This window comes from Rathayibacter sp. AY1H3, from assembly GCF_002932015.1.
Genome location: NZ_PSUU01000020.1, coordinates 1 through 56355 on the forward strand (window position 1 = coordinate 1; position 56355 = coordinate 56355).

Genomic DNA, 56355 nt, shown 5'->3' on the forward strand with positions numbered 1-56355 from the left:
TCTCGGGGTCCATCATCTCGTTCAGCGCGTCGTAGAGCGGGCGCAAGTACGGGTCGATCTTGTCGGTGAGCGAGCCGGGCAGGTAGCCCAGCCGCTCCCGAACCGAAGGAAGACCCGCCCCCGTGAGCATCGAGATCAACAACGAGTCGAGCGTCCCCGTCGACGAGGCCGCCCTGCTGCGCCTCGCCGGCTACGCGCTCGACTCGCTCCACGTGCACCCCGACGCCGAGCTCGCGATCGTGCTGGTCGACGAGGGCGCGATGGAGCAGCTGCACGTGCAGTGGATGGACGAGCCGGGACCGACCGACGTGCTCAGCTTCCCGATGGACGAGCTGCGTCCCGGGACCGAGGACGAGCAGACCCCCGCGGGGCTCCTCGGTGACATCGTGCTCTGCCCGCAGGTCGCGCAGTCCCAGGCCGAGTCGGCCGGCCACTCCGTGCTCGACGAGCTGCAGCTGCTGACCGCCCACGGGCTCCTGCACCTGCTCGGCTTCGATCACGCCGAGCCGGAGGAGGAGCGCGAGATGTTCGGCATCCAGCGCGACATCCTGGTCGGCTTCCACATCAGCGAGCGACGCCGCTAGAGCGCGCCGTGCCCACTCTCCAGCTCCTCATCGCCGCCCTCGCGCTCGTCGCCGTCGGCGGCTGGTTCGCCGCGACCGACGCCGCACTCGGCGTCCTCTCGCGCAGCGACCTGCTCGACATGGCCCAGCACTCCCGCAGCGCCCGCGCTCTCCGCGCGATCGCGGGCGACATGAGCGCCCACGTCAACGTCGTCAACTTCTCGCGGATCGCGGCCGAGACGACGGCCGCGGTGTTCGTCACCACGGTGCTGGTCGTCGAGGTCCCGCAGCTCTGGCTCGCGCTCCTGCTGGCGGTCCTGATCATGGCGGCGGTGTCGTTCGTCCTGGTCGGCTCCAGCCCCCGCAGCGTCGGGCGCGCGAACGCCCGCGCGGTCCTGTCCACAAGCGCCTCGCTCGTGCACGTGCTCCGGCTCGCGCTGGGCCCGGTCGCGCACGGGCTCGTGGCCCTCGGCAACCGGGTGACGCCGGGGACCGGGCGCTCGGCGGGGTTCTCCTCCGAGGAGCAGCTGCTCAGCATGGTCGACGAGGCGACCGAGCAGGACGTGCTCGAGCAGGACGACCGCGAGCTGATCCACTCGATCTTCGAGTTCAACGACACCTTCGTCCGCGAGGTGATGGTGCCCCGCACCGACATGGTGACGATCGAGGCGACCTCCTCCGTCGGCGCCGGCATGGGGCTCCTGCTGAGCCGCGGCATCTCCCGGCTCCCCGTCATCGGCGACGGCGTCGACGACGTCCTCGGCGTGCTCTACCTGCGCGACGTGGCCCGGCACACCTACGAGCGGCCGGACGACGACGACACCGTCGCCGATCTCGCGCGCCCGGCGCTGTTCGTGCCCGAGTCGAAGAAGGCCGACGAGCTGCTCCGCCAGATGCAGCTCGAGTCCAACCACCTCGCGATGGTGGTCGACGAGTACGGCGGCATCGCGGGCCTGGTGACGCTCGAGGACCTCATCGAGGAGCTCGTCGGCGACATCTCCGACGAGTACGACCGCGAGGTCGACCTCTTCGAGGAGACGGCGCCCGGGGTCTACCGCGTCTCGGCGCGCCTGCCGGTGGACGAGCTCGGCGAGCTGTTCGAGCTCGACCTCGAGGACGACGACGTCGACTCGGTCGGCGGACTGCTGACCAAGGCCTACGGGCGCCTCCCCGAGCGCGGCGCGACGGCGCGGATCGGCGGAGTGCTGCTCGAGGCCGAGCAGGCGGACCCGCGCCGTGGGACCATCTCCACGGTGATCGTCCGCCGCGATCCCGATCTGGACACCGCCGGCGAGCCCGGCACCGGCCCCGTCGCGATCATCGCGGACGGCGGCACCACCACCCCCAGCCCGAGCACGGCTCCCACCCGTGGAGCCACGGGCGATCAGCACGAGGACGCACGATGACCGACACCACTCCCGCCGCCGCTCCCTACCGGGCGGGCTTCGTGTCCTTCGTCGGCCGCCCGAACGTGGGCAAGTCGACGCTCACGAACGCCCTCGTCGGCGAGAAGATCGCCATCACGAGCTCGAAGCCCCAGACCACGCGGCGCGCTATCCGCGGAGTGGTGCACCGCACCGACGGCCAGCTGATCGTCGTCGACACCCCCGGCATCCACCGGCCGCGCACGCTCCTCGGCGAGCGGCTGAACTCGCTCGTCACCTCGACCCTCGGCGACGTCGACGTGATCGGGATGCTGTTCCCGGCGGATGAGCCGATCGGCCCCGGAGACCGCTTCATCAACGAGCAGCTCGACTCCTTCCCGCGCGCCCGGAAGGTCGCGATCGTCTCGAAGGTGGACCTCTCCTCGAAGAAGTCCGTGGCGAAGCAGCTGCTCGCCGTCTCGGAGCTGCGCGAGTGGGACACGATCGTGCCGATCTCGGCCGTGACCGAGGAGCAGCTGGACGTCCTGGCCGTCGAGCTCCTGCGCCTGATGCCCGTCTCGCCCGCCCTCTACCCGGAGGAAGCGGTGACCGACGAGGACCTGTCCTCGCGGATCGCCGAGTTCATCCGCGAGGCCGCCCTCGAGGGCGTCTCGGACGAGCTGCCGCACTCCCTCGCCGTGACGCTCGACGACATGGTCGAGCGCGAGGACGGCTCGCTGATCGACATCTACGCCAACGTCTTCGTGGAGCGCGACAGCCAGAAGGGCATCATCATCGGCAAGGGCGGCCAGCGTCTGCGCGAGGTGGGAGCCGTCTCCCGCGAGCAGATCGAGCGCCTGCTGGGCCGTCGCGTGTTCCTCTCCATCCGGGTGAAGGTCGCCAAGGAGTGGCAGCGCGACCCGAAGCTGCTGGGGCGCCTGGGCTTCTGACGCCGGAGGACGACCGCGGTCACCCTCCAGGACGACGCCCCCGGGCGCGCGGACCCGTAGCGTGGTCCTCATGCGCGCCCTCCTCGACCGACCGGCGGCCCTGCCGATCGCCGGGGCGCTGCTCGCCGCCCTCCACCTGCTGCTCGGGCTCACCGGGGTCACTCCGACCGAGCGGATCGCCGGCGGCCTCGTGCTCGCGCTGGCCCTCGCGGTCGCGGGATTCCTGCCCGCGCTCGCCCCCTCGCTCGTCGCGGTCGGCGCGCTCGCCGACGGAGGCGTCCTGCTCGGCGGCGTCCCCGTCGACGGGGTGCTCGTCGGCCTGGTCGTCCTCTGGCAGACGACCCGCCGGGTGGGCCCCTGGACCCGTGCCCTGGCGCTCGCGGGCGGCCTGATCCTCGCCGGGATCGGCGGCGTCACCGTCGCGCTCGGCCTCTCCGGCCCGCTCGATCCGTCCGGGCTCCCGGCGCGCGTGGAGTTCGTGGTCCTCGCCCTGGTCGCCCTCGCGGTCGCCTCCGTGCTCGGTGCGGCGAAGGTCCTCGTGTACCTCAACGCGCTGCGGGCGCCGGTCCTCGCGGGCGATCGGATCGACGCGCTGCTGAACCGGGTCGCCGGTCCGCAGGACCCCTTCGCGGTGGGGGTCGCCGGTGGTCAGGCGCTGGTGCTCCTCCTCGTCGCCGGCCTCCCGTTCGCCGGGGTGGACGGCGCGATGCAGCTGCTGGTCGCGGGCGTGCTCGCGGTCGCGCTGGTGCTGCACCGGCGGTCCCCGGTCCTCGCCCTCTCGATCGCCTGGGCCGGCGCCGCCCTGCAGATGAGCGCGAGCCTCGCTCCCGGACCCGCGGATCTGGCCATCCTGGCCGTCCTCTTCGGCGCCGGCGCGTCGGAGTCGCGGCGGGTGCGGATCGCGGGCGCGGTGTCGGCCGTCCTCGGCGCTGTGGTCGCCGTCGTCTACCTCGTCCTCGTCTTCGACCTCGTCGCGAGCGCCTACGACGGCCTCCTGTCGGCCGGAGCCACCTTCGGCGGGATCCTCGCGACGCTCGGCCTCTCCTGGACCATCGGACTGCTCTCCCGGTCGGTCCGCCGGGCGCGGGAGGGCCAGACCCTGCGCGCGCAGGCCGAGCAGGAGCGCGCCCGGGCGCAGCGCGAGCTCGACACCGTGGAGGAGCGCAACCGGATCGCCCGCGACATGCACGACGTCGTCGCCCACTCCCTCGCCGTCGTGATCGCGCAGGCCGACGGCGCGCGCTACCTCGGCGCCACCAGCCCCGAGCAGACCGACGCCGCGCTGCTGACCATCTCCTCCGTCGCCCGGGACGCCCTCGGCGACGTGCGTGTGCTCCTCGCCCAGCTGCGGCACTCGCAGAGCGACGGCCCGCAGCCCGGCGCCCGCGACCTGCCGGCCCTCCTCGACAGCGTGGGCGGAGCCGGAGCCCCCGTCCGCGCCGAGCTCGCCGTCGACCTGGAGGCGGTGCCGCGCGCCGTCGGTCTGGCCCTGTACCGCATCGCCCAGGAGGCGACCACGAACGCTCTCCGCCACGGCCGCCCGGGCTCGCCGCTCGACATCGCCCTGCGCCAGGACGGCGGCGAGCTCGCCCTGACCGTGCGCAACGCCCGGTGCGCCGACGTCGAGCGCGACTCCCTGCCGGGCGAGGGCCACGGCCTGGTCGGCATGCGCGAGCGCGCCGCGCTCGTCGGGGGAGTGCTCGCCGCCGGCCCGGTCGGGGACGACTTCGTCGTCGACGCGCGCCTGCCCTCCTCCCCGTCCCTCGCCCGCACCGCCCCACCCCTCGCCTCCGGAGGCAGCCCCGCATGACCGACACCATCCGCCTCGTCCTCGTCGACGACCAGGCCCTCTTCCGCGCCGGCATCCGCATGCTGCTCGGCTCGCAGCCCGATCTCGAGGTGGTCGGCGAGGCCTCCGACGGAGCGGAGGGCGCGGAGCTGGTCGCGCGGCTGGCCCCCGACGTCGTGCTGATGGACATCCGGATGCCGGGCGTCGACGGGATCGAGTCGACCCGGCGGATCCTCGCGGACGCGCAGGAGCGGCGGGTCCAGCCTCCGCGCATCCTCGTGCTGACGACCTTCGACCTCGACGAGGCGGCCGCGCGCGCCATCCGGGCGGGCGCGAGCGGCTTCCTCCTGAAGGACACGGAGCCCGGCTTCCTCCTCGCCTCCGTCCGCACCGTGCACGCGGGGACCGCCGTGGTCGCCGCCTCCGCGACCCGCGAGCTCTTCGAGCACTTCGGGGCGGCGGGCAGCGGACGCGAGACCCCGCCCGCCTTCGCGACCCTCACCGACCGCGAGCGCGAGATCTTCCACCTGGCCGCGCGGGGGATGAGCAACACCGAGATCGCGCGCGCCGAGTTCCTGAGCGAGGCGACGGTGAAGACGCACATCAGCCGCACCCTCGGCAAGCTCGGCCTGCGCGACCGCGTGCAGCTGGTGGTCTACGCCTACGAGAACGGCCTGGTCTCCTAGAGCGGGACGCCGGGGTGACGCGCCGCGGGGGCGGTGCTACCCTGACCGGGTGCGCTTCGGACAGCTCCTCCTTCTCCGCCGCGACGAGATCTGATCCTCAGGCCATCCTCGTCGCGGAGTCCGTCGTCGGCTGAACCATCCCTCGCCCGCGAGGTCGATCCGCATCCGGATCCCCGCGAGACCGCCCGACCGGCACCGCCCACCAGCGGAGCCGCACGCGAGCGGGATCGGTCACGAGCGAGAACAGACACGTGCGCACCACTGCGCCGGGAGAGCACCTCATGCTGAACAACCAGAAGCCGTCGCCCATGCCGATCGGCAAGTACCGTCCCTTCCACGAGCTGATCGCCGTGGACCTGCCCGACCGCACCTGGCCGTCGAAGCGCATCACGACCGCGCCCCGCTGGTGCGCCGTGGACCTCCGCGACGGCAACCAGGCGCTCATCGACCCGATGAGCCCCGAGCGCAAGCGCATCATGTTCGATCTGCTGGTCCGGATGGGCTACAAGGAGATCGAGGTCGGGTTCCCGAGCGCGAGCCAGACCGACTTCGACTTCGTGCGCAGCCTCATCGAGGAGGGCGCGATCCCCGAGGACGTCACCATCCAGGTGCTGACCCAGGCCCGCGACCACCTGATCGAGCGCACCTACGAGTCGATCCGCGGCGCGCGCCAGGTGATCGTGCACCTCTACAACTCCACGAGCGTGCTGCAGCGCGAGGTAGTGTTCCGCAAGGACCGTCAGGGCATCATCGACATCGCGCTGGCCGGCGCCCGCAAGTGCCGCGAGATGGAGTCGACCGTCCCCGGCACGGCCGTCTACTACGAGTACTCGCCCGAGAGCTACACCGGCACCGAGCTCGACTTCGCCCGCGAGATCTGCGACCGCGTCGTCGAGGTCTTCGAGCCGACTCCCGAGCGCAAGGTCATCCTGAACCTGCCCGCCACCGTCGAGATGGCCACCCCGAACGTCTACGCCGACTCGATCGAGTGGATGAGCCGCAACCTCGCGCAGCGCGAGAACATCGTGCTGTCGCTGCACCCCCACAACGACCGCGGCACGGCCGTGGCGGCCGCCGAGCTGGGCTACCTGGCCGGCGCCGACCGGATCGAGGGCTGCCTCTTCGGCAACGGCGAGCGCACCGGCAACGTCGACCTGGTCGCGCTGGGCGTGAACCTCTTCACCCAGGGGATCGACCCGCAGATCGACTTCAGCGACATGGACGGCATCAAGCGCACCGCCGAGTACTGCAACCAGCTGCCCGTGCCCGAGCGCAGCCCCTGGGCGGGCGACCTGGTCTTCACCGCCTTCAGCGGCTCGCACCAGGACGCCATCAAGAAGGGCTTCGAGGCGATGCACGCCGAGGCCGAGCGGACCGGCCGCAGCGTCGACGAGCTCACCTGGGCCGTGCCCTACCTGCCGGTGGACCCGAAGGACCTGGGCCGCTCCTACGAGGCGGTCATCCGCGTCAACTCGCAGTCCGGCAAGGGCGGAGTCGCGTACCTGCTGAAGACGGACCACGCGCTCGACCTGCCGCGCCGACTGCAGATCGAGTTCTCGGGCGTCGTGCAGGCCAAGACCGACGCCGAGGGCGGCGAGGTCACGAGCGAGCAGATCTGGACGGTGTTCCAGGACGAGTACCTGCCGGCGCCCGCCGAGCGCGCCGACGAGAAGTGGGGCCGCTTCGAGCTGCTGCGCACGAACACGTCGAGCGATCTGGGCGGCAGCATCGCGCTGGACGCGGTCCTCCGGGTGGGCGACGAGCGCGTCTCGGCCAGCTCGCGGGGCAACGGCCCGATCAACGCCTTCGAGGCCGTGCTGGAGCAGCAGGGCGTCGAGGTCCGGGTCCTCGACTACGTCGAGCACGCGCTCAGCGCCGGCGGCGACGCGCTGGCCGCCTCGTACGTCGAGTGCACGGTGAACGGCCGCACCCTGTGGGGCGTGGGCGTGGACGCCGACATCTCGACCGCCTCCCTCAAGGCCATCGTCTCGGCCGTCAACCGCGCCCTGCGCGAGGAGGTCCCGGTCCGCGAGCTGGCCGGCGCCTCCGCCTGATCGGGCCCGATCCCCGCCGGGGGAGCCGTGACGGGTCGCGGCTCCCTCGGCGTTCTGGTGCGCGGACCGCGCGGAACGCCGCTCCCTGCGGCCGAGTCGGGCGCCGCTAGGTCCGGCGGCGCCAGCGCAGGCGCGGCACGCCGCTGAGCGCGCGCTGCTCGGGCAGGCTCCAGCCGTAGCGGACCGCGAGCAGCCGGATGACCGTGGTCACGCCCACCGCGAGCGGCGCGGCGAAGTCGATCGTCACTCCGAAGCGCAGCGCGAGGACCAGGACGCCCGTGCCCACCGAGGCCGCGACCGCGTAGAGCGAGCCGACGTGCATCAGCGCGATCGGCCGGTTCAGCAGGATGTCGCGGACGACGGATCCGCCGACGGCCGAGACGGTGCCGACGAACACGGCCGGCACCTCCGGCACGCCGAGCGACAGGGCCTTCGTGGTGCCGATCGCGCCGAAGAGTCCGAGGGTCAGCGCGTCGAGGGCGGTGATCGTCCCGTCGACCCGGTTCAGCAGGTGCTGGAGCAGCATCCCGAGCAGGGAGGCGGTCACCGCGACGATCAGGTACGCGTCGGTGTGCAGGGCCACCAGGGGCGTCTGGAGCAGCAGATCGCGGAGCACGCCGCCGCCGAGGCCGGTGGCCGTGCCGATGATCGTGACGCCGAGCAGGTCGATCCGGCGGTCGCGGAACTCGCCCGCGAACATCGCGCCCTGGAGGCAGCCGATGGCGATCGCGAGCAGGTCGGCCCAGGCCGGGATCTCGAAGAGGGAGGCTGCCACCCGGACATCGTTCCACGGCGCGGGCCCTGCTCCGGCCGGGCTGCCAGCCGGGTGTCGGGGGTCGGGGGGATAATCGGAGGATGCCCACCTATCGCGACGAAGCCGTGGTGCTCCGCACGCACAAGCTGGGCGAGGCCGACCGCATCGTGACGCTGCTCTCGCGCAGCCACGGCAAGATCCGCGCGGTGGCGAAGGGCGTTCGCAAGACCGGCTCCAAGTTCGGCTCGCGGCTCGAGCCGTTCATGGTCGCCGACCTCCAGCTCTACGAGGGCCGGAGCCTCGACATCGTCACGCAGGCCGAGTCGCTCGGCGCCTACGGTGCGCTGATCGCCGCCGACTACGACAGCTACACGGCGGCGAGCGCGATGGTCGAGACGGCGGACCGCCTCACCGACGCGGACGCCTCCCTGCAGCAGTACCTGCTGCTCGTCGGGGCCCTGCGCTCGCTCTCGAAGCACGAGCACGAGCCGGTGCTGACGCTCGACTCCTACCTCCTGCGGGCGCTCTCGATCGCGGGCTGGGCGCCCAGCTTCGAGGACTGCGCGCGCTGCGGCGCTCCCGGGCCCCACGGCGCGGTCGTGGTGCAGCTCGGAGGCGTCGTCTGCGCCGACTGCACGCCGCCCGGCGCACCGCGGGTCGCTCCGGAGGTCGTGGTCCTGCTGGGCGCACTGCTCACGGGAGACTGGGCCCACGCCGAGACCACCGAGCCGACCACGCGGTCGCGGGCGAGCGGAGTGGTCGCCGCCTACACGCAGTTCCACCTCGAACGCGGTCTGAGATCCCTGGAGCACGTCACCCGATGAAGCCCTTCACTCACAAGGACGCCGAGCCGTACCGCCCCCTCGACTGGACCGGGATCCACCCGCCTGCGATCCCGCGGAAGGCCGTTCCAGGGCACGTCGCCATCGTGATGGACGGGAACGGCCGCTGGGCGAACTCCCGCGGCCTGACGAGGATCGAGGGGCACAAGCGCGGCGAGACGGCGCTGCTGGACGTCGTGGCCGGAGCGATCCAGATCGGCGTGAAGCACCTCAGCGTCTACGCGTTCTCGACCGAGAACTGGAAGCGCTCGCCCGAGGAGGTGCGCTTCCTGATGGGCTTCAACCGCGATGTGCTGCACCGCCGCCGCGATCAGCTCAACGAGTGGGGCGTGCGCATCCGCTGGGCCGGCCGGAAGCCGCGCCTGTGGGCGTCGGTGATCAACGAGCTGCAGTTCGCCGAGGGGATGACCGCGGACAACGACGTGCTGACGCTCACCATGTGCGTCAACTACGGCGGGCGCACCGAGATCGCCGACGCGGTGCAGCGGCTCGCCGCCGAGGTCCAGGCGGGGCGGCTCAAGCCCTCCGGCATCTCCGAGAAGACGATCGCCAAGGCGCTCTACGTGCCCGAGATGCCGGACGTCGACCTCTTCGTGCGCTCCTCCGGCGAGCAGCGCACCAGCAACTTCCTGCTCTGGCAGAGCGCCTACGCCGAGATGGTGTTCCTCGACCGGCTCTGGCCGGACTTCACGCGGACCGACCTCTGGGACGCGATCGAGCACTACTCCGGCCGCTCCCGCCGCTTCGGCGGCGCGGTCGACGTGCCGGGGGCCTCCTCGTGATCCGGGTCGGAATCGTCGGCTTCGGGCTCGCGGGCAGCGTCTTCCACGGTCCGTTCCTCGCGGCGGATCCCGCTTTCGAGGTCGTCGCCGTCTCCACCCGCGACGCCGGTCGGAGGGCCGCGGCCTCCGCCGCGCATCCCGAGGCCCGGATCGTGCCCGACCTCGACGCGGTGCTCGCCGAGCGGCCGGAGCTGGTCGTGCTCGCCTCGCCGCCGTCGGTGCACCGGGAGCAGGCCGTCCGAGTGCTCGAGGCCGGAGTCGCCGTCGTGATCGACAAGCCCTTCGCACCGAGCGCGGCCGACGCGGACGCGATCATCGCCGCCTCCGAGCGGAGCGGTGCGCCCGTCTTCGTCTTCCAGAACCGGCGCTGGGACGCCGATCTGCTCACCCTCCGCCGCCTCCTGGGCGAAGGGGTCCTCGGCGAGGTCCTCCGCTTCGAGTCGACCTTCGAGCGCTGGAGCGCGCCGAAGACGGGCCGGTGGCAGAGCGAGACGGGTCCGGCCGAGGGTGGCGGGATCCTCTTCGATCTCGGCAGCCACCTGGTCGACCAGGCGCTGCTGCTGTTCGGCCCGGCGGTCGTCACGGCGGCCGAGACCCGGACCGTCCACGAGGGCTCCGCGAGCGAGGACGACGCGTTCGTCTCGCTCCTGCATCACAGTGGCGTCCGCTCCCACCTCACCATGAGCCGCGTCGCCCGGGCGACCGGCCCCCGCTTCCGCGTGCTCGGCACCCGCGCCGCCTTCAGCGTCGACGGTCTCGATCCGCAGGAGACCGCGCTCCGCACCGGCGGCGCCCGACCGGACGACGACGGCTTCGGCGAGGTCGCGCCGGAGGGATGGGGCGTCCTCGTCGACGACTCCGGCGCACACCCCGTGCCGAGTGAGCGGGGACGATACGCCGCGTTCCTCGAGCAGGTCGCGCTGTCCCTCCAGGACGGCGCTCCCTCGCCGGTCGACGTCCGCGAGGCCCGCGAGGTCGTCGCCGTGCTCGAGCAGGCGCACGCCCTCGCCGCCCGCTGACCGGGCCCGCCGCCGGCGCGCCCGGTCGCTCCCCGGTCTTGGCGATCCGGCTCCGGAGCGTCATCCTCGAGAGGTGAGCACCGCACTGCCGAACTCCGCCGACCTGCGCGCGCGCTTCGCCGGTGCCCGCGGCTACCACAACGCCTGCACCCTCGGCCTGCCGCCGCGGCAGACCGTCGAGGCGCTGCGGGCGGACCTCGACGGCTGGTCGTCCGGGGAGAGCACGGCCGCCGCCTACGGCGCTGTCGCCGAGCGCGCGCGTGCCTCGTTCGCCGCGATCGCCGGCGTCCCGGTCGACCGTGTCGCGATCGGCTCGCAGACCTCCGCCATGGCCGCCGTGCTCGCCGCCTCGCTGCCCGACGGGGCCCGCGTGCTCTGCGTGGACGGCGACTTCTCCTCCATCGTGTTCCCCTTCCTCGCCCAGGCGCACCGCGGAGTGACCGTGCGCTCCGTCGCGCTCGAGGCGCTGTCCGACTCCGTCGAGGACGGGGACGACCTCGTCGTCTTCTCCGCCGTGCAGTCCAGCAGCGGAGCGCTCGCCGATCTCGACTCCGTCCTCGAGGCGGCCGCGCGCCACCGAGTGCGGACCGCGTGCGACCTGACGCAGGCGGCCGGCGTCCTGCCGGTCGACGCCTCCCGCTTCGACGCGACCCTCACCCACGCCTACAAATGGCTGTGCTCGCCGCGCGGAGTGGCGTTCCTCACCGTCTCGCCCGCCTACGCGGCCGAGCTCGTCCCCGTGCAGGCGGGCTGGTACTCGGGGGAGGACGTGTGGTCGTCCTGCTACGGACCGGCCATGCACCTGGCCGAGAACGCCCGCCGCTTCGACGTCTCGCCGGCCTGGCAGGCGTTCGCCGGCGCCGAGGCGTCGCTCGCTCTGTTCCGCTCGCTCGACCTCGACGCGGTCTGGGCGCACGCCTCCGGCCTCGGCGACCTGCTGTGCGAGCGGCTTGACCGGGAGCCTCAGCACCGGGCGCTCGTGTCCTGGCCGGACGAGGGGGGAGCGGACCTGGAGCTGCTGCAGGCCGCGGGTCTGCGCGTCTCGGGCCGCGGCGGCCGGCTCCGCATCGCCTTCCACCTCTGGAACGACGAGTCCGACGTGGACGAGCTCGTCCGCGTGCTGCGGGAATAGCGGGGCGCCCCCTCCGTTGTCCTGGGGGTGAGTGCTGAGCCGAGCCCCCTGTCCGTCGACGTCTGGTCCGACATCGCCTGCCCCTGGTGCTACATCGGGAAGCGCCGGTTCGAGCGCGGGCTCGAGGCCTTCCGCGCCGCGCACCCCGAGGCTCCGGAGGTCGTCGTGGAGTACCGCAGCTTCGAGCTCTCGCCGGACACGCCGGAGGACTACCGCGGGGGAGAGGCGGCGTTCCTCGCCGAGCACAAGGGCATCCCGGAGGCGCAGGCGCAGCAGATGCTCGACTCCGTCACGGCGGTCGCGGCGGGCGTCGGCCTCGACTACCACTTCGAGTCGGTGCGCCACGTCAAGACGGTCACCGCCCACCAGGCGCTCCACCACGCCAAGGAGAACGGACTGCAGCTCGAGCTCGTCGAGCGTCTCCTGAGCGCGTACTTCGTCGAGGGCCGCGACCTGGCCGATCCGGAGGTGCTCGCCTCGCTCGCCGGCGAGGTCGGGCTCGACCCGGCGGAGACGCGCCGCGCTCTCGAGGACCGGCGCTACCTCGGGCGGGTGCAGTCCGACATCGCCCAGGCCCGCGAGTACGGGATCTCGGGGGTGCCGTTCTTCGTCCTCGACGGGCGCTTCGGCGTCTCCGGCGCCCAGGAGCCGGCGGCGTTCACCGAGGTCCTCGAGCACGTGCTGGAGCAGCGGGCGGCCGTCGCGTGAGCGGGCCGTTCGAGATGCTCGGCGACTCCGGCGGGCCGCTGTGCGAGGACGGCGTCTGCGCCGTGCCGCAGGCCGCGGAAGCGCAGGCCGAGGTGCCGCCGATCAGCGCGGAGGCTCCTCCACGGTGATGTCGGCCACGGTCGCGCCGTAGGCGGCCACGAGGGCGTCCGCGTCGACGACGGCGCTGCGCCCGTCGGCGCCGGCTCCCATCGCCACGCGGCGGCCGAGGATCCGCTCGTCGGCGTAGACCGGCCAGGCCGTCGTGGAGCCGATCGGGGTGATGGTGCCGCGCCGGTAGCCGGTCGCCTCGAGGGCGGCCGTCTCGTCCGGGAGGCGGAGCTTGTTCACTCCGACCACCGCGCGCAGCTTCGGCCACGCGATCTGCCGCCCGCCGGGGACCAGGGCGAACAGGTAGCCGCCGTCGTGGCGCTTCACCACGAGCGACTTCACGATGTCGCCGGGCTCGACGCCGAGCAGCGCGGCCGCCTCGTGCAGGCTGCCGGCAGCGGGCCTCTCCACGATCTCGACCGCCAGGCCGCGGGCGGACGCGTCCGCCTCCAGCCGCTGCGAACCGTCCTCCACAGGTGTGCTCCCGTTCATCTCTCCACCTCTCCGCTCGTCACTCCGCCTTCCCCAACACAGGATCTGGGAGAATCGATACCGATGTCCTCCACTCTCACGGCCGCCCCGCCCGCGCGCACCGCGCCGGCGCTCCGGATCGGCCCCCTCGAACTCGACGCGCCGGTGGTGCTCGCCCCCATGGCGGGCATCACCAACACGGCGTTCCGCCGCCTCTGCCGCGAGTTCGGCAACGGCCTCTACGTGAGCGAGATGATCACCTCCCGCGCGCTCGTCGAGCGCACGCCGGAGTCGATGCGCCTCATCCGCCACCACCCCAGCGAGTCGGTGCGCTCGATCCAGCTCTACGGAGTGGACCCGGTCACCGTAGCCGAGGCGGTCACCATGCTCGTCGCCGAGGACCGGGCCGACCACATCGACCTCAACTTCGGCTGCCCCGTGCCCAAGGTCACCCGGAAGGGCGGGGGAGCGGCCCTGCCGTGGAAGCTCCCGCTGTTCCGGCAGATCGTCGAGGGCGCCGTGAAGGCCGCCGGCGACGTCCCGCTCACCGTCAAGATGCGCAAGGGCATCGACCCGGACCACCTCACCTACCTCGAGGCCGCCCGTGCCGCCGAGGGCGCCGGGGTCGCGTCGATCGCGCTGCACGCGCGCACCGCCTCCGAGTTCTACAGCGGGCACGCCGACTGGTCGGCGATCGCCACGCTCAAGGAGACGGTCACGAGCGTGCCCGTGCTGGGCAACGGCGACATCTGGTCGGCCGAGGACGCGCTGCGGATGATGGCCGAGACGGGCTGCGACGGAGTCGTCGTCGGTCGCGGCTGCCTCGGGCGCCCCTGGCTCTTCGGCGACCTCGCCGCCGCGTTCGCCGGCTCCGACGAGCGGTTCCGCCCTTCGCTCGGACAGGTCGCCGAGGCGTTCCGCCGCCACGCGGAGCTGCTCGTCGACTTCTTCGAGAGCGAGGAGCGCGGCTGCCGCGACATCCGCAAGCACGTCGCCTGGTACTTCAAGGGCTACGCCGTCGGCGGCGACCTCCGCGCTCGCCTGGCCACCGTCGAGTCGCTCGCGCAGCTCGACGAGCTCCTGGCGACGCTCGACTGGACGCAGCCCTATCCGGGCGAGGCGGCCGAGGGGCAGCGGGGCCGCGCCGGCTCGCCCAAGGTCCCCTCCCTCCCGGACCGCTGGCTCGAGTCCCGCGAGCTCGACGCCGGGCAGCGCGACGCGGTCTCGGCCGCCGAGATCCACAACAGCGGTGGATGACCGCGCGCTCTGGGGGTACTCGCTCGTCGACACCGAGCGATTCCTGCCGGAGGACCACTCGACCCGCCGCTCCGACTTCGCCCGCGACCGCGCCCGGCTCTTCCACTCCAGCGCGCTCCGCCGCCTGGCCGCGAAGACCCAGGTGCTCAGCCCCACGGCGGGCGTCGACTTCGCGCGCAACCGCCTGACCCACTCGCTCGAGGTGGCGCAGATCGGCCGGGAGCTCGCCACGAGCCTCGACCTCGACCCCGACGTCGTCGACACGGCCTGCCTCGCGCACGACATCGGGCATCCGCCGTTCGGGCACAACGGCGAGCGCGCGCTCAACACCTGGGCCGAGGGGATCGGCGGCTTCGAGGGCAACGCGCAGACCTTCCGGCTGCTCACGCGGCTCGAGCCGAAGGTGTTCGGCGACGACGCCCGCCCCTACGGGCTGAACCTCACCCGCGCCAGCATCGACGCGAGCTGCAAGTACCCCTGGCCCGACACGCGCTCGGTCGCCGACCCGTCGGGACGCGCCAAGTTCGGCTTCTACGCCGACGACGCCCCCGCGTTCGCCTGGATGCGCGAGGGCGCCCCCGAGGGGGTGCGCTGCATCGAGGCCGAGGTGATGGACCTCTCGGACGACATCGCCTACTCCGTGCACGACTTCGAGGACGCGGTGGTCTCCGGCTACATCGACGTCGAAGCACTCGGCTCCCGCGCCGACCACGAGGACCTCGTGCAGTCGATGCACTCCTGGGTCGGCGGGGAGGTCGGACACGACGAGCTCGTCGCCGCCTTCGACCGTCTCGACTCGCTCGACGTGTGGGTCTCCTCCTGGGACGGCTCCCGCCGCGACCAGGCCCGGCTCAAGAACCTCACCAGCCAGCTCATCGGCCGCTTCGCCGCCGCCGCCACCGAGGCCACCCGCGAGGCGTACCAGCACCCCGACCTCGTCCGCTTCGGCGGCCACGTCGTCGTCCCCCGCGAGCAGCAGGCCGAGATCGCCGTGCTCAAGGGGATCGTCGCGACGTTCGTGATGTCGCGGAACACCCGCCAGCCCATCTACGCCCAGCAGCGCGAAGTCCTCACCCGCCTCGCCGACACCCTCCTCGACCGCGGCCCGGGATCCCTCGAGCCCGGCTTCGCCGAGGACTGGCACGCCGCCCCCGACGACGACGCCCGCCGCCGCGTCGTCGTCGACCAGGTCGCCAACCTCACCGACCAGAGCGCCCTCGCCTGGTTCGAGAGGCTGTGCTGATGCGCTGAGCCGGGCGGCGCCCGGCTCAGCTGTGACGCCGGTCCCTGCCCGGCGTCACCGCGGTCGGCTTGTCGAGGTGGTGCGCTCCAGGGAGCGGGGTGCGTCCGCCTGAGGCGATCCGCTGTTACGCGGATCGTCCGTTCGGCGGTGCTCGATTGCACGCCGGTCCTCGCCCGGCGTGGCGCGGTCGGCTTCTCGGGGTGGTGCGGTTCGTGGAGCGGAGTGCGTCCGCCTAGGGCGATCCGCTGGCACGCGGATCGGCCGTTCGGCGGTGCCGGTGGCACGCCGGTCTCTGCCCGGCTCGGCGCGGTCGGCGGTGCTCGATTCCACGCCGGTCCCTGCCCGGCGTGGCGCGGTCGGCTTCGCGGGGTGGTGCGTTCCAGGGAGCGGGGTGCGTCCGCCTAGGGCGATCCGCTGGCACGCGGATCGGCCGTTCGGCGGTGCCGGGGGCACGCCGGTCACCGCCGGGCGTCACCGCGGTCGGCTTGTCGGGGTGGTGCGTTTCGTAATGCGGGGTGCGTCCGCCTAGGGCGATCCGCTGGCACGCGGATCGGCCGTTCAGCGGTGCCGGGGCACGCCGGTCACCGCCAGGCGTCACCGCGGTCGGCTTGTCGGGGTGGTGGGTTCCAGGGAGCCGGGTGCGTCGTCTGAGGCGATGTGCTGGTGTGCGGGTCGGCCGGTCGGCTCGGAGGGCGGGGAGGGCACCGCACCGCGAGGCGCGGAGGGGCGCGGGGCGGCGGGTACGGTGAGGGCGTGGGAGCGGAGCGGACACGGCAGCGGATCCTCGAGGCGGCGACGGAGGAGTTCGCGGCGCACGGGCTGGCGGGAGCGCGGGTCGACCGCATCGCGGCACGGTCGGGGATGAGCAAGCCGATGCTGTACTCGCACCGGCCGACGGCGCGCGAGGCCGTCGCCGCCGTCGTCCGCGTCAGTGCGGAGGGGTACTCCGCGCCCGGCACTCCTGCCGGCTGCTTCGTGCTGAGCGAGCCGCGGCTCGAGGCCCGTCGCCGCGAGATGGAGGCGCTCGTCGCTGCCCGGGTCGAACGCGGGATCGAGGAGGGCGACGTGCCGCCGGAGACGGACGCCGGATCCGTCGCCGCCTTCGTCGTCGCCGTGCTCAGCGGGATGTCGACGCAGGCCCGCGATGGAGCACCGGCGGACCGCATCGCGGTCATCGGCGAGCTCGCACTCGGCGCGCTGCCGGCGGCCACGGGCGTGCGAGCCGCAGGGCGCACGCCGGGAGCTCCCGGATGAGACTGCGTCGGCCGCGTCTCGGCCTCCTCGCCCCGGTCGTCGCGGGGCTGCTGCTGGTCCAGCCCGCCGCGGCCTCGGCGGCACCGCTGCTCCCTCCCGCGAACGGCGTCCTCGACTACCAGCTGGGAGGCGCCTACGCTCCGGCGTCGAGCGTCACCATCGTCGACCGCGACCGCACGGACGCGCCCGCCGCCGGCCGCTACAGCATCTGCTACGTGAACGCCTTCCAGACCCAGCCCGGCGAGAGCGCCGCCTTCGCGAAGCGGCACCCCGAGCTCCTGGTGAGGCGAGCGGACGGGAAGCCCCTCGCCGATCCGGGCTGGCCGGACGAGTACCTCTTCGACGTCTCGACCGCCGCGAAGCGGACCGCTCTGCTCGCGATCGTCGGCGCCTGGATCGACGGCTGCGCCGAGGACGGCTTCGACGCCGTCGAGGCCGACAATCTGGACAGCTACACCCGCTCGGGCGGGAGGCTGACGAAGTCGCAGGCGCTGGCGTTCGCCACCCTCCTGACGGCGCGCGCTCACCGCTCCGGCCTGGCGATCGGCCAGAAGAACGGAGCCGATCTCGCCGCTGCCGGGAAGAGGACGGTCGGCTTCGACTTCGCCGTCGTCGAGGAGTGCCAGGTCTACGACGAGTGCGCGGCGTACACGGACGTCTACGGGCGCCAGGTCTACGAGATCGAGTACACCGACAACGGCCGGTCCGCCTACTCCGAGGCCTGCGCCGCGCAGGGCCGGAGCATCTCGGTCACCCTCCGCGACCGCGACGTCGTTCCCCGTGGCGCAGCGGGCTACGTGAACCGGCACTGCTGACCCCGGGCGGCCGCTACCGCAGGGCTCCCAGCACGACGGCCGCGGCGCGGGCGACCAGCGCGTCGTCGTAGTCCGCCTCGGGGTCGTTGCGCGCCGAGAGGATCGACAGCACGACCGCGTCCCGCCCGGGAGGCGTCACCACGGCGACGTCGTTGCGGATCCCGCCGGCGCCCCCGGACTTGTCCGCGACGCTCCAGCCGGCCGGAGCGCCCGCCCGGACGAGAGTGTCGCCGGTCGCGTTGCCGCTCATCCAGTCGAGCAGGAGTGCCCGGTCCTCCGCGGACAGCACGTCACCTGTGGCGACCGCGACGAGGTCCGCCGTGAATGCGGCCGGGGTGGTGGTGTCGTCGATGCTGCCGGGATCGATCGTGTTCAGAGCGGGCTCCTCGTTCACCACCTCGGTGGTGGTGTCGCCGAGAGCCTCCAGTCCTCGGTCGAGGGCGGAGGGTCCGCCGAGGCGCCGGAGGACGAGATTCAGCGCTGTGTTGTCGCTCCGGCGGACGGCCGCCTCGGCGAGCTGCGACAGCGGCAGGCCGGCGGCGGTGCTCTCCTCCGTGACGGGGGAGTAGCCCGCCGCCTCGACGTCGGCCACGGTCCAGGTGACCACCTCGTCCCGCTCGGCGGCGGGGACGGTGCGCAGGAACTCCGCCGCGGCGAGGGCTTTGAGGCTCGAGGCGAAGCCGAAGCGCTCGTCGGCCCGGTGATCGACCCGGCGACCCGAACCGGTGTCGACGGCGCTGACGCCGATCCGGGCGTCGAACTCGTTCTCGAGCACGGCCAGCTCGGCGGAGACGTCGATCGGAGGAGGGGTGGCGGAGGACGCCGACGACGGCACGGAGGCGGACGACGGCGGCGCGACCGGGGTGTCCGCCGTGGTGGTGCACCCTGCGAGGGCCAGGAGGAGGGCGGAACCCGCGAGTGCGCGGAGGGTCAGCGACGACCCTCTCGAACGGTTCACAGCGCGGAGTAGACGACGAAGAAGGCGACAGCGGCCGCCGCGGTGACGCCGAGCGCCGCGAGCGAGACGAGTGCGCGCGGCCTCCTCTGCACGACGGCCAGGACGAGGAAGCCCGCGCCCAGGACGATCTGGAGCCACCAGTACACCGGACTCGTGGTGTCGGCGACCGCGCCCAGCGCCCAGACGCCCTCGCCGATCAGCACGCCCGAGAGCGGCGCGACAGCCAGGACGCGCCAGGTCCTCGAGCCGTGGAGGGTGAGTGCGGCGGCGGCCCCCAGGAGCGGCCCGGCAGGGACGGCGAGCAACCAGAAGACGTCCGTGAAGGGAGGCGAGTAGCCGAAGCCGCGCGCCGCGGTCACCAGGTCGTAGCCCTCGAGCAGCGCCCAGAAGCTCAGCAGGCCGAGCGCGGCCCCCGCTGCCGGTCGGGCGCCGCCGAGGCGCACGAGCGCGAACACGAGCATGGACCAGCCCCCGGAGGAGTTGGCGAACGAGCTCACCGACGGCGGGAGGGAGCCCTGCAGCAGGCTGGTGAGCCCGCCCAGGACGAGACCGCCGAGCAGGGCGACGAGCAGAGCACGCAGGAGAGGCGGGCTGGAGGCGGCAGGGGGCATGGGTCGATTCTCGGAGACGGCGGGCCGGTGCGGATCAGGGATGACCCTCATCTCGGGGTGCGGGTGGATCACAGGTCTCGGGGTGATCCGCGCCGCCCTGGTGCAGTTCTCCCCACCCCGGCTCGGCGGCCCCGGCGGCCGATACGATGGACCCCATGCCTCGGATCCGACAGTCAGATGTCGAGGAGGTCAAGGCGCGGGTGAACATCGGCGACGTGATCGGCGAGTACGTCACGCTGAAGTCGGCCGGCATCGGCTCGCTGAAGGGCCTCTGCCCCTTCCACGACGAGCGCAGCCCCAGCTTCCACGTCCGCCCGCAGGCCGGCTTCTACCACTGCTTCGGCTGCCAGGAGTCGGGCGACGTCTACAGCTTCGTCATGAAGATGGACCACAGCTCGTTCAGCGAGACCGTCGAGCGCCTCGCCGGGCGCATCGGCTTCCCGCTGCAGTACGAGGACGGCGACGGCCGCGCGCCCGAGACCGGCGGGCGAGCGCGCCTCCTCGCCGCGAACGACGCCGCGGAGGAGTACTTCCGCGAGCAGCTCGCGACCCCGGGCGCCGACGTCGGCCGGCGCTTCCTCGGCGAGCGGGGCTTCGACCGCGCCGCCGCCGACCGCTTCGGCGTCGGCTTCGCACCCGACGGCTGGGACGGGCTCACGACCGCGCTCAAGCGCCGCGGCTTCTCGGAGGAGGAGCTGACCACGGCCGGCCTGGTCAGCAGCAACAACCGCGGCGGCGTCTACGACCGCTTCCGCGGCCGCCTCGTCTGGCCGATCCGCGACGTGACCGGCCAGACCGTCGGCTTCGGCGCCCGCCGCCTCCTCGAGGAGGACAAGGGCCCCAAGTACCTCAACACCCCCGAGACGCCCGTCTACCACAAGTCCCAGGTGCTCTACGGGCTCAACCTCGCCAAGCGGGACATCTCCCGCGGGCACCGGGTGGTCGTCGTCGAGGGCTACACGGACGTCATGGCCTGCCACCTCGCCGGCGTCACCACCGCGGTCGCCACCTGCGGCACCTCCTTCGGCGTCGACCACATCAAGGTGCTGCGCCGGGTGCTGGGCGACGACAGCGGCGTCGGCGAGGTCGTCTTCACCTTCGACCCCGACGCGGCGGGCCAGAAGGCGGCGATGCGCGCGTTCCAGGAGGAGCACCGCTTCGCCGCGCAGACCTTCGTCGCCGTCGCGCCCGAGGGCCTGGACCCCTGCGACCTCCGCCTGAACCGCGGAGACGACGCCGTCCGCCGCCTCATCGACGACAAGAAGCCGATGTTCGAGTTCGTGATCCGGCAGCTGCTGGACCGCTACGACCTCGAGACGGTCGAGGGCCGGATCGCGGCCCTGCGCGCGGCCGCCCCGGTCGTCGCCGAGATCCGCGACCCGGCGCTGCGGCCCGGCTACTCCCGCGAGCTCGCCCGGATGCTCGGCCTGGACATGGCCGAGGTCAACTCCGCCGTGCGCTCCGCCGGATCCCGGCCCCGCTCCTCCGGACCCGAGGGCCGCGACCAGCAGGGCGGGCGGGGCGGCGGCGAATCGTCCGCGGCCGAGGCGCCCCTCGGCGCGCGCATCGCCGACCTCCCCGTCGACGTCGTCACGCGCATCGAGCGCGAGGCGCTGATGGCGATGCTCCAGCTGCCCCAGGCGATGGGTCCGGAGCTCCTGGCCAGGGCGGCGCACGCGGCGGTCACCAACGAGACCCTCCGCGTGGTCCGCGACGCCGTGGTCGCGAACCTCGAGCGGGCGGAGGACCGCGACTGGGTCGAGCACGTCGCCGACGACGTCCCCGGCCCCTTCGCCTCGCTGGTGCGCCAGCTCGCGGTGGCGCCGATCCCGGCCGCCGACGAGGAGGGGCTCGCCCGCTACTCCCGCGACGTGGCGATCTCGCTCATCGAGCGCGACCTGCTCCGCGAGATCGCCGAGCTGCGCGGGGCGCTCCAGCGCGCGTCCGCCGATCCGGTGATGGCGCGCGCGGTGCAGGTGCGACTGGTCGAGCTCGAGCGCGAGAAGCGGGCGCTGCGCTCGGAGTGAGCGTGTTGCGGTCGTGTGAAGAAATCGGCCGCACGCCTGTGCCGGTTCGGAGAGCGCTTCCAACTGTGTTACCTATGAGGAACAGCAATGCGGGCGTCCAGTGTCGTGACGCCACAGCCCACAGGAGATCTGTGTGCCGAGAGTCCGCGCGCCCGGAGCGCGCCCGCATCCCATCCTTGACAGGAAGAGGCAGACGGAGATGAATTCCGCATCCACTCGCGGCACCCGTGCACTGGCCGCCGCCGCAGGCTTCGCCGCGGTCGCGCTCGTGCTGACGGGCTGCGCCGCCGGCGGGAACGACTCGTCCGGCGGCAGCGCCGGAGGGGCCCTGACCATCGGCACCACCGACAAGATCACGACGCTCGACCCCGCGGGCTCCTACGACAACGGCTCGTTCGCCGTGATGAACCAGGTGTTCCCGTTCCTGATGAACACCCCCTACGGCAGCCCGGACGTCGAGCCCGACATCGCCGAGTCGGCGGAGTTCACCGCTCCCACGGAGTACACCGTGAAGCTGAAGGAGGGACTGAAGTGGGCCAACGGCCACGACCTCACCTCCTCCGACGTGAAGTTCTCCTTCGACCGCCAGGTCGGCATCGCGGCCGAGAACGGCCCCTCCTCGCTCCTGGCGAACCTCGACAGCGTCGCGGCTCCGGACGACACGACCGTGGTCTTCACGCTGAAGTCCGAGAACGACCAGACCTTCCCGCAGATCCTCTCGAGCCCCGCCGGCCCGATCGTGGACGAGGAGGTCTTCTCGGCCGACGAGCTGACCGCGGACGCCGACATCGTCTCGGGCGACGCCTTCGCCGGCCAGTACACGATCGCGAACTACGACGTGAACAACCTCATCCAGTACAAGGCCTACCCGGACTACCAGGGCGTTCTCGGCGAGGCGAAGACGGACACCGTCAACGTCAAGTACTACGCGGACTCGTCCAACCTCAAGCTGGACATCCAGGAGGGGAACATCGACGTCGCGTTCCGCAGCCTCTCGGCGACGGACATCGACGACCTCCGCGGCAACGACACGGTCAAGGTCGTGGACGGCCCCGGCGGCGAGATCCGCTACATCGTCTTCAACTTCGACACCCAGCCCTTCGGCGCGACGACCGGTGAGGCCGACAGCGCCAAGGCCCTCGCCGTGCGCCAGGCCGTCGCCGACCTGATCGACCGCGACGAGATCGCCGACCAGGTCTACAAGGGCACCTACACCCCCCTCTACTCCTACGTCCCCGCCGGCCTGACCGGCGCGGTCGAGCCGCTCAAGTCGCTCTACGGCGACGGCAACGGCGCGCCCGACGCCGACAAGGCGAAGGCGACCCTCGAGGCCGCCGGCGTCACCGCTCCGGTCACCCTGAACCTGCAGTACTCGAACGACCACTACGGTCCGTCCTCGGGCGACGAGTACGCGCTGATCAAGGACCAGCTGGAGTCGACCGGCCTCTTCACCGTGAACCTGCAGACCACGGAGTGGGTGCAGTACTCGAAGGACCGCTCGAGCGACGTCTACCCGGCGTACCAGCTCGGCTGGTTCCCCGACTACTCCGACGCCGACAACTACCTCTCGCCGTTCTTCATCAAGGAGAACTTCCTCGCGAACCACTTCGACGACGCCGAGGTGCAGAGCCTGATCGCGCAGCAGGTCTCGACCACCGACGCCGACGCGCGCACCGCGCTGATCGAGCAGATCCAGGAGAAGGTCGCGGCGCAGCTCTCGACCGTCCCCTACCTGCAGGGCTCGCAGGTCGCGGTCGTCGGCAGCACCGTGAGCGGAGCCGAGGACACCCTCGACGCCTCGTTCAAGTTCCGCTACGCGGCACTCAGCAAGGGCTGATCCACCCCCTCGCGGCCGGCGCCTCCCCGACAGGAGGCGCCGGCCGTTCTCCACGAAAGGCATCACGTGACGACAGCCACGACGGCTGCGGCGACGGCGCCCACCCGGCGACCGCGCGGCTCCGGGGGCGGACTCGGGCGCTACCTGCTCGTCCGCTTCCTGCTCATCATCCCCACCGTCTTCATCCTCGTGACGCTGGTGTTCCTCCTCATGCGCTCCACGGGCGACCCGATCACGGCGGCCCTCGGCGGCCGCCTGACCGCGGACCAGCTCGCCGAGCGTGTGGCCGCCGCCGGCTACGACCGGCCGCTGATCGTGCAGTACCTCGAGTACCTCGGCAAGCTGCTGACCGGCGACTTCGGCACCACTCTGAGCGACAACCGCCCCGTGACCGAGGTGCTCCTCACCTACGGCGCCGCGACGGTCGAGCTCGCCTTCTACGCCCTGATCGTGGCGTTCCTGGTCGGCATCCCGCTCGGGATGCTCGCCGCCTACCACCGCGACCGCACCCCCGACGCGGTGCTGCGCATCTTCGCGATCCTCTGCTACGCGACTCCGGTGTTCTTCGCGGGCCTGCTGCTGAAGCTGGTGTTCTCCGTCTGGCTGAAGTGGTTCCCCGTCGCCGGGCGCGCCTCGACGAGCACCGAGCTCTCGCTCCAGTTCCTCGAGAACAAGACCGGCATCTACCTGATCGACGCGATCCAGACCGGCGACCCGGCCGCGATCTCGGACGTGCTCTCTCACGCGGTGCTCCCCGCCGTCGCACTGGGCCTGCTCACCGCGGGCATCTTCCTGCGCCTGGTGCGCACCAACGTGATCGGCACGCTCGGCACCGATTACGTGGACGCGGCGCGCTCGCGCGGCGTCAGCGAGTTCCGGCTCGTCCGCACCCACGCCTACCGGCCGGCGCTCATCCCGATCATCACCGTGATCGGCCTGCAGATCGCCCTGCTGCTCGGCGGCGCCGTCCTCACCGAGACCACCTTCGAGTGGAAGGGCCTCGGCTTCCAGCTCGCCGAGTACCTCCAGGCCCGCGACTTCGTGGCCGTGCAGGGCATCGTCGCCCTGCTCGCCGTCATCGTGGCGCTGACCAACTTCATCGTCGACGTCATCGCGGCGCTCATCGACCCGCGAGTGAGGTACTGAGCATGAGCACCACCTCCCCGGCGCGTCCGCGCCGCCGTCTCGTCGACCGTCTGCCGGTCGTCCACCAGCTCCGGCAGAGCGTCGGCCTCCAGCGGGGGATGCTCGTCACCGGCCTGATCATCACCGGCGCGTTCCTGCTGGTGGCCCTGTTCGCGCCCCTCATCGCGCCCTACGGATACTCGCAGCTGCGCTCGGGCGGCGAGTCGTTCGGCGCGCAGGAGCCGCCGAGCGCGGAGCATCTGCTCGGCACCACCGTCGGCGGCTACGACGTCCTCTCGCGAGTGATCTGGGGAGCGCAGACCGCGTTCCTCGTGATCGTCGTCGCCGTGGTCCTGTCGATCTTCCTCGGCGTCTTCCTCGGCCTCGTCTCCGGCTACCTCGGCGGCTGGCTCGACCGCGTGCTCGTCGTGATCTGCGACGCGATCTACGCGTTCCCGACCCTGCTGCTGGCGATCGTGATGTCGATCGTCATCTCCGGCGGGCAGTCGAACCTCTGGGCCGGCATCTTCGCCGCGGCGGTCTCGATCACCGTGGTCTACATCCCGCAGTACTTCCGCGTGATCCGGGCCGAGACAGTGCGGATCAAGGGCGACGCCTTCGTCGAGTCGGCGAAGGTCATCGGAGCGTCGACGCCGCGGATCATGTTCCGCCACGTCCTGCGGAACGCGACGCGCACGCTGCCGCTGATCTTCACACTGAACTCCTCCGAGGCGATCCTGACCCTCGCCGGCCTGGGCTTCCTCGGCTTCGGCATCGAGCCGACGTCGGCCGCGGAGTGGGGCTACGACCTCAACAAGGCGCTGTCGGACGTCACGAGCGGCATCTGGTGGACCTCGGTCTTCCCGGGCCTGGCGATCGTGCTCGTGGTGCTGGGCATCACCCTCGTGGGCGAGAGCCTGAACGACCTCGCCGACCCGCGCCTGCGCGGTCGGCGCGCGGTGGCCGCCGGTGCCGGCGACGTCGCCGCGACGTCCGTCGTGCCGGGCGGCGTCCTCGCCGCCGACGGCCTGGAGACGCCGGGGCACGACCCCGTCGCCGGAGTGGAGGAGACGCGATGAGCGACCAGCGCATCGTCCGGGACGCCTCAGCGCGTCCGATCGTGGACATCACCGACCTCGAGGTCGCCTTCGCGAGCGACCGCGGCGCCGTCCGCGCCGTCGCCGGGGTGAGCCTGCGCGTCGAGCGCGGCGAGGTCCTGGCGATCGTCGGCGAGTCCGGCAGCGGCAAGACCGTGACCGCGAAGACCATCCTCGGCCTCCTGCCCGAGACGGCCACCGCCTCCGGAGTGGTCCTGCTCTCGAAGAAGGACGGCAGCGCGGCGACCGACGTCGTCTCCGTGCCGAAGGCCCGCCTCCGGGAGCTGCGCGGCACCGACGTCGCCATGGTCTTCCAGGAGCCGGGCACCGCACTCAACCCGGTCTTCACGGTGGGCTGGCAGATCGCGGAGGGACTGCGCGCCCACGGCTCCGTCTCGAAGAAGGAGGCGCGCAAGCGCGCGATCGACGTCCTCCGCACCGTCGGCATCCCGGAGCCGGAGAAGCGGGTCGACTACTACCCGCACCAGTTCTCGGGCGGCCAGAAGCAGCGCGTCGTCATCGCGATGGCCCTGGTCCTGGATCCCGGCCTGATCGTCGCGGACGAGCCGACCACCGCGCTCGACGTGACCGTGCAGGCCGAGATCCTCGACCTGCTCCGCCGGTGCCGCGACGAGTTCGGCACCTCGATCGTGCTGATCACCCACAACATGGGCGTCGTCGCCGATCTGGCCGACCGCGTCGCCGTGATGTACCAGGGCGAGCTGGTCGAGGAGGCGACGGTCTCCGAGCTGTTCTCGGCGCCGAAGGCCGAGTACACGAGGAAGCTCCTCGCCGCCGTCCCGCACGTGGGCCAGGGCGTCGAGCGCGCCCGCGTCCGCGCCGTCGAGCGCGCCGAGGCCCCCGAGGCCGAGACGCTCGTCGCCGCCGAGGGCCTGCGGATCCAGTACCCCGGCCGGCTCGGCCGTCCCGGCTTCGTCGCGGTCGACGGCGTCTCGCTGCGCATCCGCGCGGGCGAGGTGCTCGGCCTCGTCGGCGAGAGCGGCTCGGGCAAGACCACCATCGGGCGTGCCATCGCGGGCCTGACGCCGGTGACCGGCGGGTCGCTGAAGGTCCTCGGCAAGGAGATGCGCGGCATCCGCGAGCGCGCCTTCCGGCCGGTCCGCGGCGACATCGGCTTCGTGTTCCAGGACCCGGCGTCGAGCTTCAACCCGCTGCTCACCATCGCGGAGTGCGTGGCCGAGCCGCTGATCGTGCACGGACGGGCCGGCGACGCCGCCGGGGCGCGCTCGCGCGTCGACGAGCTCCTGGAGGCGGTGCAGCTGCCCCGCTCCTACGGCGACCGCTACCCGCACGAGCTCTCCGGCGGCCAGCGCCAGCGCGCCAGCCTCGCCCGGGCCCTGGCCCTCGAGCCGAAGCTGCTGATCGCCGACGAGCCCACCTCGGCGCTCGACGTGTCGGTGCAGGCCCGCGTGCTCGAGCTGTTCGCCGAGCTGCAGCGCGAGTTCGGCTTCGCCTCCCTGTTCATCAGCCACGACCTCGCCGTGGTCGACCTGCTCGCCGACCGCATCGCGGTGCTCTACCGCGGCGAGCTGGTCGAGGAGGGGACGGGGGCCGAGGTGCTCGCCGCGCCGAAGCACCCCTACACGCAGCGCCTGCTCGCCTCTCTGCCCGTGCCCGACCCGGTCGAGCAGGCCTCGAGGCGCGAGCTCCTGCGCAGCATCGTCGAGGCGGAGCGCCGGGCGTGAGCCGGACCGCCGAGGATCAGGCCCCCATCGTCGTCGACGACCTCAGCGTCGAGTACCCGCCGCGCGGCATCAGCCGCCGGTGGACGGCGCTGCGGGGAGTGAGCCTCCGCGTGGAGCCGGGGGAGGTGCTCGGGATCCTCGGCGGCAGCGGCTCGGGCAAGTCCACGCTCGCGCGCGTGCTCGGCGGCGACGGCCTGGGGCACGACGGAGGCCGCACGCGCCCGGTGATCATCGGAGGGGACGCGACGGTCGCGGGGCACCGCCTCCGCTCGCTCCCCGCCCGCGAGCTCAAGCGCTTCACCGTCGACGTCGCGCATCTCGCGCAGGACGCCGGAGCGGCCCTCCGCCCCGAGCTGACCGTCTCGGAGCTGATCGCCGAGCCGATCTTCCTCCGCGACCGCCACTACGACCCGAAGGCCGCGGCGGTGCGGGTGGCGACGCTGCTCGACTCCGTGCACCTGCCGCTGTTCCTGCTCGACCGCTACCCCTACGAGCTCTCCAGCGGCCAGCGCCAGCGCGTGGCCGTGGCCCGCTCGCTCGTGCTCGGGCCGAAGGTGCTGATCGCCGACGAGCCGACCTCGGGCATCGACGCGACGGTGCGCGAGTCGATCGTCGACCTCCTCGCCGACCTGCGGCGCCGGGAGGGATTCGCGGCCGTCGTGGTCAGCCACGACATCGACGTGCTGAGCCGGGCGACCGACCGGATCGCCGTGCTCGTCGGCGGCGAGGTCGTCGCGTACGGGCCGCTGCTGGAGGTTCTGATCGAGGCCCGGCACCCCTACGTGCGCGAGCTCGGAGCGGCCTTCGCCGAGTACGAGCGCTTCGACGCCTCCCGAGCGCAGCGCGTCGAGGCGGCCGACCAGTGACCGTCCCGCGCGTCGCGGTGCTCCCGCGGCCGAAGCCGGTGTTCGCCGAGGCGGTCGAGTCGGGCGGTGGAGTGGTCGTCGGACTCGACGGGAGTCCGGACGCGCTGCTCTGGCTGTCCTACGGCCGCACGGACGAGCTGGCCGCTGTGCTGGAGGAGCACCCGTCGATCCGCTGGGTGCAGCTGCCCTGGGCCGGCGTCGACGTCTTCGCGCCCGTGCTCGCCGCGTCCCGCGCGGACGTCGTCTGGACCAGCGCCAAGGGCGCCTACGCGGAGCCGGTGGCCGAGCACGCGCTCGCGCTGGTGCTCGCCCTCCTGCGCTCGCTGCCGGAGCGGGCGCGCGCCGCGTCGTGGGGGCCGAAGAAGGCGGTCACGCTGCACCGCGCCTCCGTGGTGATCGTCGGAGCAGGAGGGATCGCTCGCGAGCTCCTGCGGCTGCTCGCCGTCTTCGACTGCCGGGTGACGATCGTCCGCCGCGGAGACGAGCCGGTGGAGGGCGCCGCCCGCACCCTGCCGGCGTCGCGGCTCGCCGAGGCCGCGGCGGACGCCGACGTGCTGGTCCTTGCCGCCGCCGCCACCGCGGGCACGGAGCGGATGGTCGACGCGGGTCTGCTCGCGCGGCTCCCCGCCCACGCCGTGCTCGTCAACGTCGCCCGGGGGAGCCTCGTCGACACGGACGCGCTCGTCGCGGCCCTCGCCGAAGGCCGTCTCGCGGGCGCCGCGCTCGACGTGACGGACCCCGAGCCGCTGCCGGACGGGCATCCGCTCTGGAGCGAGCCCCGGTGCCTGATCACGCCCCACAGCGCGGACACCCCCGAGATCACCGCGCCGCTCCTGGCCGAGCGCGTGCGCGCCAACGTGGCCGCCTGTGCCGCCGGCGGGCCGTTCGTCGGCCGCGTCGACCCGGGCTCCGGCTACTGAGTGCGCGCCCGATTTTGCGTTCGCGGAGAGTTTGCTAAAGTAGTACCGCGCTGATCGCCTCCGGGCGGTCGGATGATCCTCGATAGCTCAATTGGCAGAGCAATCGGCTGTTAACCGGTAGGTTCTTGGTTCGAGTCCAAGTCGGGGAGCGAAGGGTCCGGGACTCCACTCTCGGGCCCTTTTTTCGTGCCCGCGAGCGGTCGCCCTCGAGGGCCCACCCGCTCGGACCGACGATCGGAGGGGCGATGCGCGAGGACGTGCTCGCTCTCCTGCGCCGCCGCCCCGACGTCGAGGCGCCGGATCTCGTCGCCGTCGACGCCAGTGACCGTCTGCTGCTCGACCTCGCCGCCGATCGCGGCCGCCTCGCCGTGATCGGGGACGCCTACGGGGCACTGAGCCTCGGCCTCGCCGCCGACGGCCGTGCCGTGCGCGTCGTGCAGGACTCGATCACCGCCGAGCGCGCTCTCGCGCAGAACCTCGAGACGGTGCGGGGGTCGGGCGTCGATCTCGCGCCGATCGAGATCGTCGACTCCGTCGCGGAGGCCGTCCGCGACGCCGACGCGGTGCTCCTGCGCCTGCCGCGCTCGCTCGACGCGCTGGCCGCCGTCGCGGCCGGGACCGCACTCGCGAACCCGGCGGCGACCCTGATCGGCGCCGGCCGCATCAAGCACATGACCCGCACGATGAACGACGTGCTCGCCGTGCGCTACGAGCGGATCGACGTCTCCCTCGCCCGGCAGAAGTCGCGCGCCCTGCTCGCGAGCGGCGCGCTCCCCAACCAGCCGCCCGCGCCAGGGCCCGAGCGGCGCCGTCTGGACGAGCTCGACCTCGAGGTCGTCGCACTGCCGGGAGCCTTCGCAGGTGCACGACTGGACCTCGGCACCCGCGCCCTCCTCGCCGCCCTCGATCTCGACTCCCTCCCCGCGGGCACCGCACTCGACCTCGGCTGCGGAACCGGCGTGCTCGCCGCCGTGGTGGCCCGGGCCCGCCCCGACCTCGCCGTGACCGCGACGGACACCTCGCGTGCCGCGGTCGAGTCCGCCCGGGCGACTGCGGCGGCCAATGGGCTGGCCGTCCGCGTCCTCCGCGACGACAACGCCTCGACTCTGGAGGCGTCCTCCGTCGACGTCGTGCTCTGCAATCCGCCGTTCCACTCCGACGGAGCCGTCACCGACCTCGTCGCCCGGCGCATGCTGCGCGCGGCCGGCCGCGTGCTGCGCCCCGGAGGCGTGCTGTGGACGGTCTTCAACTCCCACCTCGCGCATCCGGCCGAGCTGCGCCGCGCGGTCGGGCCGACCACGGTGGTGGCGCGCGACCGCCGCTTCACCGTCACCCGCTCCGTGCGCTCCGACGGCTGAGTACGGCTCCGCAACCCCCTCCGCGGCCTCAGGTCCGCTGTCCGCGGCGCGGGTACGATCTCTCTCCGGCGCTCCTGTGCCGAACCCGTCCCGTCCCCCCGGAGGCCGTCGTGCTCGAAGTCGTCCTCGTCCTCGCCCTGATCGCCCTGGTCGCGGTCGTCGTGCTGTGGCGCCGCGCCGTCGGCGCCGAGCGCCGTGCCGCCGAGAGCCGTGCGGAGGAGGCGGCGCGCGTCGTCCGCCTCGAGCTGGCGGTCGGCGAGCAGGAGGCGAGGCTCCGCATCGTCGGCGAGCTCGAGCAGCTCGCGGTCCGCAGCGCCGCGCACGTCGTCGAGGAGGCCGAGAGCGTCCGTCTCACGATCGACCGCGACCCCGCCGCAGCCGCGCGGTCGGCGCAGCGTGCCGTGCGGGCGGCCGAGGCCTCGCTGGCGCAGCTGCGCCGCATCGCGACCGTCGCCTCCGTCGATCCGGGGGAGCTGCCGCGCACCGGCGGCTCCGTCCCCCTGATCGAGGGCGCCCGCGAGCGAGGCCTGAGCGTCCGCGAGGAGTCGTTCGGCGAGCCGTTCCCGCTGCAGGACGGCGCCGAGGTGGCCGTGCTCCGGGTGCTCGAGTACGCCTTCGACTCGGCGCTGGAGACCGGCGGCGCGGGGACCGAGGTCCGCATCAGCTCCCGATGGACGACCACCGGCCTCCGGGTGGAGGTCGACGACGACCGCGAGCAGCACGGCGCTGCGGAGCAGGACGCCAGCGCTCTCGAGGCGGATCTGCGCTCGCTCACCGAGCGCATCGACAGCCCCGCGCTCGCCGAGCTGCGCGAGCGGGCCGCCCTCTTCGGCGGTGACGTGACCGAGAAGCGGACGCCCGGCGTCGGCCGGAGCGTCACCGCCTCGTTCCCCGCGATCCGCCACCACAACGGCGTGCACGGGGTCGACCTGGCCTGAGTCAGTCCTCGAGGCGCTCCACGCCGGGCAGCCACGAGACGCCGGGGCCGCCCCAGCCGCGCTTCCGGGTGATCTTCGCGACCGGCTTGTGGTAGTCGTGCTCGAGGCGGTCGATGTAGAGCACGCCGTCGAGGTGGTCGAACTCGTGCTGGAACACGCGGGCGAACCAGCCGTCCGCGACGATCTCGAACGGCTCCTGCTCGAGGTCGACCGCGCGGAGGATCGCGCGCTCGGAGCGGCGGAGCGGGAAGCGCTCGCCGGGGAAGGAGAGGCACCCCTCCGACTCCGTGTCCTCGTCCGCCTCGCCGAGCGGGGTCGGCGTGACGAACAGCTCGGGGTTGATCGCGACGCCGCGGCGGGGGGTGCCGTCGTCGTCGGCGTAGTCGTAGACGAACAGGCGCAGCGGGACGCCGACCTGCGGGCCGGCGAGGCCGACTCCGGGGGCGGTGTCCATCGTCTCGAACATGTCGGCGACGAGGGTGCGCAGCGCATCGTCGAACTCGGTGACGGGGGCGGCGGGGGAGTGCAGGACGGGGTCGCCGGCGATGCGGATGGGGAGGACGGCCATGGTGGACAGGGTACCGCGGGGCCGCCGACCGGGTCCGCGAGGATCATCCGCTGGGCTCAGCCCCTCACCCGTGCGTCGGAGGACTCCCGGAGGCGTTCTGGGTAGGGTCGACCCATGCCCGCCGATCTCGCCGAACTCCTCAACGACCCGGCGAAGTTCATCGGCATCCCGATCGCTCTCGTGGGCGCGGTGTTCCTCTCCCTCGGCGCGCAGTTCCAGCACCGGGGAGTGGCGAAGGTGGAGCGGTTCTCGAAGCGCTCCGGCTCCTCCGGGCTCAGCGGCGGCCAGCTGGTCGCGCTGCTCTCGCGCCCCTCGTGGGTGATCGGCACCCTGCTCCTGGGTCTCGCGATCGTCTTCCAGCTGACGAGCCTCGGCTTCTCCCCGCTCATCGTGGTGCAGCCGCTCGGAGCGGTGGCGCTCGTGATCACCGCGGTCGTCAACGCGCGGGTCAGCCGGGTGCGCCTGAACGCGGCGTCGATCCGGGCGATCGTGCTCTGCGTCGGAGGCGTCGGCACGTTCGTCCTCGTAGCGGCGTTCAACGCGGTCGACAAGTCCATCCAGACGCCCGAGCTCATCACGATCCTCGTGATCCTCGCCGTGGTGCTCACGGTCTTCGTCGTCGCCTTCCGCGTCTTCCGCCGCGGAGCGAAGGCGATCTTCTACATCGTGGGCGCCGGAGTGGTCTACGGCTTCGTCGCGACTCTCGCGAAGGTCGTGCTCAACCGCATCAAGTACGGCGAGTTCGACCCGCTGACGGTGGTCTGCATCGTGGCGCTCCTGGCCGCGACCGCGCTCGGCGGGTACTTCGTTCAGAACGCCTACTCCTCCGGCCCGCCGGACCTCGTCGTGGCGGGCCTCACCGTCATCGACCCGCTGGTCGCCGTCGCGATCGGCATCGTCGTGCTCGGAGAGGCGCAGTACGCGGCCCCGTGGGCGATCCCGCTCTTCATCGCGGCCGGTGCCGTCGCCATCTACGGCGTCTTCCTCCTCGCCAAGCACCACCCGCAGGCGCGCTGACGGCGCGGGATCCCGAGTGGTGAGGACTCCTCTGCCTACAATGGGTCCGCGCCGAGAGCCACGAAACCGACCGACCTCCGCCGATCGCTCCCTTCTCTCCCCGAGCGGCACGACACCGATAGGACCTCCCGTGTCAGATCCCCGCGACGCGTCCCGACCGGGATCGCCCGACTCCCGACCGCTGACGGTCGTGATCGGCTGCGACACCTTCGCTCCCGACGTGAACGGAGCCGCGAAGTTCGCCGAGCGCCTCGCCGCCGGTCTCGCGCAGCGCGGCCACGAGGTCCACGTCGTCGCCCCCTCGGCCGACGGCTGGAGCGGCACCCGGGTCGAGACGCACGAGGGCCAACGGATCATCGTGCACCGGCTCTACAGCTGGCGCTGGTACCCGCACGACTGGCTGCGCTTCGCGATGCCGTGGCGCATCCGGCAGAACAGCGCGCGCATCCTCGACGAGGTGAAGCCCGACGTCGTGCACTTCCAGTCGCACATCATCGTCGGCCGCGGCCTCGGGATCGAGGCGGCCAAGCGCGGCATCCGCATCGTCGGCACGAACCACTTCATGCCCGAGAACATGCTCGAGTTCACCCTCCTGCCGAAGGCCGTGCAGGCCAAGGCCGTGGCGATGGCGTGGCGGGCCGCGCGCCGCACCTTCGGCCGGGCGGAGGCGGTCACCACGCCGACCCGCAAGGCCGCGCAGTTCCTCGAGAAGTACACGGGCCTCCGGGGCGTCCACGCGATCTCCTGCGGCATCGACGCCGACAACTACACGCCCGACTTCACGGCGCGCGCCGGCGACTCGATCCTCTTCGTCGGCCGCGTGACCGGCGAGAAGCACATCGACGTCCTGCTCCGCGCCGTCGCCCTGCTCGATCCGGCGCTCGACGCGAAGCTCGAGATCGTCGGCGGCGGCGACCAGATGCGCAACCTCCAGCAGCTCGCCGCGACCCTCGGCATCGCCGACCGCGTGCGCTTCACCGGCTACGTCTCGGACGCCGAGCTCAAGGAGGCGTACACGCGCGCCACCGTGTTCGCCATGCCGTCCATCGCCGAGCTGCAGAGCATCGCGACGATGGAGGCGATGGCCTCGGCCCTCCCCGTCGTCGCCGCCGACGCGATGGCCCTCCCGCACCTCGTCCACGACGGCGAGAACGGCTACCTCTTCGCGCCGGGCAGCGCCGAGGCCCTCGCCGACCGCCTCACCGCCGTGCTCACGGCCGACCAGGAGGACCTCGAGGCGATGAAGCGCGCCTCCCTCCAAATCGTCGCCGCGCACGACATCAACCGCACGATCAGCACCTTCGAGAGCCTGTATCGTGGGGAGCCGGTGGCCGATCCGGCCTCCGACGCAGCGTCCGCACCCGCCGCCACCTGACGGCCGCTCGGACGGCCGCCGCGGGGCGTTAGCTCAGCCGGTCAGAGCAGCGGACTCATAATCCGTCGGTCACGGGTTCAAGTCCCGTACGCCCTACTCCGCTCCACCCGCGGTGGTTCCTCCTCTCCAGCGCCGGGTCGGGCCTCCACCTGATGTCGTTCTCGTCGGAGCGGACGGTCCGGCCCCGTCAGGCCGACGGGCCGTGCCTCAGGACGGCGCCGACGCGGTCCTCGCCGGCACGCCGACCGCGGACGAGTCGGATGCGACGTCGCGGACAACGACGGCGCCGGCTCCGACCCGCACACGGTCGCCGACGGTCACGTCCCCGACGATCGTCGCGCGGGCGCCGATGTAGACGTCGTCGCCGATGACGGGCGTCCGACCCTTCGACTCGCCGATGGTGACGCCGTGGTAGATGAACGCGTTCCTCCCGATGACCGTGCGCGGGTGCAGGATCACGCCGCGGCCCCAGTGGGGGAGCCGCAGGCCGGGCCCGACCTGAGCGGCCGGCGGCAGCTCGGCTCCGACGATCATGCGGGTCCAGACGAGATCGACCAGGCGGTAGACGAGGTGGAGGGGGAGCCGGGTCCTCCGAGAGCTCGAGTACTGCCCGAGTCGGAGGACGAGGACGGTGAGCCGGTCGGAGGCGTGGCCCTTGGCGGCCAGGTCCGCGCGGACGACGGCGCGGAGGTCAGCGAGATCCATGCTCCCAGTCTGAGTGGGCGCCTCGCGGGTGGGTCCGGGCCGTCGGAGATCGTCCGGGGCGTGGCGAGCATCCGCGAGCGGACGACACGGTGGCGCGATGCGCTAGCACGTCCCGACGCGCCGCGCCCGTACTGGCCGCTCTCCGCTCGACGTGATTGCCTGAACCCGTGCCTGATCTTCCGATGTTCCCGCTCGGCTCCGTGCTCCTGCCGCACATGCCGCTCCCGCTCCGGCTGTTCGAGCCGCGGTACCTGCGGATGCTCGGCGACGTCCTCGAGGACGAGACCCTCGCGTTCGGCGTCGTGCTCATCGAGCGCGGCCAGGAGGTGGGCGGCGGCGACCAGCGGTTCGCGGTCGGCGCCCGCGCGCGCATCCTGAACATCGACGGGGCGGAGTCGTTCGTCACGCTCGACTCCGTGGGCGAGGAGCGCTTCGAGGTCGTCCGCTGGTACGAGGACGACCCGTACCCGCGCGCCGAGGTCCGCCTGCTGCCCGATCTGGAGTGGGACGAGAAGCACGCCCCCGCGCTGGCTGCGGCGGAGTCGGCGGTCCGCACGGCACTGGCGGTCGCGAGCGAGTTCGTCGAGCAGCGCTACGGCGCGGTCGTCGAGCTCGCCGAGGATCCGGCCGCGCACGCCTGGCAGCTCGCCGGCGTCGCACCGGTCACCGAGCTCGACCGCCTCGCGTTCCTCCGCAGCTCCACCATGGAGGAGCTGCTGGAGTCGGTCCGGGAGCGCTCCGCCGAGGCGACCGAGTCGTTCCGCGCCGGCTGGGCCTGAGCCCGGTCCCGGCGTCCCCCGACGAGCCCGTCAGTCCTCGAGGCTGACGCCGCGCTCCTCCGCCAGCTTGACCAGGTCGTCGACGACCACGAGCGCCATCCGCACCGAGCGGTCGCGGCGGTACTCCTCGTCGTCCGGATCGATCCGCGAGGTGCGGTCGAGGGTCTCCTCGATCGACTGCGCGAGCTCGCGCCACGCGTCCTGACGGGCGTCGTCGACGAGCGTCGCGAGGTACTCCTCGTCCTGCGCCCGCCTGTGGAGGGAGTCGGCGACCAGGAGCGAGAGCCGCTCGCGGTGGTCGAGGTTGTCGACGTCGGCCGAGCGGTAGTCGTGCACGTGGTCGGAGCGGCCGCCCACCGAGGTCACGTCGGCGGCGATGCCGCGCAGGCGCTCGGCGGCCGCCTCGGACTCGCGCGCCAGCTTCTCGAGCTCCTCCGCGGCGACGACGGAGTAGCGGCCCGAGTCGAAGGGGACGTCAGCACCGAGGCCGTCCATCAGCACACGGTTCTTCACGGCCATCCGGCTCGCGTACTGCGCGAGCATCAGGCCCTCCTCGGCGGCCTCCTCGACGGAGGCGGGCTCGCGCGACGGGTTCTCATCGGGGTCGTACGGCTCCATCTTGAACCTGCGTCGACGCCGGAACCACACGTGCGTCACCTACATCCCGGAGCAGGCGCCCCGCCCGCCGGAGCACCTCTTCGAGAGTACCCGGCGGGCGGGCGCCGTGGTCGGCGGCTCAGGCCTCGCGCCAGTCGTCCTGCCGGAGGTGGGAGCCGGCCTGCGGCCCCATCTGCAGCATCCCGCCGTCCACGACGTACGAGGATCCGGTGATGTAGGAGGCGGCGGGAGAGGCCAGGAAGGCGACCACCGCCGCGATCTCGCGGGCGTCGCCGGGGCGGCCGAGGGGGATGCCGGGGCGGTCGATCGTGACGGGGTCCACGTCCTCGGCGTCGTTCATCGGCGTCGCGATCTCCCCGGGGGCGACGGCGTTGACGGTGATGCCGAGGGAGCCGAGCTCGAGTGCGGCCACCTTCAGCAGGCCGCCCAGCCCGTGCTTGGCAGCGGTGTAGGCGACGGAGCCGACCCGCGGCTGGTGCTCGTGGACACTGGTGACCGCGATGATCCTGCCGCCCGTGCCCTGGGCCGCCATGCGCCGCGCGGCGCGCTGGAGGCAGACGAACGCTCCGTCGAGGTTCAGGGCGACGGTCGAGCGCCAGCTGTCGAGGCTCTGCTCGAGGAAGGGCTCGCCTCCGCCTCCGCCCGCATTGCTGACGGCGACGTCGAGCCCGCCCAGTCGATCCGCGAGGTCGTCGATCACGTCGCCCGCGCCCTCCAGATCCGTCGTGTCGAGGCGCGCGATCTCGGCGCGCCGGCCGAGGGAGCGCACCTCCTCCGCCGTGCCCTGCGCGCCCTCCTCGTCGCTGTGCCAGGTGATGCCGACGTCCATGCCCGCCTCGGCCAGTGCCACCGCGGTCGCCCGGCCGATGCCGGAGTCAGAAGCGGTCACCAGTGCACGGGTGGGCCGGAAGTCTCGAGGTCCCTGGGTCATGTCGTCTCCTGTCTCGATCGGGCCGCCGATCCGGCGGACACGGGTCGATCCCATCAGGGGATCCGACGCGCTCGGGAGCCGGTTGACAGGTCCGGGCTCGCGCGAGACGCGTGGCGGTGTCCCCGCTGAGCGCCCCGATCGCGTTGACTGGGCGGATGGATCACCGGCGCATCTCGGTCGTCGTCCCCGTGAAGGACGACGCCCGCCACCTCGAGCAGCTGCTCGAGCTCCTCCGCGAGCAGACGCTCGCTCCGTTCGAGATCGTCGTCGTCGACGACGGGAGCACCGACGACAGCGCCGCCGTCGCGCGAGCGGCGGGCGCGCGGGTGGTGCGGCACGACGGAGCCGGGATCCCGGCGAGCACGGCGCACGGCTTCGACGAGGCGCACGGCGACGTCCTCGCACGGCTCGACGCCGACTCCCGCCCGGGACCCGACTGGCTGGCGCGCCTGGCCGGCCACTTCGCCGATCCCGAGGTCGGAGCGGTGACCGGTCCCGGACGCTTCGACGAGCTCGGCCCGATCGCCCGGGTGATCGCGCGGGTCGCCTACATGGACGCCTACTTCGTGCTGATGGGGTCGGCGCTGGCCAACTGGCCGCTCTTCGGCTCCAACTGCGCCGTCCGCCGGTCGGCGTGGGAGGAGATCGCGGAGGAGATGCACCGGCACGACGCCTACGTGCACGACGACGTCGAGATCAGCGTGCACCTGGGACTCCGGCACCGGATCGTGCTCGACCGCCACCTCGAGGTCGGCATCTCGGCCCGCCCCTTCGGCGCCTTCGCCGACATGCTCCGCCGGTTCGACCGCGCTCTGCACACGCTGGCGCGGCACCCCGGGATGGGGTCGTCCCTGCAGCGCTGGACGCACCGGGTGCGCCGCACCCACCGCGACCGCCTGCGAGCGACGGCCGCGGCGCGCCGCTCCGGCTGACGACGAGAACCGACGGCGCCGCCTGACGGCTAGGGCTGGGCCGCGTCCGGCCGGGCCGCGTCGGGCTCGGCCTCCGCCGCCCGATCCTCTCCGGGCGCGGGGCGCCCCTCCTTCGGCATCGCCCAGACCGCGGCGAGCATGCCCACGGCGAGGACCGTGAGCGCGATGCAGACGAAGCGGGTGCCCTCGGCGAGGTCCGCCGGTGCGGGGACGCCGCCGCCCGCCTTCGCGTTCACGATCGCGCCGAACACGGCCACGGCGACGGCGCTGCCGATGTTGCGGGCGAAGAAGTTGGTCGAGGAGACCACTCCGCGCTCGTTCCAGTCGACGCTCGACTGCGCCCGGATCAGCGTCGGAGTCGCCACGAGCCCCATGCCGGCGCCGATCAGCACGCAGAAGCCGGCGATCTCCCACAGCGTCGAGGAGGCGCCGAGCAGGATGGTCAGCGCCGTGCCGATCACGACGAGCCCCGCTCCGAGGAAGCCCGTGTTGCGGAAGCCGATGCGCAGGTAGAGCCGGCCCGACAGGCTCGCCGCGACCGGCCAGCCGAGCGTCATCGCCGCGACGGCGAAGCCCGCGCCGAGGGCGGAGCTGCCGAGCACGCCCTGCGCGAAGGTCGGGAAGTACGAGGTGACGCCGAGCGTGATCGCGCCGACGGTCACCGAGACCAGGCTGGTCGAGATCAGCACGCGCCGCGTGAGGACCCAGAGGGGGAGCACCGGGGCGGCAGCTCGCCGCTCGATCGCGACGAAGCCGGCGAACGCGAGGGCCGAGACGACGAACACGCCGACTCCGGCGGGGGAGAGCCACGGCCAGGCGCTGCCGCCCTCGAGCAGCCCGAGGATGAGCAGCGCGGTGCCCACGGCGAGCACGGAGGCGCCCGCCACGTCGATCCGCTGCTTCTCGCCCCGCGTGGTCTCGCGGAAGCTGCGGATCAGGAGGAACGCCGCCAGGAGGCACAGGGGGATGTTGACGAGGAAGATGCCGCGCCAGGCGCCCAGGTCCGAGAGCACGCCGCCGAGGGTCGGCCCGACGACAGAGGAGATGCCCCAGACGCTCGCGAGGTAGCCCTGGGTCTTCGCACGCTCGGCGACCGTGTAGATGTCGCCGGCGATGGTGATGCCCATCGGCTGGATCGCTCCGGCCCCCAGGCCCTGCAGGGCTCGGAACGCGATCAGCGCGGGCATGCTCCAGGCGAGGCCGCACAGGAGCGAGCCGACCAGGAACAGGGCGATGCCGATCAGCATGATGGGCTTGCGCCCGATCACGTCGGCGAGCTTGCCGTAGAGGGGGACCGAGACCGCCTGGGCCAGCAGGTAGATCGAGAACAGCCAGGGGAACTGCTCGAAGCCCCCCAGGTCGGCGACGATGGACGGCACGGCCGTCGAGAGGATCGTGGCGTCGAGGGCGACCAGAGCGGTCGAGATCATCAGGGACAGCAGGATCGGGCCGCGCTCCGAGCGCAGTCCGACACTCGCGCGGGTGGGGGCGTCGGTCACTCTGCCCAGGCTATTCCATAGCCGGGGGATGGAAGCGGGGCGGAGAGGATCCGCTCCGGGGCTCGGTAGACTGGCGGCATGGAACTCGTTCTCTGGCTCGTCGTGTCCGCCATCGCCGGTGTCGGCCTCGTCTCCGGAGTCGCGGCTCTCATCGCCATGACGCGGGCGCCCTGGTCGGCCGACAAGTAGCCGCCCGGCCGGCCTCGCGCCGGCACTACTCGTAGATCCGCACCACGCTCCACTGCGGCTCCGTCGACGCGACCACGTCGAGCACGAACGCTCCGCCGGTCGCGAGGTCCGTCGCCTGGAAGCGCCAGCCGCCGATGCTCACCGGTGTGCGCCCGAACGTCGGCGGGAACCCCTCGAGGGGCGCCCACCACTCGCTCGTGCAGGTCCACACCGTCGGCCGGTCGGTCACCCGGTAGCTCCCGCCCCGCCACTCGAGCGCGATCGGCACTCCCTCGCCGTCGGTCGAGACCAGCGCCGTCTCGTCGATCACCGCCATCGTCGTGCTCCCGTTCACTCGCCGGACCCGGTTGGCCGTTCGAACATGTGTTCGATAGTCTGCGAGTGTACGCCGCGGCGCTCGTGCTCGCCACGGCCGCGGATCGACCGGTGGGAGGCGCGATGATCGAGTGGAGTCCGCTCCAGATGCTGCGCAGCAGCGGGCAGGACGAGTGGGTGATGGTCGACGCCCTGCGCACCGGCCGGATCGGCCTGGTGCGCCGCATCGAGACCGGCCCGTACCGCGAGACCTGGTTCCGCGCGGTGACCTGGGCGGCCGAGCCGGAGAGGCGGACGCTCGTGGGCTACTCCCGCTCGATGGACACCATCGCGGCCGCCCTGTGGGCCCATCAGCCGCCGACGGCGCAGGAGAAGCCCTTCCCCGGCTACCCGCCCTCGCGGCCGTCGGCGTGACTCCTTCAGCGAGAGGGGGCCCTGCCGTCCCCGCGACGGCGGCCTCCGTGTCCGCCACGGGGGAGAATGGCCCGATGCTCCTCGCACTCGTCGGCGGCCCCACGGGGGCGTGGCGGGCGGTCGACCCCGTCGGCGGCGCCGAGGCCGGGAGCGGCAGGGGGCCGGCCGAGCTGGCGGCGTTCGTCCGGGAGCGGGAGCCGGAGCGCCCGCGCTGGGTCTGGGACGACACCGCGCGCTGGTACCCCGCACTGCTGTCGGCCGGGGTGGTCGTCGCCCGGTGCCACGACCTCCGGCTGGCCCGCGCGATCCTCCGCCGCTCGGTCTCCGCCGCCTCATCGGCTCTCGCGCGCTCGCCCCTCGACCCGTGGGACGCGGGAGCCGCGGCCCCCGCCGCGCAGGACACGCTGATCGGGTTCGAGGAGGCGGCGGGCGGCTCCGACGAGCTCGACCCCGTCCTCGAGCTGGCCCTGCAGGAGGAGGCGCTCTCCGGCGCCGCCGAGGCCGGCCGGCTCCGCCTGCTGCTCGCCGCCGAATCCGTCGGCGCCCTGATCGCTCGCGAGATCGCCCACGCGGGGCTGCCGTGGCGCGCCGATGTGCACGACCGGGTGCTCACCGGGATGCTCGGCCCCCGCCCGCTCTTCGGCGGCCGCCCGGCCCTGCTGGAGGCGCTGGCCGTCCGTCTGCGCGACGAGCTCGGCGCGCCCGAGCTCAATCCCGACTCGCCGGCCGAGCTCCTCAAGGCGCTGCGGCGCGCGGGGCTGCCGGTCGAGTCGACGCGCTCCTGGGAGCTGCAGTCCCTCGAGCATCCCGCGGTGCCGCCCCTCCTGGAGTACAAGAAGCTCTCCCGGCTGCTCACCGCCAACGGCTGGGCATGGCTCGACGCGTGGGTGCGCGACGGACGGTTCCGGCCGGAGTACGTGGTGGGCGGCGTCGTCACCGGCCGCTGGGCGACCTCGGGCGGAGGGGCGCTGCAGCTGCCGCGGCAGATCCGCGCCGCGGTCACCGCGGATCCGGGCTGGAGCCTCGTGGTCGCGGATGCCGCGCAGCTCGAGCCGCGCATCCTCGCCGCGCTCTCGGGCGACTCGGCCATGGCCGCCGCCGGGCGGGGCCGCGACCTCTACCAGGGCATCGTCGACGCCGGCGTGGTCCCCGACCGGCCGAGGGCGAAGGTCGCGATGCTGGGGGCGATGTACGGGGCGACGAGCGGCGAGGCCGGGCGGCTGCTCCCGAGGCTCGCCCGTGCCTACCCGCGCTCGGTCGCGCACGTCGAGGCGGCGGCTCGGGCGGGCGAGCGCGGCGTGAGCGTCTCGACGTGGCTCGGGCGCAGCTCGCCTCCCGGACCCGAGGGGCTCTCGGCGGATGCGGCGCGAGCGCGCGAATGGGGACGCTTCACCCGCAACTTCGTGGTGCAGGGGACCGCGGCCGAGTGGGCGCTCTGCTGGATGGGCGAGCTGCGGGCGCGACTGCGCGCCGAGGGCGGCGCGGTCGGCCGGGCGCACCTCGTCTACTTCCTGCACGACGAGGTGATCGTGCACGCTCCCGCCGACGTCGGCGAGCGGGTCGCCGCGATCGTCCGCGAGGCGGCGGTGCGCGCCGGACGCTCGCTCTTCGGAGAGGGCGAGGTCGACTTCCCGGTCACCGTCGCCGTCGTCGACTCCTACGACCAGGCGAAGTGAGACGCGGGATCAGTACCAGTGCGGCGAGCGGTTGTTCCAGCTCGACCACGCGTTGCAGGGCGAGCCGTAGGCGCTCTTGATGTACGAGAGACCCCAGTCGACCTGCGTCGCCGCGTTCGTCTGGTAGTCGGCTCCCGAGTTGGCCATCTTGCTCGCCGGGAGGGCCTGCGGGATGCCGTAGGCGCCGGAGGAGCGGTTCAGCGCGTTCCAGCGCCACCCCGACTCGCCGTTCCACAGCGGGATGAGGCACCGGTCGACCTGGTCGGCGCCCCAGCCGAAGCGGCCGACAGCGGTGCGGGCGTAGGCCTGGGCCTGCGCGGGGGAGAGGCCGTCCGTGCGTCCGGCGTAGGTGCCGAGGGCGGCGATGGTCTTGGCGGAGCTGTTGCGCGCGCCGGTCGGGTCGTCGTCGCCGAGCTCGACCGGGCCGCCTCCTCCGCCGCCTCCGCCTCCGCTGTTGGAGGGCGCTGCCGGAGCAGCGGCCGCGGCGGGAGCCGACGCGGCGCGCTGGCGGGCGGCCTCGGCCTCGGCAGCGAGGCGGGAGAGGCGCTGCTGCTCCTCGAAGGCCGACTTCGCGTCCTGGCCGTCGGCGTACTCCCGCTCGATCTCGGCGGTGGTGTTCTTGAGCGAGGCGAGCTGGGTGTAGAGCTCCTGGCTGTACTTCTCCTGGTCGGCGACCTTGGCGTCGGCCTCGGCCTGCGCGGAGCGGGCGGCCGAGAGCGCGTCGGCCGCGGCGGTGGCGAGGGAGACGCGCTCGCCCCGGGCCTGCTCGGCCTGCGCGGCGAGGGAGACGGCCTGGTTCTCGGTCGACTGCGCCGCGGTCTGGAGCCGGCTGGTCTGCTGGGTGAGCTGCGTCATGGTGCCGAGGCGGTAGAGCAGCTCGGTCGACTCGTCGCCGCCGATGAGGAGGTTGAGCGTCGCATCGGTCCCGCCGTTGCGGTAGAGCTGCGCGGCGAGACGGCCGGCCTGCTCCTTCGCGGCGTCGGCGTCCGACCGGGCGGCGGAGGCGCGCTCCTCCAGGGCGCTCACGCGCTGGGTCGCCTCGTCGAGAGCGCTCTGCGCGGCGTCCGCCTCGGCGGCCCGGCTGATGGCGGCGTCGGTGAGGGCGGCGGCCTGGTCGCGCAGGTCGGCGAGGAAGGCGGTGATGCGGTCGACCTCGGCGGCGGTGGCGCTCTCGCTCGACTTCGCGGCCTCCACATCGGACCACGAGGGGTAGTCGGACGGGTCGTAGGCGGCGGACGCGGAGAGCGGAGCGGCGAGGGCGGCGCACAGGACGAGGACCGTGCCCGCTCCGGCGGCGACGAGGCGCCGGCGCGCCCGGGAGGGGACGCGGAGACCGAGGGGGGTGCGGGACATGCGAACCACCCTAGGCGACGGCACCCGCGCCTGTCTCGTCCTAGCTCGAGGCTCGACGGCCCCGACGGGGACGCTCGAGAGCGTATCCGCGGACGCCCCGTCCCGGCCCGTCGCCCGTGAGCTCGTCGCGGGCCGCCTCGAGGAGGCGCCGCAGGGCCTCCTCCCGCACGCCGGCGGCGATCGCGGCGAGGCGGCGCTGCGGGTGCGCGTCCTCCTCCTCCGCCTGCTCGTCGGCGGTGGCGGGCAGCGAGCTCTCGTACGCGTCGAGGACGGCGGCGAGGTCGGCGCCGGACAGGCTCGAGGCCAGCAGCACCCGGTCGAGGACGTCGTCCCAGTCCTCCTCCGGGGACGCTCCGTCACCCGTCAGCCAGGCGGCCGCCTCCGCGCGGCCCTCGTCGGTGAGCGCGTGCAGGGGGAGGCCGTCGTCGGTGGACCCGGCCGAGACGACGAGGCCCCGCTCGCGCAGGCGCTCGAGCGTCGAGTAGATCTGGCCGACGTTGACCCGGGGCCGGTGCGCGGCACGGTCGAGGAGCTCGGCGTGCAGCTGGAGGCCGTAGGCGGGGCCGAGCGTGAGCAGGGCGAGCAGGCCGTCGCGGACGGACACGGTGCTCCTCCCGGCGGGCGTCTGGCGGTGTGCGGCGTCCGGCGGCGCGGACGACCTGAGTATAGGCAGGAGCCGCCCACGGCCGGTCGAGCAGGCGCGGCGAGCCGCCTTGACGGAGGTCCGCCGCTCCTGCATGATCGGGCGTGGTGGCACGTCCACCGTCATAATCGAAGAAGGCGCACCGCAGAGTGTTCCGTGGTCCGGGTCGTTGGGGAAGACGCACCGGGACGAACGGAGGACGCCATGGTGGCGCAGCAGACTCGGGGTGTGCTCTTCGTGCACTCCGCCCCCCGCGCGCTCTGCCCCCACCTCGAGTGGGGGACAGGTCGCGCTCTTGGTCGTGCCGTGAACTTCGCCTGGATCGAGCAGCCCGTGCTCCGCAGCACACTGCGCGCCGAGTTCGCCTGGGAGGGCCCGGTCGGAACCGGTGCCGTCATCGCGTCCGCTCTCCGCGGCTGGGCCGACGTCCGCTACGAGGTCACCGAGGAGCCCTCGCCCGGCGTCGACGGAGGCCGCTGGATGCACACGCCCGAGCTCGGCATCTTCTACGCCCAGACCGACAGCGCGGGCAACACCGTCGTGCCCGAGGACCGCATCCGCTCCGCCATGGAGCTCGCCGGCGCCGACCCCATCGAGCTGCACCGCGAGCTGCGCCTCGCCCTCGGCCAGGCCTGGGAGGACGAGCTCGAGCCCTTCCGCTACGGCGGCGACTTCGCCCCCGTCGTCTGGATGCACGGGGTCGGCTGAGTTCGTTCGACGCCGCTCCTCGCGCGGCGTCGCGCAGTCGGCTCGGTCGGGTGGTCGGGTTCCGTGGAGCGGCCGGCGTCCGGCGACGCCGATCCGCTGGCACGCGGATCGGCGGATACGCCTCGCGGCAATCGTTCGCTCCCGCCTCCCTGAACCAGGCGGCCAGCGGACCCCCCGTTCCGGCAGAGGTCCGCCTCGAAGGCGCGTCGTCGCCTCACGGTTGCCGCTCGCTGGCACGTCGACCAGACGGTCGGCGGAGCACCGCGTTCCGGCGGAGGGCGTCGGAAGACTCGTGGACCCGCCCGCACCTCTGTCGCGCACGACGCCGACGGCCCGAGTAATGGCGAGTCGCACGCTCCCCACGAGCGCAGCCGCCCTGATCCGAGCATCCGACCCGAGTCGCGGCGAAGCCCGCGCTCCCCTCGAGCACAGCTGCTTGAACCGAAGCTTTCGACCCGAGTCGCGGCGAAGCCCGCGCTCCCCACCAGCACGGCGTGCTCACCAGCCCGCACCAGACGGCGGCGCAGATCCCTCGCGGCACGAGGCGTATCCGGGGATCCGCGTTCCAGCGGATCACCGTCGCCGCACCGCACCGGCCCTCGGGAACCCCGCCCCCCACCCCAGCGGACGCGCCTGCGCCGCGCAAGGAGCGGCGCAGCCCGCTTTCCGCACGGTGGAGCGGGGCTACGCCCCGCTACACCGTCCGGAAAGCGGCAACAGCATTGTGCCCCCCGAACCCGAACGAGTTCGAGATGGCGACCAGCGGTCCGTCGCCGAGGGCCCGGGGGCTGGTGACGACGTCGAGGGGGATCTGGGGGTCCTGCTCGAAGAGGTTGATGGTGGGGGGTGCGGTGCGCTCGTGGAGGGCGAGCACGGTGAAGATGGCCTCGAGCGCGCCGGTGCCGCCGAGGAGGTGGCCGGTGGACGCCTTGGTCGCGGAGACGGCGATGTTCGGGAGGTGGTCGCCGAAGACGCGCAGCAGGGCGCGGTACTCGGCGATGTCGCCGACCGGGGTGCTCGTCGCGTGGGCGTTGACGTGGGTGACGTCGGTGAGCGCGGCTCCGGCCTGCTCGAGGGCGCCGATCATGGCGCGGGCGGCGGCGGAGCCCTCGGGGTCCGGCGCCGTGATGTGGTACGAGTCGCTGGTGACGGCGCCGCCGGCGAGCTCCGCGTAGATGCGGGCTCCGCGGGCGAGGGCGTGCTCCTCGGTCTCGAGGATGAGTGTCGCGGCGCCTTCTCCGAGGACGAAGCCGTCGCGGGAGACGTCGTAGGGGCGCGAGGCGGTCGCCGGGTCGTCGTTGCGGCGCGAGAGGGCCTGCATCGACGCGAAGGCGGCGATCGGGAGCGGGTGGACGACCGACTCCGTGCCGCCGGCGACGACCACGTCGGCGAGGCCGAGCTGCATGTGCTCGTAGGCGTTCGCGAGGGCCTCGGTGCTGGAGGCGCAGGCCGACACGTCGGTGCGGGCGTAGGCGCGGGAGGGGATGGCCATGCTGATCGCGGCGGCGGCCGCGTTGGGCATGAGCATCGGGATGGTCATCGGGAGGACCCGGCGGGGACCGCGCTCGCGGAGGGTGTCCCACGCGTCGACGAGGGTCCAGAGGCCGCCGATGCCGGTCGAGTAGTCGACGCCCACGCGGAGCGGGTCGACGTCGGTGATGCCGGAGTCGGCCCAGGCCTCGCGGGCCGAGATGAGCGCGAACTGGCTGGAGGGGTCGAGGCGCTTCGCCTCCGGGCGGGAGAGCACCTCCTCTGGGCGGACCTTGGCCTGGGCGGCGAAGGTGACCGGGATGTCGTACTGGGCGACCCAGTCCTGCTCGAGGGAGCGGACGCCTGATTCGCCGGCGAGGAGTGCGTTCCAGGACTCCCGGGCGGTCCCGCCGAGGGGAGTGCTGGCACCGATTCCGGTGACGACGATCTTCTTGGTCATGACGAGCTTCTCTGTTCCGTGTGGGTGGGTGCCGGGCTCACCCCGGCCGACGATCGCCGGCCGGGGTGTCCGCCACGAGGACGGGGTGCGCGGGCGACGACTACTCGGACGCCTTGACGATGAAGCGGACCGCGTCGCCGACCGTCTTGAGGTTCTTGACCTCGTCGTCGGGGATCTTCACGTCGAACTTCTCCTCGGCGTTGACGACGATGGTCATCATCGAGATGGAGTCGATGTCGAGGTCGTCGGTGAACGACTTGTCCATCTCGACGGAGTCGGTGGCGATGCCCGTCTCGTCGTTGACAAGCTCGGCCAGGCCGGCGAGGACTTCTTCGTTGGACAGTGCCATGGTTCTCTCCTTGGGGGTTCTTCGGGTGTTCGTCAGTGACCGTAGGTCAGTTTAGGGGTGGGGTCGCGCCGGTCACGGGAGCACCACGACCTGCGCGCCGAACACCAGTCCGGCGCCGAAGCCGATCTGCAGCGCGAGTCCGCCGTGCAGCTCCGGGTGCTCCTCGAGCAGGCGGTGGGTGGCGAGCGGGATCGACGCGGCGGAGGTGTTGCCGGTGGTCTCGATGTCGCGGCCGATAGCGACGGTCTCGGGGAGCTTCAGCTGCTTCGCGAGCTCGTCGATGATGCGCATGTTCGCCTGGTGGGGGATGAACGCGGCGAGGTCCTCGGGCTGGACGCCCGCCTCCGCGAGCGCCTGCTTGGCGACCTTGGCCATCTCCCAGACCGCCCAGCGGAAGACCGACGGGCCGTCCTGGCGGAGGGTGGGCCATTCGGCGGTGCCGTCGCGGTAGGCCGCGAGCGGGTTGTCCATGCCGACGGTGTCCCACTTGGAGCCGTCGGATCCCCACACGGTCTTCGAGATGCCGGCGGTGTCGCTGGGGCCGACGACCGCGGCGCCCGCGCCGTCGCCCAGGAGGAAGGAGATGCTGCGGTCGGTCGACTTGACCAGCTCGGACAGCTTCTCGGCTCCGACGACGAGCACGTACTCGGCCAGGCCGGAGCGGATGAAGGAGTCGGCCTGGGCGATGCCGTAGGTGTAGCCGGCGCAGGCGGCCGAGATGTCGTACGCCGGGGCGGGGTTCGCGCCGATGCGGTCCGCGAGGAGCGCGGCCAGCGACGGGGTCTGCACGGTGTTGCTGATCGTGGAGACGAGCACGACGCCGATCTGGTCCGGGCGGATGCCCGCCTTCTTGATCGCCTCGAGGGAGGCGGTGGTCGCGAGGTCGACCGCGTGGATGTCGGCGGAGGCGCGGCGGCGCTCGATGATGCCGGTGCGCTGGCGGATCCACTCGTCGGAGGAGTTGATCGGCTCGATCAGGTCGTCGTTCGGGACGACGAGGTCGCCGCGTGCCGCGCCGATGCCGAGGATCCGGGTGTACGCGCTGCCGCTGGACTGGGTGAGGGAAGGGGTCGTCATGGGGTCTCTCCTGCTAGGCGGCGTGCTCGTCGAGGAAGGCGCGGGCGGCGTCCACGTCGTCGGGGGTCGTGATGGCGATGCTCGGCACGCCCTTGAGGCCGCGCTTGGCGAGGCCGACCAGCGCGCCGGCGGGTGCCAGCTCGATGATCCCGGTGACGCCCGCGTCGGCGAAGGCCGCCATGCAGAGGTCCCAGCGGACGGGGGAGGCGACCTGGCCGACGAGCAGCTCGAGGAACGCGGCGCCGGAGTCGACGACCGACCCGTCGCGGTTCGTCCAGAGCCGGAGCGTCGGGTCGGAGGGGGTCAGCCCGGCTGCGACGCCGGCGAGGGAGTCGCGGGCGGGCGCCATGTAGCGGGTGTGGAAGGCGCCGGCCACCTGCAGGGGGATCACGCGGGTCCCGCGGAGCGGCTCCGCCTTGAGCGCCTCGAGCGCGTCGACCGCGCCGGCGACGACGATCTGCCCGCCGCCGTTGTAGTTGGCCGGCTCGAGGCCGAGCTCGTCGAGACGGGCGATCAGGGCCTGCTCGTCGCCGCCGAGGACCGCGCTCATCGCGGTCGGCTCGGCGGCGGCCGCAGCGGCCATGGCACGGGCGCGCTCGCGGACGAACACCAGCGCGTCGGCCTCGGTGAGGACTCCGGCTCCGGCGGCCGCGGTGATCTCGCCGACGGAGTGTCCGGCGATGCCCGCGATGCGCTCGCGCCGTCCGCCCTCGAGGAGGGCGGCGAGGCTCACGAGTCCCGCGGAGACGATCAGGGGCTGGGCGACCGCGGTGTCGCGGATGGTGTCCGCGTCCGAGACGGTGCCGTGCGCGGCGAGGTCGATGCCGACCGCCTCCGAGTGCGCGGCGACCTGCTCGGCCACGGAGGGGATCTCGAGCCATGGGGCGAGGAATCCGGGGGTCTGGGAGCCCTGACCCGGGGCGACGACGACGATCACGGTATCCAGTCTTCCGATCTGCGCTCGCACGTGCGGCGCGTGGAGCCACTGACAAAGCACAAAGAGCTTGTCGCGGGTCTACAAGTGTTCAGGGGCGGGAGGGGTTCGGCGAGCGGAGGGCCTCAGCGGCGGGACGGCTTCCGGCGGACGGCGCCGTCCGGGTCGCTCATGGAGCCGAGGATGAGGGCGGACTGGAGGATGAGCGCCTCGCGGGCGCCCGTCGCGTCCCAGCCGATCACCTCGGCGACCCGCTTGAGGCGGTACCGCACCGTGTTCGGGTGCACGAACAGCTCGCGAGCGGTCGCCTCGAGGGAGCGGCCGTTGTCGAGGTAGGCCCACAGCGTGGTCAGAAGCTCGGTCGAGTGCTTCTGCAGGGGCCGGTAGATCTGCGTGATGAGGCTCTGGCGGGCGAGCGGGTCGCCGGCGAGGGCGCGCTCGGGAAGGAGGTCGTCGGCGTTGACCGGTCGCGGTGCGTTCCGCCAGGAGCGGGCGACCGCGAAGCCGGCGAGGGCCGCGCGGGCGCTGCGGGACGCCTCGACCAGGGTCGGCACCTCGTGGCCGAGGACGAGGTGGCCCGTCCCGAAGCCGGGCTCGAGCGCCTCCGCGATCTCGAGGAACGCGACCGGCGGGCCGGTCTCCTCCGTGGCGTTCTCGCTCGGCTCGGCGCGGCCGATGACCAGGACGAGCCGGCTGCCCTGCACGCCGATCAGCACGTCGGCGTCCATGTGCCGGGCCGTGCGGCGCAGCTGGTCGACGTCGAGCATCTTGGGGGCGGTGCCCACCAGGACGGCGACCTCGCCGTGGCCGTGCCAGCCGAGGGCGGCGATCCGGCTGGGCAGCTCGTCGTCGGCCTCGCCCGTGAGGATCGAGTCGACGACCAGCGCCTCCAGGCGCGCGTCCCAGAGACCTCGGGCCTCGGCGGCGCGCGCGTAGACGTCGGCCGCGGCGAAGGCGATCTCGCGCGAGTAGAGGAGGATCGCCTCGCGGAGGTCCTCCCCGCCGTTCTTGATCCGGTCCTCGACGACCTCGACCGTCACCTTGATCAGCTGCAGCGTCTGCGTCAGCGAGACGGAGCGCAGCAGCTCGCGGGGAGCGGCTCCGAACACGTCCGCCGCGATCCACGGCGTGGCCGACGGGTCGTCGAACCACGAGATGAACGAGGTGATGCCGGCCTGGGCGACGAGGCCGACCGCCGAGCGCCGACCGGGGGGCATGCTGCCGTACCAGGGCAGCGTGTCCTCGAGTCGCTTGATCGTCTGCGTCGAGAGCTCACCGGCGAGGGTGCGCAGCCAGGCGAGGGTCTGCTCCTTCGTGCGGGGAGCGCCCGGCCGGGTGGCCGGACGCTCCGCCGCAGGAGCAGGACCCCGCGCACTCGACGGTGCGGGTTCCTGCGAGAGCACGGACTCGTCCGTCAGCTCTCGCCGCCCGCGTTGCCGGTGGTGCCGGCGTTGACGTCGAGGAGGCGGTACTTCTCGATCGCCTGGACGGCGAGCGAGGGGTCGACCTCGCCGCGCTTGGCGAGCAGCTGCAGCGTCCGCACGACGACCGAGGGGCCGTCGATCTGGAAGTAGCGCCGCGCCGCCGCACGGGTGTCCGAGAAGCCGAAGTCGTCCGCGCCGAGCGTCGCGAAGTCGCCCGGGATGAACTGGCGCAGCTGGTCGGGGACCTGGTGCGAGAAGTCCGAGACGGCGACGAAGGGGCCCTTCGCGTCGGCCAGCTTCTGCGTCACGTACGGCACCTGCTCGGCGTCCTCGGGGTGGAGGAAGTTGTGCTGCTCGGCCTTGATGCCGTCGCGGCGCAGCTCGTTCCACGAGGTGACCGACCAGACGTCCGCCGAGACGCCCCAGTCCTCGGCGAGGAGCTTCTGCGCCTCGATCGCCCACGGCACCGCGACGCCCGAGGCGAGGAGCTGGGCCTTCGGCCCGTCCCACTGGCCCCAGGAGATGCGGTGGATGCCGCGGACGATGCCCTCGACGTCGACGTCCTCCGGCTCCTTCGGCTGCACGATCGGCTCGTTGTAGACCGTGATGTAGTACATGACGTTCGGGTCGGTGTGCTTCCCGCCGTACATGCGCTCGAGTCCGGACTGCACGATGTGCGCGATCTCGTACCCGTAGGCCGGGTCGTAGCTCACGACGGCGGGGTTGGTCGCCGCGAGGATCGGGGAGTGGCCGTCCGCGTGCTGGAGGCCCTCGCCGGTCAGCGTGGTGCGTCCCGCGGTGGCGCCGATCATGAAGCCGCGCGACATCATGTCGCCGGCCGCCCAGATCGCGTCGCCCGTGCGCTGGAACCCGAACATCGAGTAGAAGACGTAGACCGGGATGAGCGGCTCGCCCTGCGTCGAGTACGAGGTGCCGATCGCGGTGAACGCCGCGAGGGCGCCCGCCTCGTTGATGCCGACGTGGAGGATCTGGCCCTGCGGGCTCTCCTTGTAGGCCAGGAGGAGCTCGCGGTCGACCGACGTGTAGTGCTGGCCGCGCGGGTTGTAGATCTTCGCGTTCGGGAAGAACGCGTCCATGCCGAAGGTGCGCGCCTCGTCCGGGATGATCGGGACGACGCGGTTGCCGAAGTCCTTCGAGCGGAGGATGTCCTTCAGGATGCGGACGAACGCCATGGTGGTGGCGATCTCCTGCGTCCCGGAGCCCTTCTTGCCGACCGCGTAGGCCGAGTCCTCGGGGAGGTTCAGCTGCGTGTACTTCGAGCGGCGCTCGGGGAGGTAGCCGCCGAGCGCGCGGCGGCGCTCCTGCAGGTACTCGATCGCCTCGTCGTTCTGACCGGGGTGGTAGTACGGCGGGAGGTAGGGGTTCTCCTCGAGCTGCGCGTCCGTGATCGGGATGCGCATGGTGTCGCGGAACGACTTGAGGTTGTCCAGCGTCATCTTCTTCATCTGGTGGGTCGCGTTGCGGCCCTCGAAGCTGCGGCCGAGACCGTAGCCCTTGATGGTGTGGGCGAGGATGACGGTGGGCTGGCCCTTGTGCTCCGTCGCGGCCTTCATGGCCGCGTAGATCTTGCGGTAGTCGTGGCCGCCTCGGCGCAGGCCCCAGATCTGCTCGTCGGAGTAGCCCTCGACGAGCTTCTTGGCGCGCGGGTCGCGGCCGAAGAAGTTCTCGCGGACGTAGGCGCCGTCCTCCGTCTTGTAGGTCTGGAAGTCGCCGTCGGGCGTCTTGTTCATCAGGTCGAGCAGCGCGCCCTCGGTGTCGCGGGCGAGCAGGTCGTCCCACTCGCGGCCCCAGATGAGCTTGATGACGTTCCAGCCCGCGCCGCGGAAGTACGACTCGAGCTCCTGCACGATCTTGCCGTTGCCGCGGACGGGTCCGTCGAGGCGCTGGAGGTTGCAGTTGACGATGAAGTTCAGGTTGTCGAGGCCGTCGTTCGCGGCGACCTGGAGCTGACCGCGCGACTCGACCTCGTCCATCTCGCCGTCGCCGAGGAACGCCCAGACCTGCTGGTCGGAGGCGTCCTTGATGCCGCGGTTGGTGAGGTACTTGTTCGCCTGCGCCTGGTAGATGGCGTTGATCGGGCCGAGGCCCATCGACACGGTCGGGAACTGCCAGAACTCCGGCATGAGCCGCGGGTGCGGGTAGCTGGAGAGCCCGCCGCCCCGGTGCGACTTCTCCTGGCGGAATCCGTCGAGCTGGTGCTCGCTCAGGCGTCCCTCGAGGAAGGCGCGCGCGTACGGGCCGGGGGAGGCGTGGCCCTGGATGAAGATCTGGTCGCCGCCGCCCGGGTGGTCCTGGCCGCGGAAGAAGTGGTTGAAGCCGACCTCGTACAGCGAGGCGCTCGACGCGTACGTCGAGATGTGGCCGCCGACCCCGATGCCGGGACGCTGCGCGCGGTGCACGAGGATGGCCGCGTTCCAGCGGATCCACGCGCGGTAGCGGCGCTCGACGTCCTCGTCGCCCGGGAAGTCGGGCTCGTTCTCGGGCGCGATGGTGTTGATGTAGTCCGTGGTGGGCACCATCGGCACGCCGAGGTGGAGCTCCTTGGAGCGCTTGAGGAGGCTGAGCATGACGTCGCGCCCGCGACCCCGGCCCCGCTCCTCGACGAGCGCATCGAGCGACTCGTTCCACTCCGACGTTTCCTCGGGGTCCGAGTCCACGTGACCGACGGAATACGGGTCCTGATCGTTAACAGTCACCCTCGACCTCTCTCTGGGGGCAGATCGTGCCCGAGACATCACTCTCATGAAGCGGTGCGGATCCGCGGATCCGGGGCTCGGATGACGAGCCGCGCGCGGGCACCTCCGTCAGCCTAGCGATTCCCGTGCCCCGAACCTGGCATCGCACTGTGGTGATCCACGAGGAATGGGCGCCGACGACTGTAGGAGAGCGCCAGACGGGACGCGTCGACCGGCCCGTGATCGGGGGAGACGGGCCGTTCCTTGGAGTCTGTGCGGAGCGGGTCTAGCATTGCCCCTCGTGCTCGCGCGACTCTCGTGCGCACGGAAGGACATCGGACCGATGGCTCTCGAGAAGCTGACCCTGGCTCCCGACTTCGAACTCGCGAACCAGTACGGCGAGCGCATCCAGCTGGGCGACTTCCACGGGCGGCGCAACGTCGCCCTGGTGTTCTTCCCCCTCGCCTTCTCCGGCACCTGCACGGGCGAGTTCTGCGCGCTGCGCGAGAACCTCTCCCTCTTCGAGCACGCCGACGTGGAGCTGATCGGCATCTCGGTCGACTCCAAGCACACGCTGCGCGCCTGGGGCGAGAAGCAGGGCTACGACTTCACGCTCCTCTCCGACTTCTGGCCGCACGGCGACGTCGCCAAGCAGTACGGCGTGTTCACCGAGGCGAAGGGCTACGCGACCCGCGCGACCTTCCTGATCGACAAGGCCGGCGTCATCCGGGACACGTTCATGACCGCCCCGGGCGAGGCGCGCTCGATCGACGCCTACCGCGCCGCGATCGACGCGCTCGCCCCCGCGCACGTCTGACCCTCCGGAGGCGGACCGCCCCGGTCGTCAGCTGAGGATGTTGACGGCCCGCGAGATCACGAGAGCCAGCAGGACGAATCCGGTGAACGCCTCGGCGATCATCAGGAGCTTCATCCGGCTCGACAGCGGCATCGTGTCGGTCGGGCTGAACGCCATGGTGTTCGTCGTCGACACCGAGAGGTAGTCCACGAAGCCGGGCCGCCAGTCGGCGCGCTCGGAGGAGGTCGCGGCGACCTCGGGCGCGGTGTCGCGGTAGGTGTCCTGCGGGAAGGCGAAGTCGGCCGCCGGCAGCTCGGTGCGGGGAAGCGTTCCGCGGGCGACCGGACCGCCGCGGTCGAGCTCCCAGAACAGCAGCGCGTACGCGACGACGTTGGTGACCCAGACCTGGAGTGCGGTGAGCAGCAGCGGAGGGCCGTCGGCCGTCCCGTCGACGAGGTCGATCACCACGGCGACCACGTTCACCTGGTTCGCCACGGCGAGCACGACCGCCAGGGCGATGGAGACCCCGCGCGACCAGCGCGTCTCGCTGTCGAGTCGGTGCGGGTTCACGACGAACAGCGGCACGAGCAGCGCGAGCGTGATGCCGGCGGCGACGAGGCGGACCACCGAGGTGTCGGCGCTGTGGCCGGCCACGTTCAGGGCGACGGCCACCAGGATCGCGGCGGAGGCGGGCCAGCGGCTCTCGGCGCGCCGCCTCGCGCGGGAGTCGCTGTCGGCGGTCATGTGCCGAGGCTAGTGCCCGCAGGGGGCCGCTCCGCCTGCCGTAGGATCGAGTCGATCGTCCGCGGGTGCTCCCGCGACGGGGGCCTTTAGCTCAGTTGGTAGAGCGCCACGTTTACACCGTGGATGTCATCGGTTCGAGCCCGGTAGGGCCCACCACCTCCGTCGATCGGACGCTGCGCGTCAGCGGGACTGGCGGCGCTTGTAGGGCTTCGGCTGGCCCTTGACGATCGGGGCGCGCCCGGTCCCCTTGGAGGCCTTGGCCTTGCCTCCCGACTTCGGGGCCGCCTCCGGCTCGTCGCCGAGCGCGGCGAGCTCCTCGCGGGCCGAGGCGAGGCGCTGCCGCCCGGCCGCGGTGAGGGTCGTGGCGGCGGCACCGGGCTCGAAGAGCGGCTTGCCGAGGTCGAGCTCGACGGCGGCGACGGAGGAGTCGAGCTTCTGCCGCGAGATGCCGAGGCGCTCGGCGGCGCGCACGAAGTGCAGCTCCTCGGCGGCCGCCACGAAGTGGCGCAGCTGGCTGATCTTCATCCCGAACCCTTCACGGCCGCTCCCTGCGGCACGACCACGGTACGCGGTCCGGGAGGGGGGGGCCGACCGCCGGGAGCGCCACCAGGAGCAGCGGCGACCCGTCGATCCGCGCCAGAGGCCCCGGCGGACATTGCCGGACGGAGGCGGGAGGCCTACGGTCGCGCCCGTGGGCGGTCCCGAAGCCGGCCACGGAGAGAGGCCGACGTGGGCGCGCTCATCTACAGCTCGATCGCGTCGCTCGACGGCTACGTGAACGACGCGGACGGCGGATTCGCCTGGGCGGAGCCGCGACCCGCCGTGCACCGCTTCATCACGGAGCGGGAGGGGCGGGTGCGCACGTACCTGTACGGGCGGCGCATGTACGAGGTCATGCGCGCGTGGGAGCAGACCTGGGCCCTCGCGGAGGAGTTCGCGTTCATCCGCGACTTCCAGGAGATGTGGCGGGCGGCCGACAAGGTCGTCTACTCGACCACGCTGGAGTCGGCCGAGACCCGCCGCACCCGCGTCGAGGGCGGGTTCGACCCGGTCGTCGTCGCCGCGCAGGTCAGCGCCGCCGACCACGACGTCTCGATCGGCGGGCCGACCCTCGCCCGGCACGCGCTGCTCGCCGGGATCGTCGACGAGGTGCAGGTCTACACGGTGCCGGTGGCGGTGGGCGGCGGGACCCACTTCCTCCCGTGCGGGTTCCACGCGCGCCTCGACCTGCGCGAGGAGCACCGCTTCGCCGACGGCACCGTCTTCACGCGCTACAGCGTGCGGCGCTGAGACGGGCTACGCGGCACCGACCAGCGCGGCGATCCGCGAGGCGAGCCGGGCGCCCTGAGCGCGTCCGGCCCGGGCGGAGGCGGCGCGGACGGCCGGGTCGAGCGAGTTCGGGCCGAAGGCGCGCACCGACTCCTCGTCGGCGTAGACCACCTCGACCCG

General features: G+C 72.7%; 54 protein-coding genes, 3 tRNA genes and 1 pseudogene (1 of these 58 only partly in view). 36 read left to right on the forward strand and 22 right to left on the reverse strand.

Going from position 1 to position 56355, the window contains the following annotated elements:
* A pseudogene (locus C5C33_RS09300) lies at positions 1–97 on the reverse strand (PhoH family protein); the annotation flags it as partial.
* Positions 98–122: 25 nt separating this feature from the next.
* Here C5C33_RS09300 and ybeY point away from each other — a divergent pair.
* From ybeY to leuA, 6 genes are all read left to right on the forward strand, one after another.
* Complete coding sequence (ybeY, locus tag C5C33_RS09305) at positions 123–584, forward strand: rRNA maturation RNase YbeY (protein WP_104223424.1); 462 nt, start codon at positions 123–125, stop codon at positions 582–584.
* A gap of 8 nt (positions 585–592) precedes the next feature.
* Positions 593–1969, forward strand: coding sequence for a hemolysin family protein (locus tag C5C33_RS09310; protein ID WP_104223425.1), 1377 nt, complete (start codon positions 593–595; stop codon positions 1967–1969).
* Complete coding sequence (gene era, locus C5C33_RS09315; protein WP_104223426.1) at positions 1966–2877, forward strand: GTPase Era; 912 nt, start codon at positions 1966–1968, stop codon at positions 2875–2877. The genes C5C33_RS09310 and era overlap by 4 nt, the downstream gene beginning before the upstream one ends.
* A gap of 70 nt (positions 2878–2947) precedes the next feature.
* Positions 2948–4687: a sensor histidine kinase gene (locus C5C33_RS09320; protein ID WP_146078832.1), complete on the forward strand. Its 1740-nt coding sequence runs from the start codon at positions 2948–2950 to the stop codon at positions 4685–4687.
* Positions 4684–5352 carry a response regulator transcription factor gene (locus C5C33_RS09325; protein WP_104226697.1) on the forward strand — a complete coding sequence of 223 codons (669 nt, stop codon included), beginning with the start codon at positions 4684–4686 and terminating at the stop codon, positions 5350–5352. The genes C5C33_RS09320 and C5C33_RS09325 overlap by 4 nt, the downstream gene beginning before the upstream one ends.
* A gap of 281 nt (positions 5353–5633) precedes the next feature.
* A complete protein-coding gene (leuA, locus tag C5C33_RS09330; RefSeq protein ID WP_104260972.1) occupies positions 5634–7406 on the forward strand; it encodes a 2-isopropylmalate synthase in 1773 nt (590 codons plus the stop codon).
* Between the two features lie 106 nt (positions 7407–7512).
* On the opposite strand, the gene C5C33_RS09335 is transcribed toward leuA, so the two are convergent.
* The gene (locus C5C33_RS09335; RefSeq protein ID WP_104223430.1) at positions 7513–8181 is read right to left on the reverse strand and encodes a trimeric intracellular cation channel family protein; all 669 of its coding nucleotides are present in this window, start codon (positions 8179–8181) and stop codon (positions 7513–7515) included.
* An 80-nt stretch (positions 8182–8261) separates the two neighbouring features.
* On the opposite strand from C5C33_RS09335, the gene recO reads away from it, so the two are divergent.
* The 5 genes from recO to C5C33_RS09360 all read left to right on the forward strand — a co-directional run bounded on the left by recO (position 8262) and on the right by C5C33_RS09360 (position 12643).
* Positions 8262–8984, forward strand: coding sequence for a DNA repair protein RecO (recO, locus tag C5C33_RS09340; protein ID WP_104223431.1), 723 nt, complete (start codon positions 8262–8264; stop codon positions 8982–8984).
* Positions 8981–9784 carry an isoprenyl transferase gene (locus tag C5C33_RS09345; RefSeq protein WP_104260973.1) on the forward strand — a complete coding sequence of 268 codons (804 nt, stop codon included), beginning with the start codon at positions 8981–8983 and terminating at the stop codon, positions 9782–9784. The genes recO and C5C33_RS09345 overlap by 4 nt, the downstream gene beginning before the upstream one ends.
* Positions 9781–10803 (forward strand): Gfo/Idh/MocA family oxidoreductase, encoded by a 1023-nt coding sequence (locus C5C33_RS09350; RefSeq protein ID WP_104260974.1) that lies wholly within the window; start codon positions 9781–9783, stop codon positions 10801–10803. Before C5C33_RS09345 ends, C5C33_RS09350 begins: the two co-directional genes overlap by 4 nt.
* Before the next feature lie 73 nt (positions 10804–10876).
* Positions 10877–11935 (forward strand): aminotransferase class V-fold PLP-dependent enzyme, encoded by a 1059-nt coding sequence (locus tag C5C33_RS09355; protein WP_104247507.1) that lies wholly within the window; start codon positions 10877–10879, stop codon positions 11933–11935.
* A gap of 27 nt (positions 11936–11962) precedes the next feature.
* On the forward strand, positions 11963–12643 hold the full coding sequence (locus tag C5C33_RS09360) for a DsbA family protein (RefSeq protein WP_104234453.1): 681 nt from the start codon (positions 11963–11965) through the stop codon (positions 12641–12643).
* 102 nt (positions 12644–12745) lie between these two features.
* On the opposite strand, the gene C5C33_RS09365 is transcribed toward C5C33_RS09360, so the two are convergent.
* On the reverse strand, positions 12746–13243 hold the full coding sequence (locus C5C33_RS09365; protein WP_104260975.1) for an aminoacyl-tRNA deacylase: 498 nt from the start codon (positions 13241–13243) through the stop codon (positions 12746–12748).
* Between the two features lie 63 nt (positions 13244–13306).
* On the opposite strand from C5C33_RS09365, the gene dusB reads away from it, so the two are divergent.
* From dusB to C5C33_RS09385, 4 genes are all read left to right on the forward strand, one after another.
* Positions 13307–14479: a tRNA dihydrouridine synthase DusB gene (gene dusB, locus C5C33_RS09370; RefSeq protein WP_104223437.1), complete on the forward strand. Its 1173-nt coding sequence runs from the start codon at positions 13307–13309 to the stop codon at positions 14477–14479.
* A complete protein-coding gene (locus tag C5C33_RS09375; protein ID WP_104260976.1) occupies positions 14472–15722 on the forward strand; it encodes a deoxyguanosinetriphosphate triphosphohydrolase in 1251 nt (416 codons plus the stop codon). The genes dusB and C5C33_RS09375 overlap by 8 nt, the downstream gene beginning before the upstream one ends.
* Positions 15723–16475: 753 nt before the next feature.
* On the forward strand, positions 16476–16976 hold the full coding sequence (locus C5C33_RS18975; RefSeq protein ID WP_104226690.1) for a TetR family transcriptional regulator: 501 nt from the start codon (positions 16476–16478) through the stop codon (positions 16974–16976).
* Positions 16973–17791, forward strand: a complete 819-nt coding sequence (locus tag C5C33_RS09385; protein ID WP_104260977.1) for an endo alpha-1,4 polygalactosaminidase — start codon at positions 16973–16975, stop codon at positions 17789–17791. The genes C5C33_RS18975 and C5C33_RS09385 overlap by 4 nt, the downstream gene beginning before the upstream one ends.
* 13 nt (positions 17792–17804) lie before the next feature.
* On the opposite strand, the gene bla is transcribed toward C5C33_RS09385, so the two are convergent.
* Complete coding sequence (gene bla / locus C5C33_RS09390; protein ID WP_258069212.1) at positions 17805–18749, reverse strand: class A beta-lactamase; 945 nt, start codon at positions 18747–18749, stop codon at positions 17805–17807.
* Complete coding sequence (locus C5C33_RS09395; RefSeq protein WP_181136226.1) at positions 18746–19360, reverse strand: DUF6518 family protein; 615 nt, start codon at positions 19358–19360, stop codon at positions 18746–18748. Before C5C33_RS09395 ends, bla begins: the two co-directional genes overlap by 4 nt.
* 155 nt (positions 19361–19515) lie before the next feature.
* Here C5C33_RS09395 and dnaG point away from each other — a divergent pair, with 155 nt between their 5' ends.
* From dnaG to C5C33_RS09445, 10 genes are all read left to right on the forward strand, one after another.
* Positions 19516–21387, forward strand: coding sequence for a DNA primase (gene dnaG / locus C5C33_RS09400; protein WP_104260978.1), 1872 nt, complete (start codon positions 19516–19518; stop codon positions 21385–21387).
* 199 nt (positions 21388–21586) lie between these two features.
* Positions 21587–23224, forward strand: coding sequence for an ABC transporter substrate-binding protein (locus C5C33_RS09405; RefSeq protein ID WP_104223443.1), 1638 nt, complete (start codon positions 21587–21589; stop codon positions 23222–23224).
* A 66-nt stretch (positions 23225–23290) separates the two neighbouring features.
* On the forward strand, positions 23291–24370 hold the full coding sequence (locus C5C33_RS09410) for an ABC transporter permease (protein ID WP_104223444.1): 1080 nt from the start codon (positions 23291–23293) through the stop codon (positions 24368–24370).
* Positions 24371–24372: 2 nt separating this feature from the next.
* Positions 24373–25428 carry an ABC transporter permease gene (locus C5C33_RS09415; RefSeq protein WP_104226685.1) on the forward strand — a complete coding sequence of 352 codons (1056 nt, stop codon included), beginning with the start codon at positions 24373–24375 and terminating at the stop codon, positions 25426–25428.
* On the forward strand, positions 25425–27152 hold the full coding sequence (locus C5C33_RS09420; protein ID WP_104226684.1) for an ABC transporter ATP-binding protein: 1728 nt from the start codon (positions 25425–25427) through the stop codon (positions 27150–27152). Before C5C33_RS09415 ends, C5C33_RS09420 begins: the two co-directional genes overlap by 4 nt.
* Complete coding sequence (locus tag C5C33_RS09425) at positions 27149–28018, forward strand: ATP-binding cassette domain-containing protein (RefSeq protein ID WP_258060485.1); 870 nt, start codon at positions 27149–27151, stop codon at positions 28016–28018. The genes C5C33_RS09420 and C5C33_RS09425 overlap by 4 nt, the downstream gene beginning before the upstream one ends.
* Positions 28015–28938 carry an NAD(P)-dependent oxidoreductase gene (locus C5C33_RS09430; RefSeq protein WP_258064092.1) on the forward strand — a complete coding sequence of 308 codons (924 nt, stop codon included), beginning with the start codon at positions 28015–28017 and terminating at the stop codon, positions 28936–28938. The genes C5C33_RS09425 and C5C33_RS09430 overlap by 4 nt, the downstream gene beginning before the upstream one ends.
* A 76-nt stretch (positions 28939–29014) precedes the next feature.
* Positions 29015–29087, forward strand: a tRNA-Asn gene (locus C5C33_RS09435).
* Positions 29088–29183: 96 nt separating this feature from the next.
* Complete coding sequence (locus C5C33_RS09440) at positions 29184–30296, forward strand: class I SAM-dependent methyltransferase (protein WP_104260979.1); 1113 nt, start codon at positions 29184–29186, stop codon at positions 30294–30296.
* Positions 30297–30406: 110 nt separating this feature from the next.
* Positions 30407–31234: a hypothetical protein gene (locus C5C33_RS09445; RefSeq protein WP_104223449.1), complete on the forward strand. Its 828-nt coding sequence runs from the start codon at positions 30407–30409 to the stop codon at positions 31232–31234.
* 1 nt (position 31235) lies between these two features.
* Here C5C33_RS09445 and def read toward each other — a convergent pair whose 3' ends face one another.
* On the reverse strand, positions 31236–31802 hold the full coding sequence (gene def, locus C5C33_RS09450; protein WP_104260980.1) for a peptide deformylase: 567 nt from the start codon (positions 31800–31802) through the stop codon (positions 31236–31238).
* A 114-nt stretch (positions 31803–31916) separates the two neighbouring features.
* On the opposite strand from def, the gene C5C33_RS09455 reads away from it, so the two are divergent.
* The 3 genes from C5C33_RS09455 (at position 31917) to C5C33_RS09465 (ending at position 34290) form a co-directional block, all read left to right on the forward strand.
* On the forward strand, positions 31917–32819 hold the full coding sequence (locus C5C33_RS09455) for a DMT family transporter (protein ID WP_104234188.1): 903 nt from the start codon (positions 31917–31919) through the stop codon (positions 32817–32819).
* Positions 32820–32949: 130 nt separating this feature from the next.
* Positions 32950–34194, forward strand: coding sequence for a glycosyltransferase (locus tag C5C33_RS09460; RefSeq protein ID WP_258059440.1), 1245 nt, complete (start codon positions 32950–32952; stop codon positions 34192–34194).
* 22 nt (positions 34195–34216) lie between these two features.
* A tRNA-Ile gene (locus C5C33_RS09465) sits at positions 34217–34290 on the forward strand.
* Positions 34291–34401: 111 nt separating this feature from the next.
* Here the strand turns inward: C5C33_RS09465 and C5C33_RS09470 are convergent.
* Positions 34402–34899, reverse strand: coding sequence for a DapH/DapD/GlmU-related protein (locus C5C33_RS09470; RefSeq protein ID WP_104247517.1), 498 nt, complete (start codon positions 34897–34899; stop codon positions 34402–34404).
* 167 nt (positions 34900–35066) lie between these two features.
* Here C5C33_RS09470 and C5C33_RS09475 point away from each other — a divergent pair, with 167 nt between their 5' ends.
* Positions 35067–35678 carry an LON peptidase substrate-binding domain-containing protein gene (locus C5C33_RS09475; RefSeq protein WP_244229436.1) on the forward strand — a complete coding sequence of 204 codons (612 nt, stop codon included), beginning with the start codon at positions 35067–35069 and terminating at the stop codon, positions 35676–35678.
* A 30-nt stretch (positions 35679–35708) separates the two neighbouring features.
* On the opposite strand, the gene C5C33_RS09480 is transcribed toward C5C33_RS09475, so the two are convergent.
* Together C5C33_RS09480 and C5C33_RS09485 are read right to left on the reverse strand one after the other, a co-directional pair.
* Positions 35709–36296, reverse strand: a complete 588-nt coding sequence (locus C5C33_RS09480; protein ID WP_104223455.1) for a hypothetical protein — start codon at positions 36294–36296, stop codon at positions 35709–35711.
* Between the two features lie 118 nt (positions 36297–36414).
* The gene (locus tag C5C33_RS09485; RefSeq protein ID WP_104226704.1) at positions 36415–37227 is read right to left on the reverse strand and encodes an SDR family oxidoreductase; all 813 of its coding nucleotides are present in this window, start codon (positions 37225–37227) and stop codon (positions 36415–36417) included.
* Positions 37228–37382: 155 nt separating this feature from the next.
* On the opposite strand from C5C33_RS09485, the gene C5C33_RS09490 reads away from it, so the two are divergent.
* Entirely contained in the window at positions 37383–38159 is a 777-nt protein-coding gene (locus C5C33_RS09490) for a glycosyltransferase family 2 protein (RefSeq protein WP_104223456.1), read from the forward strand.
* Positions 38160–38188: 29 nt separating this feature from the next.
* Here C5C33_RS09490 and C5C33_RS09495 read toward each other — a convergent pair whose 3' ends face one another.
* Both C5C33_RS09495 and C5C33_RS09500 read right to left on the reverse strand, forming a co-directional pair.
* Positions 38189–39589 carry an MDR family MFS transporter gene (locus tag C5C33_RS09495; RefSeq protein ID WP_104260996.1) on the reverse strand — a complete coding sequence of 467 codons (1401 nt, stop codon included), beginning with the start codon at positions 39587–39589 and terminating at the stop codon, positions 38189–38191.
* 283 nt (positions 39590–39872) lie between these two features.
* Positions 39873–40181 carry a hypothetical protein gene (locus C5C33_RS09500; protein ID WP_104226677.1) on the reverse strand — a complete coding sequence of 103 codons (309 nt, stop codon included), beginning with the start codon at positions 40179–40181 and terminating at the stop codon, positions 39873–39875.
* Positions 40182–40285: 104 nt separating this feature from the next.
* On the opposite strand from C5C33_RS09500, the gene C5C33_RS09505 reads away from it, so the two are divergent.
* Positions 40286–40576, forward strand: coding sequence for a hypothetical protein (locus C5C33_RS09505; RefSeq protein WP_146082406.1), 291 nt, complete (start codon positions 40286–40288; stop codon positions 40574–40576).
* 74 nt (positions 40577–40650) lie between these two features.
* A complete protein-coding gene (locus C5C33_RS09510; RefSeq protein WP_104260983.1) occupies positions 40651–42252 on the forward strand; it encodes a bifunctional 3'-5' exonuclease/DNA polymerase in 1602 nt (533 codons plus the stop codon).
* Positions 42253–42261: 9 nt separating this feature from the next.
* Here C5C33_RS09510 and C5C33_RS09515 read toward each other — a convergent pair whose 3' ends face one another.
* Positions 42262–43605 carry a hypothetical protein gene (locus C5C33_RS09515; protein WP_258069213.1) on the reverse strand — a complete coding sequence of 448 codons (1344 nt, stop codon included), beginning with the start codon at positions 43603–43605 and terminating at the stop codon, positions 42262–42264.
* Between the two features lie 40 nt (positions 43606–43645).
* Positions 43646–44209 (reverse strand): PadR family transcriptional regulator, encoded by a 564-nt coding sequence (locus C5C33_RS09520; RefSeq protein WP_181074586.1) that lies wholly within the window; start codon positions 44207–44209, stop codon positions 43646–43648.
* A 243-nt stretch (positions 44210–44452) separates the two neighbouring features.
* Here C5C33_RS09520 and C5C33_RS09525 point away from each other — a divergent pair, with 243 nt between their 5' ends.
* Positions 44453–44956, forward strand: coding sequence for a DUF3145 domain-containing protein (locus tag C5C33_RS09525; protein ID WP_104226674.1), 504 nt, complete (start codon positions 44453–44455; stop codon positions 44954–44956).
* A gap of 694 nt (positions 44957–45650) precedes the next feature.
* Here C5C33_RS09525 and C5C33_RS09530 read toward each other — a convergent pair.
* The 6 genes from C5C33_RS09530 to aceE all read right to left on the reverse strand — a co-directional run bounded on the left by C5C33_RS09530 (position 45651) and on the right by aceE (position 53387).
* A complete protein-coding gene (locus C5C33_RS09530; protein WP_104226673.1) occupies positions 45651–46886 on the reverse strand; it encodes a beta-ketoacyl synthase in 1236 nt (411 codons plus the stop codon).
* A gap of 100 nt (positions 46887–46986) precedes the next feature.
* Positions 46987–47235, reverse strand: coding sequence for an acyl carrier protein (locus C5C33_RS09535; RefSeq protein ID WP_104223463.1), 249 nt, complete (start codon positions 47233–47235; stop codon positions 46987–46989).
* Between the two features lie 72 nt (positions 47236–47307).
* Positions 47308–48312 carry a beta-ketoacyl-ACP synthase III gene (locus C5C33_RS09540; protein ID WP_104260985.1) on the reverse strand — a complete coding sequence of 335 codons (1005 nt, stop codon included), beginning with the start codon at positions 48310–48312 and terminating at the stop codon, positions 47308–47310.
* A 13-nt stretch (positions 48313–48325) separates the two neighbouring features.
* On the reverse strand, positions 48326–49249 hold the full coding sequence (locus tag C5C33_RS09545; protein ID WP_104226672.1) for an ACP S-malonyltransferase: 924 nt from the start codon (positions 49247–49249) through the stop codon (positions 48326–48328).
* Between the two features lie 122 nt (positions 49250–49371).
* Positions 49372–50538 carry a CdaR family transcriptional regulator gene (locus tag C5C33_RS09550; RefSeq protein WP_181027189.1) on the reverse strand — a complete coding sequence of 389 codons (1167 nt, stop codon included), beginning with the start codon at positions 50536–50538 and terminating at the stop codon, positions 49372–49374.
* Between the two features lie 122 nt (positions 50539–50660).
* Complete coding sequence (aceE, locus tag C5C33_RS09555; RefSeq protein ID WP_104223467.1) at positions 50661–53387, reverse strand: pyruvate dehydrogenase (acetyl-transferring), homodimeric type; 2727 nt, start codon at positions 53385–53387, stop codon at positions 50661–50663.
* Positions 53388–53709: 322 nt separating this feature from the next.
* On the opposite strand from aceE, the gene C5C33_RS09560 reads away from it, so the two are divergent.
* Positions 53710–54183, forward strand: a complete 474-nt coding sequence (locus C5C33_RS09560; RefSeq protein WP_104223507.1) for a peroxiredoxin — start codon at positions 53710–53712, stop codon at positions 54181–54183.
* A gap of 27 nt (positions 54184–54210) precedes the next feature.
* Here C5C33_RS09560 and C5C33_RS09565 read toward each other — a convergent pair whose 3' ends face one another.
* Complete coding sequence (locus C5C33_RS09565; protein ID WP_104226669.1) at positions 54211–54906, reverse strand: hypothetical protein; 696 nt, start codon at positions 54904–54906, stop codon at positions 54211–54213.
* 80 nt (positions 54907–54986) lie between these two features.
* On the opposite strand from C5C33_RS09565, the gene C5C33_RS09570 reads away from it, so the two are divergent.
* Positions 54987–55062, forward strand: a tRNA-Val gene (locus tag C5C33_RS09570).
* A gap of 24 nt (positions 55063–55086) precedes the next feature.
* On the opposite strand, the gene C5C33_RS09575 is transcribed toward C5C33_RS09570, so the two are convergent.
* Positions 55087–55431 carry a LysR family transcriptional regulator gene (locus tag C5C33_RS09575; protein ID WP_104260986.1) on the reverse strand — a complete coding sequence of 115 codons (345 nt, stop codon included), beginning with the start codon at positions 55429–55431 and terminating at the stop codon, positions 55087–55089.
* Between the two features lie 204 nt (positions 55432–55635).
* Here C5C33_RS09575 and C5C33_RS09580 point away from each other — a divergent pair, with 204 nt between their 5' ends.
* The gene (locus tag C5C33_RS09580) at positions 55636–56196 is read left to right on the forward strand and encodes a dihydrofolate reductase family protein (protein ID WP_104226668.1); all 561 of its coding nucleotides are present in this window, start codon (positions 55636–55638) and stop codon (positions 56194–56196) included.
* Positions 56197–56202: 6 nt separating this feature from the next.
* Here C5C33_RS09580 and C5C33_RS09585 read toward each other — a convergent pair whose 3' ends face one another.
* Positions 56203–56355, reverse strand: partial view of a patatin-like phospholipase family protein gene (locus C5C33_RS09585; RefSeq protein ID WP_104260987.1) — the 3' end only. Its footprint extends 705 nt past the window's final position; 153 of the gene's 858 nt are visible here — the last part of the coding sequence; the start codon falls outside the window, past its right edge — the gene reads right to left on this strand; its stop codon occupies positions 56203–56205.

Excerpts from the sequence above, each read along its gene's own strand:
- C5C33_RS09560 (WP_104223507.1), top strand. The coding sequence starts at position 53,710 with ATGGCTCTCGAGAAGCTGACCCTGGCTCCCGACTTCGAACTCGCGAAC.
- C5C33_RS09510 (WP_104260983.1), top strand. The coding sequence starts at position 40,651 with ATGCTCCTCGCACTCGTCGGCGGCCCCACGGGGGCGTGGCGGGCGGTC.
- C5C33_RS09575 (WP_104260986.1), bottom strand. The coding sequence starts at position 55,431 with ATGAAGATCAGCCAGCTGCGCCACTTCGTGGCGGCCGCCGAGGAGCTG.
- C5C33_RS09440 (WP_104260979.1), top strand. The coding sequence starts at position 29,184 with ATGCGCGAGGACGTGCTCGCTCTCCTGCGCCGCCGCCCCGACGTCGAG.
- C5C33_RS09395 (WP_181136226.1), bottom strand. The coding sequence starts at position 19,360 with ATGCCCCCTGCCGCCTCCAGCCCGCCTCTCCTGCGTGCTCTGCTCGTC.
- era (WP_104223426.1), top strand. The coding sequence starts at position 1,966 with ATGACCGACACCACTCCCGCCGCCGCTCCCTACCGGGCGGGCTTCGTG.
- C5C33_RS09490 (WP_104223456.1), top strand. The coding sequence starts at position 37,383 with ATGGATCACCGGCGCATCTCGGTCGTCGTCCCCGTGAAGGACGACGCC.
- C5C33_RS09470 (WP_104247517.1), bottom strand. The coding sequence starts at position 34,899 with ATGGATCTCGCTGACCTCCGCGCCGTCGTCCGCGCGGACCTGGCCGCC.
- C5C33_RS09480 (WP_104223455.1), bottom strand. The coding sequence starts at position 36,296 with ATGGAGCCGTACGACCCCGATGAGAACCCGTCGCGCGAGCCCGCCTCC.
- C5C33_RS09405 (WP_104223443.1), top strand. The coding sequence starts at position 21,587 with ATGAATTCCGCATCCACTCGCGGCACCCGTGCACTGGCCGCCGCCGCA.
- C5C33_RS09325 (WP_104226697.1), top strand. The coding sequence starts at position 4,684 with ATGACCGACACCATCCGCCTCGTCCTCGTCGACGACCAGGCCCTCTTC.
- C5C33_RS09515 (WP_258069213.1), bottom strand. The coding sequence starts at position 43,605 with ATGTCCCGCACCCCCCTCGGTCTCCGCGTCCCCTCCCGGGCGCGCCGG.
- C5C33_RS09455 (WP_104234188.1), top strand. The coding sequence starts at position 31,917 with ATGCCCGCCGATCTCGCCGAACTCCTCAACGACCCGGCGAAGTTCATC.
- C5C33_RS09485 (WP_104226704.1), bottom strand. The coding sequence starts at position 37,227 with ATGACCCAGGGACCTCGAGACTTCCGGCCCACCCGTGCACTGGTGACC.
- dnaG (WP_104260978.1), top strand. The coding sequence starts at position 19,516 with ATGCCTCGGATCCGACAGTCAGATGTCGAGGAGGTCAAGGCGCGGGTG.
- C5C33_RS09530 (WP_104226673.1), bottom strand. The coding sequence starts at position 46,886 with ATGACCAAGAAGATCGTCGTCACCGGAATCGGTGCCAGCACTCCCCTC.
- C5C33_RS09345 (WP_104260973.1), top strand. The coding sequence starts at position 8,981 with ATGAAGCCCTTCACTCACAAGGACGCCGAGCCGTACCGCCCCCTCGAC.
- C5C33_RS09525 (WP_104226674.1), top strand. The coding sequence starts at position 44,453 with ATGGTGGCGCAGCAGACTCGGGGTGTGCTCTTCGTGCACTCCGCCCCC.
- C5C33_RS09415 (WP_104226685.1), top strand. The coding sequence starts at position 24,373 with ATGAGCACCACCTCCCCGGCGCGTCCGCGCCGCCGTCTCGTCGACCGT.
- C5C33_RS09495 (WP_104260996.1), bottom strand. The coding sequence starts at position 39,589 with ATGATCTCGACCGCTCTGGTCGCCCTCGACGCCACGATCCTCTCGACG.
- C5C33_RS09565 (WP_104226669.1), bottom strand. The coding sequence starts at position 54,906 with ATGACCGCCGACAGCGACTCCCGCGCGAGGCGGCGCGCCGAGAGCCGC.
- dusB (WP_104223437.1), top strand. The coding sequence starts at position 13,307 with ATGTCCTCCACTCTCACGGCCGCCCCGCCCGCGCGCACCGCGCCGGCG.
- recO (WP_104223431.1), top strand. The coding sequence starts at position 8,262 with ATGCCCACCTATCGCGACGAAGCCGTGGTGCTCCGCACGCACAAGCTG.
- C5C33_RS09505 (WP_146082406.1), top strand. The coding sequence starts at position 40,286 with ATGATCGAGTGGAGTCCGCTCCAGATGCTGCGCAGCAGCGGGCAGGAC.
- leuA (WP_104260972.1), top strand. The coding sequence starts at position 5,634 with ATGCTGAACAACCAGAAGCCGTCGCCCATGCCGATCGGCAAGTACCGT.
- C5C33_RS09365 (WP_104260975.1), bottom strand. The coding sequence starts at position 13,243 with ATGAACGGGAGCACACCTGTGGAGGACGGTTCGCAGCGGCTGGAGGCG.
- def (WP_104260980.1), bottom strand. The coding sequence starts at position 31,802 with ATGGCCGTCCTCCCCATCCGCATCGCCGGCGACCCCGTCCTGCACTCC.
- C5C33_RS09535 (WP_104223463.1), bottom strand. The coding sequence starts at position 47,235 with ATGGCACTGTCCAACGAAGAAGTCCTCGCCGGCCTGGCCGAGCTTGTC.
- C5C33_RS09385 (WP_104260977.1), top strand. The coding sequence starts at position 16,973 with ATGAGACTGCGTCGGCCGCGTCTCGGCCTCCTCGCCCCGGTCGTCGCG.
- C5C33_RS09540 (WP_104260985.1), bottom strand. The coding sequence starts at position 48,312 with ATGACGACCCCTTCCCTCACCCAGTCCAGCGGCAGCGCGTACACCCGG.
- C5C33_RS09320 (WP_146078832.1), top strand. The coding sequence starts at position 2,948 with ATGCGCGCCCTCCTCGACCGACCGGCGGCCCTGCCGATCGCCGGGGCG.
- C5C33_RS09420 (WP_104226684.1), top strand. The coding sequence starts at position 25,425 with ATGAGCGACCAGCGCATCGTCCGGGACGCCTCAGCGCGTCCGATCGTG.